This window comes from Hamadaea sp. NPDC050747, from assembly GCF_040654195.1.
GTDB lineage: Bacteria > Actinomycetota > Actinomycetes > Mycobacteriales > Micromonosporaceae > Hamadaea.
The window spans coordinates 1-55767 of sequence record NZ_JBFAHM010000021.1 but is presented as its reverse complement, the minus strand read 5'-3'; the positions used below and the strand labels follow the sequence as shown (position 1 = coordinate 55767).

Annotated in this window: 54 protein-coding genes (1 of these 54 only partly in view); 32 read left to right on the top strand and 22 right to left on the bottom strand. The window is 70.6% G+C overall.

What is annotated here, in order from left to right:
* The 5 genes in view from AB0H43_RS36475 to AB0H43_RS36455 are tightly spaced (each overlapping or abutting the next) and all read right to left on the bottom strand, a layout consistent with a single transcriptional unit that may run on beyond the window.
* Positions 1-54, bottom strand: the beginning of a protein-coding gene (locus tag AB0H43_RS36475) for a hypothetical protein (RefSeq protein ID WP_360007471.1). Its footprint begins 357 nt before the window's first position; 54 of the gene's 411 nt are visible here — the first part of the coding sequence; the start codon lies at positions 52-54; the stop codon falls past the left edge of the window.
* Positions 51-1175 carry a molybdopterin-dependent oxidoreductase gene (locus tag AB0H43_RS36470; protein WP_360007468.1) on the bottom strand — a complete coding sequence of 375 codons (1125 nt, stop codon included), beginning with the start codon at positions 1173-1175 and terminating at the stop codon, positions 51-53. The genes AB0H43_RS36475 and AB0H43_RS36470 overlap by 4 nt, the downstream gene beginning before the upstream one ends.
* Complete coding sequence (locus AB0H43_RS36465; RefSeq protein WP_360007465.1) at positions 1151-1777, bottom strand: methyltransferase domain-containing protein; 627 nt, start codon at positions 1775-1777, stop codon at positions 1151-1153. Before AB0H43_RS36465 ends, AB0H43_RS36470 begins: the two co-directional genes overlap by 25 nt.
* A complete protein-coding gene (locus AB0H43_RS36460; RefSeq protein ID WP_360007462.1) occupies positions 1774-2397 on the bottom strand; it encodes a DUF2064 domain-containing protein in 624 nt (207 codons plus the stop codon). Before AB0H43_RS36460 ends, AB0H43_RS36465 begins: the two co-directional genes overlap by 4 nt.
* Positions 2394-3044 carry a glycosyltransferase family 2 protein gene (locus AB0H43_RS36455; protein WP_360007460.1) on the bottom strand — a complete coding sequence of 217 codons (651 nt, stop codon included), beginning with the start codon at positions 3042-3044 and terminating at the stop codon, positions 2394-2396. The genes AB0H43_RS36460 and AB0H43_RS36455 overlap by 4 nt, the downstream gene beginning before the upstream one ends.
* Before the next feature lie 113 nt (positions 3045-3157).
* On the opposite strand from AB0H43_RS36455, the gene AB0H43_RS36450 reads away from it, so the two are divergent.
* Together AB0H43_RS36450 and AB0H43_RS36445 are read left to right on the top strand one after the other, a co-directional pair.
* A complete protein-coding gene (locus tag AB0H43_RS36450) occupies positions 3158-4156 on the top strand; it encodes an NAD-dependent epimerase/dehydratase family protein (protein WP_360007459.1) in 999 nt (332 codons plus the stop codon).
* A complete protein-coding gene (locus AB0H43_RS36445) occupies positions 4153-5427 on the top strand; it encodes a hypothetical protein (RefSeq protein WP_360007457.1) in 1275 nt (424 codons plus the stop codon). Before AB0H43_RS36450 ends, AB0H43_RS36445 begins: the two co-directional genes overlap by 4 nt.
* A 6-nt stretch (positions 5428-5433) precedes the next feature.
* On the opposite strand, the gene AB0H43_RS36440 is transcribed toward AB0H43_RS36445, so the two are convergent.
* From AB0H43_RS36440 to AB0H43_RS36430, 3 genes are read right to left on the bottom strand one after another with little or no spacing between them, the layout of a single operon-like run.
* A complete protein-coding gene (locus tag AB0H43_RS36440; protein ID WP_360007455.1) occupies positions 5434-6264 on the bottom strand; it encodes an alpha/beta hydrolase in 831 nt (276 codons plus the stop codon).
* 38 nt (positions 6265-6302) lie between these two features.
* Positions 6303-6785 carry a DUF6789 family protein gene (locus AB0H43_RS36435; protein WP_360007452.1) on the bottom strand — a complete coding sequence of 161 codons (483 nt, stop codon included), beginning with the start codon at positions 6783-6785 and terminating at the stop codon, positions 6303-6305.
* Positions 6782-8584 (bottom strand): glycoside hydrolase family 15 protein, encoded by a 1803-nt coding sequence (locus tag AB0H43_RS36430; protein WP_360007451.1) that lies wholly within the window; start codon positions 8582-8584, stop codon positions 6782-6784. Before AB0H43_RS36430 ends, AB0H43_RS36435 begins: the two co-directional genes overlap by 4 nt.
* Positions 8585-8685: 101 nt before the next feature.
* Here AB0H43_RS36430 and AB0H43_RS36425 point away from each other — a divergent pair, with 101 nt between their 5' ends.
* Positions 8686-8949: a hypothetical protein gene (locus AB0H43_RS36425; protein WP_360007448.1), complete on the top strand. Its 264-nt coding sequence runs from the start codon at positions 8686-8688 to the stop codon at positions 8947-8949.
* Between the two features lie 4 nt (positions 8950-8953).
* Positions 8954-9715, top strand: a complete 762-nt coding sequence (locus AB0H43_RS36420) for an endonuclease/exonuclease/phosphatase family protein (RefSeq protein WP_360007445.1) — start codon at positions 8954-8956, stop codon at positions 9713-9715.
* Between the two features lie 6 nt (positions 9716-9721).
* On the opposite strand, the gene AB0H43_RS36415 is transcribed toward AB0H43_RS36420, so the two are convergent.
* Complete coding sequence (locus tag AB0H43_RS36415; protein ID WP_360007443.1) at positions 9722-10408, bottom strand: helix-turn-helix domain-containing protein; 687 nt, start codon at positions 10406-10408, stop codon at positions 9722-9724.
* Between the two features lie 95 nt (positions 10409-10503).
* Between AB0H43_RS36415 and AB0H43_RS36410 the strand changes: the two genes are divergently transcribed.
* The 9 genes from AB0H43_RS36410 (at position 10504) to AB0H43_RS36370 (ending at position 19076) form a co-directional block, all read left to right on the top strand.
* Entirely contained in the window at positions 10504-11115 is a 612-nt protein-coding gene (locus AB0H43_RS36410) for a hypothetical protein (protein ID WP_360007440.1), read from the top strand.
* Between the two features lie 81 nt (positions 11116-11196).
* The gene (locus tag AB0H43_RS36405) at positions 11197-12420 is read left to right on the top strand and encodes a serine/threonine-protein kinase (RefSeq protein ID WP_360007438.1); all 1224 of its coding nucleotides are present in this window, start codon (positions 11197-11199) and stop codon (positions 12418-12420) included.
* 39 nt (positions 12421-12459) lie between these two features.
* Positions 12460-14223, top strand: a complete 1764-nt coding sequence (locus AB0H43_RS36400; RefSeq protein ID WP_360007435.1) for an extracellular solute-binding protein — start codon at positions 12460-12462, stop codon at positions 14221-14223.
* Between the two features lie 72 nt (positions 14224-14295).
* Complete coding sequence (locus AB0H43_RS36395) at positions 14296-14661, top strand: hypothetical protein (RefSeq protein WP_360007432.1); 366 nt, start codon at positions 14296-14298, stop codon at positions 14659-14661.
* Positions 14553-15011, top strand: coding sequence for an alpha/beta fold hydrolase (locus tag AB0H43_RS36390; protein ID WP_360007559.1), 459 nt, complete (start codon positions 14553-14555; stop codon positions 15009-15011). The genes AB0H43_RS36395 and AB0H43_RS36390 overlap by 109 nt, the downstream gene beginning before the upstream one ends.
* Before the next feature lie 111 nt (positions 15012-15122).
* Positions 15123-16535: a ferredoxin reductase family protein gene (locus AB0H43_RS36385; RefSeq protein ID WP_360007429.1), complete on the top strand. Its 1413-nt coding sequence runs from the start codon at positions 15123-15125 to the stop codon at positions 16533-16535.
* Between the two features lie 13 nt (positions 16536-16548).
* Positions 16549-17097: an FMN-binding protein gene (locus AB0H43_RS36380; protein WP_360007426.1), complete on the top strand. Its 549-nt coding sequence runs from the start codon at positions 16549-16551 to the stop codon at positions 17095-17097.
* The gene (locus AB0H43_RS36375) at positions 17094-17831 is read left to right on the top strand and encodes an FAD:protein FMN transferase (protein WP_360007423.1); all 738 of its coding nucleotides are present in this window, start codon (positions 17094-17096) and stop codon (positions 17829-17831) included. The genes AB0H43_RS36380 and AB0H43_RS36375 overlap by 4 nt, the downstream gene beginning before the upstream one ends.
* A 204-nt stretch (positions 17832-18035) precedes the next feature.
* Positions 18036-19076: a hypothetical protein gene (locus AB0H43_RS36370; RefSeq protein ID WP_360007421.1), complete on the top strand. Its 1041-nt coding sequence runs from the start codon at positions 18036-18038 to the stop codon at positions 19074-19076.
* A gap of 57 nt (positions 19077-19133) precedes the next feature.
* Here the strand turns inward: AB0H43_RS36370 and AB0H43_RS36365 are convergent, their stop codons facing one another.
* On the bottom strand, positions 19134-20228 hold the full coding sequence (locus AB0H43_RS36365; protein WP_360007419.1) for a phosphotransferase family protein: 1095 nt from the start codon (positions 20226-20228) through the stop codon (positions 19134-19136).
* Positions 20221-21432 carry an acyl-CoA dehydrogenase family protein gene (locus AB0H43_RS36360; protein WP_360007417.1) on the bottom strand — a complete coding sequence of 404 codons (1212 nt, stop codon included), beginning with the start codon at positions 21430-21432 and terminating at the stop codon, positions 20221-20223. Before AB0H43_RS36360 ends, AB0H43_RS36365 begins: the two co-directional genes overlap by 8 nt.
* Positions 21433-21667: 235 nt before the next feature.
* Here AB0H43_RS36360 and AB0H43_RS36355 point away from each other — a divergent pair, with 235 nt between their 5' ends.
* Positions 21668-22885, top strand: coding sequence for an oxygenase MpaB family protein (locus AB0H43_RS36355; RefSeq protein WP_360007414.1), 1218 nt, complete (start codon positions 21668-21670; stop codon positions 22883-22885).
* 13 nt (positions 22886-22898) lie between these two features.
* On the opposite strand, the gene AB0H43_RS36350 is transcribed toward AB0H43_RS36355, so the two are convergent.
* Positions 22899-24062, bottom strand: coding sequence for a helix-turn-helix domain-containing protein (locus tag AB0H43_RS36350; protein WP_360007412.1), 1164 nt, complete (start codon positions 24060-24062; stop codon positions 22899-22901).
* Positions 24063-24144: 82 nt separating this feature from the next.
* Positions 24145-25335, bottom strand: a complete 1191-nt coding sequence (locus tag AB0H43_RS36345; RefSeq protein ID WP_360007410.1) for a TetR family transcriptional regulator — start codon at positions 25333-25335, stop codon at positions 24145-24147.
* A gap of 184 nt (positions 25336-25519) precedes the next feature.
* On the opposite strand from AB0H43_RS36345, the gene AB0H43_RS36340 reads away from it, so the two are divergent.
* Positions 25520-26734, top strand: coding sequence for an acetyl-CoA C-acetyltransferase (locus AB0H43_RS36340; RefSeq protein WP_360007407.1), 1215 nt, complete (start codon positions 25520-25522; stop codon positions 26732-26734).
* A 10-nt stretch (positions 26735-26744) separates the two neighbouring features.
* Positions 26745-28892 (top strand): 3-hydroxyacyl-CoA dehydrogenase NAD-binding domain-containing protein, encoded by a 2148-nt coding sequence (locus AB0H43_RS36335; RefSeq protein WP_360007404.1) that lies wholly within the window; start codon positions 26745-26747, stop codon positions 28890-28892.
* 53 nt (positions 28893-28945) lie between these two features.
* On the opposite strand, the gene AB0H43_RS36330 is transcribed toward AB0H43_RS36335, so the two are convergent.
* A complete protein-coding gene (locus AB0H43_RS36330) occupies positions 28946-30097 on the bottom strand; it encodes an acyl-CoA dehydrogenase family protein (RefSeq protein WP_360007402.1) in 1152 nt (383 codons plus the stop codon).
* A 74-nt stretch (positions 30098-30171) separates the two neighbouring features.
* Between AB0H43_RS36330 and AB0H43_RS36325 the strand changes: the two genes are divergently transcribed.
* Positions 30172-31686, top strand: coding sequence for an aldehyde dehydrogenase family protein (locus tag AB0H43_RS36325; RefSeq protein WP_360007400.1), 1515 nt, complete (start codon positions 30172-30174; stop codon positions 31684-31686).
* Here AB0H43_RS36325 and AB0H43_RS36320 read toward each other — a convergent pair.
* On the bottom strand, positions 31637-32329 hold the full coding sequence (locus tag AB0H43_RS36320) for a GntR family transcriptional regulator (RefSeq protein WP_360007397.1): 693 nt from the start codon (positions 32327-32329) through the stop codon (positions 31637-31639). The genes AB0H43_RS36325 and AB0H43_RS36320 overlap by 50 nt on opposite strands.
* Before the next feature lie 43 nt (positions 32330-32372).
* On the opposite strand from AB0H43_RS36320, the gene AB0H43_RS36315 reads away from it, so the two are divergent.
* Genes AB0H43_RS36315 through AB0H43_RS36300 form a run of 4 tightly spaced genes read left to right on the top strand, consistent with a single transcriptional unit; the run spans position 32373 to position 36506 of the window.
* Positions 32373-33194 (top strand): enoyl-CoA hydratase-related protein, encoded by an 822-nt coding sequence (locus tag AB0H43_RS36315; protein ID WP_360007395.1) that lies wholly within the window; start codon positions 32373-32375, stop codon positions 33192-33194.
* The gene (locus AB0H43_RS36310; protein WP_360007393.1) at positions 33191-34348 is read left to right on the top strand and encodes a CaiB/BaiF CoA-transferase family protein; all 1158 of its coding nucleotides are present in this window, start codon (positions 33191-33193) and stop codon (positions 34346-34348) included. Before AB0H43_RS36315 ends, AB0H43_RS36310 begins: the two co-directional genes overlap by 4 nt.
* The gene (locus tag AB0H43_RS36305) at positions 34348-35376 is read left to right on the top strand and encodes an LLM class F420-dependent oxidoreductase (RefSeq protein WP_360007390.1); all 1029 of its coding nucleotides are present in this window, start codon (positions 34348-34350) and stop codon (positions 35374-35376) included. Before AB0H43_RS36310 ends, AB0H43_RS36305 begins: the two co-directional genes overlap by 1 nt.
* Complete coding sequence (locus AB0H43_RS36300; RefSeq protein WP_360007387.1) at positions 35373-36506, top strand: acyl-CoA dehydrogenase family protein; 1134 nt, start codon at positions 35373-35375, stop codon at positions 36504-36506. Before AB0H43_RS36305 ends, AB0H43_RS36300 begins: the two co-directional genes overlap by 4 nt.
* Positions 36507-36671: 165 nt before the next feature.
* Here the strand turns inward: AB0H43_RS36300 and AB0H43_RS36295 are convergent, their stop codons facing one another.
* Positions 36672-38507, bottom strand: a complete 1836-nt coding sequence (locus AB0H43_RS36295; RefSeq protein WP_360007384.1) for an AMP-binding protein — start codon at positions 38505-38507, stop codon at positions 36672-36674.
* A gap of 528 nt (positions 38508-39035) precedes the next feature.
* On the opposite strand from AB0H43_RS36295, the gene AB0H43_RS36290 reads away from it, so the two are divergent.
* The gene (locus AB0H43_RS36290) at positions 39036-41744 is read left to right on the top strand and encodes a BTAD domain-containing putative transcriptional regulator (protein ID WP_360007381.1); all 2709 of its coding nucleotides are present in this window, start codon (positions 39036-39038) and stop codon (positions 41742-41744) included.
* 95 nt (positions 41745-41839) lie between these two features.
* Entirely contained in the window at positions 41840-42400 is a 561-nt protein-coding gene (locus AB0H43_RS36285) for a hypothetical protein (RefSeq protein ID WP_360007379.1), read from the top strand.
* Positions 42401-42471: 71 nt separating this feature from the next.
* Here AB0H43_RS36285 and AB0H43_RS36280 read toward each other — a convergent pair whose 3' ends face one another.
* Positions 42472-42900 carry a MerR family transcriptional regulator gene (locus tag AB0H43_RS36280; protein WP_360007376.1) on the bottom strand — a complete coding sequence of 143 codons (429 nt, stop codon included), beginning with the start codon at positions 42898-42900 and terminating at the stop codon, positions 42472-42474.
* Between the two features lie 95 nt (positions 42901-42995).
* Here AB0H43_RS36280 and AB0H43_RS36275 point away from each other — a divergent pair, with 95 nt between their 5' ends.
* The 3 genes from AB0H43_RS36275 (at position 42996) to AB0H43_RS36265 (ending at position 45315) form a co-directional block, all read left to right on the top strand.
* Complete coding sequence (locus AB0H43_RS36275; RefSeq protein ID WP_360007373.1) at positions 42996-44141, top strand: sporulation protein; 1146 nt, start codon at positions 42996-42998, stop codon at positions 44139-44141.
* Positions 44142-44294: 153 nt separating this feature from the next.
* Positions 44295-44552 (top strand): DUF4287 domain-containing protein, encoded by a 258-nt coding sequence (locus tag AB0H43_RS36270; protein ID WP_360007370.1) that lies wholly within the window; start codon positions 44295-44297, stop codon positions 44550-44552.
* A 40-nt stretch (positions 44553-44592) separates the two neighbouring features.
* The gene (locus AB0H43_RS36265; RefSeq protein ID WP_360007368.1) at positions 44593-45315 is read left to right on the top strand and encodes a LuxR C-terminal-related transcriptional regulator; all 723 of its coding nucleotides are present in this window, start codon (positions 44593-44595) and stop codon (positions 45313-45315) included.
* 29 nt (positions 45316-45344) lie between these two features.
* Here AB0H43_RS36265 and AB0H43_RS36260 read toward each other — a convergent pair whose 3' ends face one another.
* Complete coding sequence (locus tag AB0H43_RS36260; RefSeq protein WP_360007365.1) at positions 45345-45821, bottom strand: hypothetical protein; 477 nt, start codon at positions 45819-45821, stop codon at positions 45345-45347.
* Between the two features lie 125 nt (positions 45822-45946).
* Positions 45947-47566: a serine/threonine-protein kinase gene (locus AB0H43_RS36255; RefSeq protein WP_360007362.1), complete on the bottom strand. Its 1620-nt coding sequence runs from the start codon at positions 47564-47566 to the stop codon at positions 45947-45949.
* Positions 47567-47829: 263 nt separating this feature from the next.
* Here AB0H43_RS36255 and AB0H43_RS36250 point away from each other — a divergent pair, with 263 nt between their 5' ends.
* Complete coding sequence (locus AB0H43_RS36250; RefSeq protein ID WP_360007360.1) at positions 47830-48141, top strand: hypothetical protein; 312 nt, start codon at positions 47830-47832, stop codon at positions 48139-48141.
* A gap of 33 nt (positions 48142-48174) precedes the next feature.
* On the opposite strand, the gene AB0H43_RS36245 is transcribed toward AB0H43_RS36250, so the two are convergent.
* The gene (locus tag AB0H43_RS36245; protein ID WP_360007357.1) at positions 48175-49671 is read right to left on the bottom strand and encodes a hypothetical protein; all 1497 of its coding nucleotides are present in this window, start codon (positions 49669-49671) and stop codon (positions 48175-48177) included.
* A gap of 95 nt (positions 49672-49766) precedes the next feature.
* Between AB0H43_RS36245 and AB0H43_RS36240 the strand changes: the two genes are divergently transcribed.
* On the top strand, positions 49767-51005 hold the full coding sequence (locus AB0H43_RS36240; RefSeq protein ID WP_360007354.1) for an Ig-like domain-containing protein: 1239 nt from the start codon (positions 49767-49769) through the stop codon (positions 51003-51005).
* A 75-nt stretch (positions 51006-51080) separates the two neighbouring features.
* Here AB0H43_RS36240 and AB0H43_RS36235 read toward each other — a convergent pair whose 3' ends face one another.
* Together AB0H43_RS36235 and AB0H43_RS36230 are read right to left on the bottom strand one after the other, a co-directional pair.
* Positions 51081-51869, bottom strand: a complete 789-nt coding sequence (locus tag AB0H43_RS36235) for a DUF899 domain-containing protein (RefSeq protein ID WP_360007352.1) — start codon at positions 51867-51869, stop codon at positions 51081-51083.
* An 88-nt stretch (positions 51870-51957) separates the two neighbouring features.
* The gene (locus AB0H43_RS36230) at positions 51958-52857 is read right to left on the bottom strand and encodes a LysR family transcriptional regulator (RefSeq protein ID WP_360007349.1); all 900 of its coding nucleotides are present in this window, start codon (positions 52855-52857) and stop codon (positions 51958-51960) included.
* Positions 52858-52962: 105 nt separating this feature from the next.
* On the opposite strand from AB0H43_RS36230, the gene AB0H43_RS36225 reads away from it, so the two are divergent.
* The 4 genes from AB0H43_RS36225 to AB0H43_RS36210 are packed head-to-tail and all read left to right on the top strand — an operon-like array spanning position 52963 to position 55515.
* Entirely contained in the window at positions 52963-53403 is a 441-nt protein-coding gene (locus tag AB0H43_RS36225; RefSeq protein ID WP_360007346.1) for a nuclear transport factor 2 family protein, read from the top strand.
* 33 nt (positions 53404-53436) lie between these two features.
* Complete coding sequence (locus AB0H43_RS36220; RefSeq protein ID WP_360007343.1) at positions 53437-53883, top strand: hypothetical protein; 447 nt, start codon at positions 53437-53439, stop codon at positions 53881-53883.
* Between the two features lie 10 nt (positions 53884-53893).
* Entirely contained in the window at positions 53894-54946 is a 1053-nt protein-coding gene (locus AB0H43_RS36215; protein ID WP_360007341.1) for a multicopper oxidase domain-containing protein, read from the top strand.
* 23 nt (positions 54947-54969) lie between these two features.
* A complete protein-coding gene (locus tag AB0H43_RS36210) occupies positions 54970-55515 on the top strand; it encodes a multicopper oxidase domain-containing protein (protein ID WP_360007338.1) in 546 nt (181 codons plus the stop codon).
* The last annotated feature ends 252 nt before the right edge of the window (positions 55516-55767 follow it).

The window sequence follows — 55767 nt, the reverse complement described above, 5'->3', positions numbered from 1 at the left end:
GACGACGACGAGCGCGATCCCACCCAGGATCAGCAGTCCCCGAAGAACCTTCATGAGACACCGACCGTGATGCGGGCGAGCCACTTGGTCTGCAGGACGCCGGGCCGGTTCGGCGCGATGAGCCGGCACGGATAGCCGTGGTCCAGGTCCAGCGGCTCACCGTGCAGTCGCAACGCCACCAGCGTCAGCGGGTCGCGGGCGTGCGGAGGCTCCACAACGGACGTCCGATAGGGACTGTTCTGCTGCAGCGATTCCACGGTCACGGCGGCGTCCGGTCCGCCGCCGACGAGCGCCACGAGGTCGCGCAACCGCACCCCGGTCCACACGGCGTCCGCGCTCCAACCCTCGACGCAGGTGATCGGCAGGTTCGCGGTGTGTTGCGGCAGCGCCGCCAGGTCCGCGAGCGACAATCGCCGCGTGCCGCTCGGCCCGGTGATCTCCAGCTGGTACGCCGGATGCAGCGCCTGGTCGCGTACACCGGCCGACGCGGCGGACCCGTTGACCGGCACGCCTTGGACGCCGACTCGAGGGTCGCGCGGGGCCAGCACGGAGATCCCGGCCAGCGGGCGTACGGTCTGGCCGACCGTCGCGACGGTCACGACGCCGATCGCCGCCCCGACGGTGGCGAGGAAGCCTCGCCGGGTCCACCCGTCGCCGGGTGGTGCCGGGCGTACCTTCGCCGTGAGGGCGCGGCGGATCACCGGCAGTTTCACTCCGATGTGGATCGCGATCGCGCCCGCCGCTATCCAGGCCGTCCAGAAATGGGCGACGGTGAAGAAGAACCCCATCGGCGCGTACCATCTGGCGATGTTGAGCAGGCCGGTGAGCACCTGGAAGCCGGCCGCGGCCACGAGGATCGCGAGGCTCAGCCGTTCCAGACCGTGGGGCAGGTCGCGAGCCGGCGGCCAGCGGAAGAGCTTGGGGTAGACGGACCAGATCTTCGCGCCGAGCAGCGGCACGATCGCGATGCCGGTCGCGACGTGGAGGCCCTGGGTGACGCGGTAGAGGTCGACCGGGCGGGACGGCCAGAAGAACCAGCCGGGCGGGTGCTGGATCGCGTGACTGAGGTAGCCGGTGAGCAGGCAGATCGCGAAGGCGACGCCGAGCATCAGGCCGAGCTGGCTGGTCAGCCGGGGCGAGCGCAGGCGGCTCACCGCCCGAGGCAGGCGAACCATCGGCCCTCCTCGTGCCACGTCTCGTGGACGCACAGGCCCGCCTCGGCGGCCGGGCCGGCGAGCCGGTCTGCGGCGACCAGCGCCCACGGGAACGGTGTGCTGCCACGGTCGCCGTCGTGCAGGATGGCCCGGCCGGACCAGCAGGCCGTCCCCGGCGGATCGGTCTCGACCAGCACGGTTCCGGCCGGGCGCAGCAGGTCGGCGCAGCGGCGCAACAGCCGGGCGGGGTCGCCGCCGATGCCGATGTTGCCGTCGATGAGCAGCGCGTGCTGCCAGGTCCCCGCCCCTGGCACCGGCCCGAAGACGTCGGCGGCCACGGCGTACGCGCCACGACGGCGGGCGAGGCGGACAGCGGTGGGGCTGACGTCGATGCCGAGCGCGGCGAGCCCGGTCGTGGTGAGCGCGGCGGCGAGACGGCCGGGTCCGCAGCCGACGTCCAGCGTCGGGCCGGCACACCGATCCAGGACGCCCCGGTCCCCGGGCCGTAGCCGGTGCCACGTCTTGGTGTCGAGGTGCCGCAGGGCGCGCCCGGTGAGGTCCAGCAGGCTCAGCCGGCGGTCGCGCCGGAGCGCTCCGCTGTAGAGGGCGAGCGCGGTGATCATCCGAGGCACTCCCGAACCGCCACGGCGAACCGCCCCTCCGGGCAGTGCCGGGCGACCTCGACGGCGTCGTCGGCGGTGTCCACGTCGCGCAGCACGGGCAGCTCGGCGACGCGGAGGCCGTTGTCCCGCAGGCGCCGCAGGGTGCGTACGCCGGTGTCCGGCCGGGAGGTCGGAATTCCGCGTAACAGCTCGGCGTCGGCCGGGTCGCGCAGGGCCAGCGCCCACCAGCCGCCGTCCTCGGCCAGCCCGAGGGCGGCGTCCGCGTCGCCGACCGCCCGGCTCGCCTCGTCCAGCAGGGCGGGCGTCGCCTGCGGCGTGTCCATGCCGATCAGCAGGGTCGCCGTGCCGGGCTGGGCGGTACGCGTGAACGCGTGCGCGAGGCGTACGTCGAGGGCGCCGGTGGTCTGCGGCACCACCCGCCACTGTGGCCGGGGCGTCATCGTCCCGTCGGCGACCAGCGTCCGCCACTGGGCCGTACTGCGATCGACGGCGTCCAGGGTGTCCTCGATCGCCGCGTACGCCACCGCCGCGGCCTGCTCGGGTGTGCAGGGCGGGCACAGGCGGGTCTTCACCCTGCCCGGCACGGGCTGCTTGGCGAGCACGAGCACCTGTGATCTCATCCGGCCAGCACCTTCGTCATGTCCCGGACGGTCCGGGCGGTGCCCAGCACGGTGCCGGTCACCTTCGACTTCGTGCCTTCGGCCCGCGGGGCGTACGCGATGGGGACCTCGCCGATGCGCCAGCCGGCGCGGGCGGCGGCGACGATCATCTCCAGTGGATAGCCGAAGCGGCGGTCGCGCAGGCCCAGTCCCAGCCAGGCGGTACGCCGGGCCGCCCGCATCGGGCCGAGGTCGTGCAGGTCGACGCCGAGTTCCCGGCGTAGCCACCAGGCGAGGAAGTGGTTGGCCCGCTGTGCGTGCCACGGCCAGGCGCCGGGGCCGGGCGTACGCCGCCCGAGCATGAGGTCGGCGGTGCCGTGGACGACGGGATCGACCACAGTGGGCAGATCGCGCAGGTCGAACGATCCGTCGGCGTCGGCGACACAGACCACCTCGGAGGTGGCCGCCTCCAGTCCGGCGTGGACGGCCGCGCCGAAGCCTCGCTGGGGGACCTGGACGACCTCGGCGTCGAACGCGCGGGCGACCGCGACCGAGTCGTCCGTGGATCCGTTGTCCGCCACGATGGCCCGATAGCCGGTCGGCAGACCGGTCAGCACCTGCGGCAACGCTACCGCTTCATTGAGGCACGGCAATATAACGTCGACCATGAGGGCACCGTACCGCCGGAATCGCCCGGATATTCTTAACGACTTCGGCGAAATCCTTACGAACCCGTGACGCCTCCCCGGCTGAGCGCTCTGGGGCGCTTAGCGTCAGGGGTGTGAAGGTTCTGGTGACCGGCGGGGCCGGGTTCATCGGGCGCTGCGTCGCCGAACGGCTGACCGCGTCCGGACACGACGTACGCGTCTTCGACCGGGCGCTGCGGGCCGCTGAGGACGTCCGCGACCCCGTCGCCGTCGACCGGGCGGTGTCCGGCGTTGACGCCGTCGTCCACCTGGCCGCCATGGTCGGCCTCGGCGTCGACCTGCAGGACCTGCCCGAGTACGCGGGCTGCAACGACCTCGGCACCGCCGTGGTGCTGGCGGCGATGGCCCGGCACGGCGTAGGCCGACTGGTGCTGGCCTCCTCGATGGTGGTGTACGGCGATGGTGCGTACACCTGTGCGGAGCATGGGCTGGTGCGGGCGGAGGTGCGCCGGGAGAGCGACCTGAGCGTGGGCCGTTTCGAGCCCACCTGCCCGCAGTGTGGCGCGGGCCTGACGCCGGAGGTGATCGACGAGGACGCGATGCTCGACCCGCGCAGTGTGTACGCGGCCACGAAGCTGGCGCAGGAGCACCTCGCGGCGGCGTGGGCGCACGCGTCGGGCAGCCGATGCGCGGCCTTGCGCTACCACAACGTCTACGGCCCTGGCATGCCGCGCGACACCCCGTACGCCGGCGTGGCCGCGATCTTCCGCTCGTCGCTGGCCGGCGGGCAAGCGCCGCAGGTGTTCGAGGACGGCCGGCAACGGCGGGACTTCGTCCACGTCGCCGACATCGCCGCCGCCAACGAAGCCGCGCTGTCCTGGTTGGACAGCAGCACGAGCCGGCCGTTCCGGGCGTTCAACATCGCCTCCGGCGTTCCGCACACCGTCGGCGAGATGGCCGCCACCCTGGCGACCGTGATGGACGGGCCGCAGCCGGTGGTCACCGGCCGGTTCCGCGCCGGCGACGTCCGCCACATCGTCGCGTCCCCCGAACGGGCCCGCCGCGAGCTGGGCTTCACCGCGGCGATTCCGTTCGAGGAAGGAATGGCCGAGTTCGCGGCCGTCCCGGCGTGAGACTGCTCTCGCGCGGCGATCTCGTCACGCTGGCGTTCACCGGCCTGCTCGTCGGGGCGGCCGCCGTCGTCGGAGTGTCCGTCGGCGTGCAGGCGGCGACCCCGCCGCTGTACGCGCTGTGGCACCCCCATGTCGGGCCGGGAACGGTGCCCGCGCTGGTGGTCGGGGTGGCCGTGGTGCTGGGCGGTACGCGGGTGGCCGCCGCGCTGTCCTGGCGGCGGCTCCTGGCGGCGGCGTACGCCACCGCGCTGGCGTGGACGCTCGGCCTCGCCCTGGTGGACGGGTGGCGGGACGGTGTCGCCACGCGGCTGACCGTCGACGCCGAGTACCTGGCGGCGCTGCCGAACGCGGGCGGCATCCCGGCGATGATCCGCACGTACGCCTCGCGCATTCTCGATTTCCAGCCCGATTCCTGGAACACCCAGGCGGCCGGCCACCCGCCGGGCGCGCTGCTCGTGTTCGCCGTCCTCGACCGGATCGGGCTGTCCGGCGGGGCGGCGGCCGGGCTGGTGTGCGTCGCCGTCGGTTGTCTGGCCGCGGTCGCGGTGCCGTCGGCCCTGCGTTCGCTCGGCGACGAGCCGGCGGCTCGGGCGGCCGTCCCGTTCGTCGTGCTGTTCCCCGGCGCGGTGTGGGTCGGCGTCTCCGGCGACGGCCTGTTCCTCGGCGTGACGGCGGTCGCCGTGGCGCTGCTCGCCGCCGGCGTACGCCGGTCGTGGCTCGCGGTCCTCGCCGGGGTCCTGTTCGGCTTCGCCTGTTTCCTGTCCTACGGCCTGGTCCTGATGGTGTTCCCGGCCTTGGCGGTCGCGATCGCCGCCCGTCGCTGGACGCCACTGGCGTGGGCCACGCTGGGCGCGCTCCCCGTCGTCGGTGCCTTCGCCCTCGCCGGATTCTGGTGGTTCGACGGGTACGCCGCCGTCCGGGTCCGCTACTACCAGGGGATCGCGGCACAGCGGCCGTACTGGTACTGGGTCTGGGCTGACCTGGCCGCCCTGGCCGTCAGCGCCGGGCCGGCCGGGTTCGCCGCCGCCCGGCGCGCGGTGGTCGTGCGGGCCGGACCGGCCGGCCTGCTGTGCCTGGGTGCGATGGCGGCGATCGTCGTCGCCGACCTGTCCGGCCTCAGCAAGGCCGAGGTCGAACGCATCTGGCTGCCCTTCGCGATCTGGCTACCGGCGGCCGCCGTGCTGCTGCCGCCGCGGTCGCGACCGTTCTGGCTGGCCCTGCAGGCGGTCGTGGCCCTGCTCGTCAACCACCTGTTCCACACTGTCTGGTGAGGACGGTCAGGGCCGGGTCAGCCAGGCGAGCGTCTCCCGGGTCGCGTCGAAATGACCCGCGTGGGACGAGTCGGGGTGGGTCACCAGGGTGGCGTCCGGGATGCGGTCGGCCAGCCAGCGGCTGTGCGCCACCGGCACGAGTTCGTCCAGCTCACCGTGCCACAGGAGGGTGGGCACGCGGACGGTTCGCGGGGCGAATCCCCACGGCAGGCCGTAGAGCGCGAGCACGTCGTCCACCCAGCCGGCCAGGCCCGGCGCCAACGCCTCGGCCATCGCCGGCTGGACCATCGCGGCGATCTCCGGCCGGCTCAGCACGGCCAGGTCGCGCTCGGGGAACGGCAGCGGTGTCTCAGCGGCCCGGGTGAGGTGCGCGGTCAGCTCGTCGCGCCCGCTGCGGGCCGCGGCGGAGCTCGCCCGGTTGCCGTCGGTCATGCCGGCGGTCCAGTCCAGGCCGTCCGCGTCGCACGGCGCCAGGCTCGCGAGGGTCGCCACCCGCGAGATTCGGTGCGGGTACGCCGCCGCAGTGGCCAAAGCGTGCGGCCCGCCGCCGGAGACCCCGAAGACGGCGAAGCGCCCCAGGCCGAGGGTGTCGGCGATGGTGGCCACGTCCTCCGCCGCGTCGGCCACGATCCGGCCGGGCAGGGCGGTCGAGCGGCCGAACCCGGGCCGGTCGTAGGTGATCAGGCGGATGCCGAGGTCGGCGAAGATCTGGTCGTCGGGATGACGGGCGAGCCGGCTCATCGGGGTGCCGTGCAGATAGACGACGGGCATCCCGCTGGGCACGCCGTACTCCTCGACGGCGAGCATGCGGCCGTCGGTGGTGATCACCGAATCCATGATCGCGAACTTACCTCCCACGACGAACGGCCGGACGGTCAGGCCGCGAGCTGGACGAAGGCGCCGATGATCGCCCCGTACGCGACATGCGCGAGCAGCATCACGACGGGCGTGCTGAGGCCGTAGTTGAGCATGAGGAAGCCGGGCGTCTCCAGTTGCGCCGCCCGCGGGGCGCTCGTGAACGGCGTACCCATGCGGGGATGGACGAGCGGCAGCAGCACGGTCACGATCGCCGTCGCGGCGAACAGCCCGTGCAGCAGACCGAACAGCGCGCCGAGCCACCAGCTCGCGTACCCGAGGGCGGCGAACACCGCGACGTAGAGCAGGGCGAAGACCTGCCCGTTGACGAAATGGATCAGGTAACCGAGCGCCTTGGCGAGCGACCGGTCGTCGGTGAAGATCGTGCCGAGCAGGAACGGCAGGTCGGTCCGGGTGAGCTTCAGCTCGTTGGCCATCCGCATCGCGGTCGTCAGCAGGACCGTGCCGACGAAGCCACCGGCCAGGGCGGCCCAGACGTTCACCGGGCGTCCCCGATCGCGGCGGCGGCGCTGATCAGCGCCAGGTGGGACAGGCCCTGGGGCAGGTTGCCGAGGAACTCGCCGGTGCTGGGGTCGATCTCCTCGCTGTAGAGGCCGACGTCGTTGGCCAGCCCGACCAGGTCGTCCATGAGCGGCGCCGCCTCGTCGGGCCGCCCGAACCGGGCGAGGGCCTCGGCGAGCCAGAACGAGCAGGCCAGGAAGGCGCCCTCCGACCCGCGTACGCCGTCCTCCGACAGGTAGCGGTAGACGTATGGGCCATGCCGCAGCTCCCGTTGGACGGCTTGCACCGTGCTGGTCAGCCGGCGAGGATCGGCGGGCCGGAATCCGTTCAGCAGACCCAGCAGGACGCCCGCGTCCACCTCGCTGCTTCCGGCCGATCGCACGTAGCCGCCGACGCGGTCGCTGAAGCACTCGCCGTCGATGAAGCTCGCCAGGGCGGCCCGTTCGGCCCGCCAGCGTTCGGCATGACGGCGGGGGATCAGGCCCGACTCGGCCAGGTCGAGCGCGGCGTCCAAGGCGATCCAGCACATCATCTTCGACTGGGTGAAGTGCTGGGGCGGACTGCGTACCTCCCAGATGCCGGCGTCGGGCTCCCGCCAGATGCGGCAGACCAGGTCGGCGATCTGGGCCAGGCGGCGGCCGATGTCCGCGTCGAGACGCCCCAGGCGGGCGGCGTACAGGCGGGCGGTCTGCAGCAGCTCCCCGTAGGTGTCCAGCTGCAACTGCCCGGCGGCGGCGTTGCCGACGCGTACCGGCTGGGATCGGCGATGCCCCTCCAGCGGCAGCGTCCGTTCCGTGGCGTGCGGCCCGCCGTCGAGCCGGTAGAGCACCCGGAGCCGGGGATGCGTCAGCTGCGAAGCGTGCATCAGCCACCAGAAGTAGGCGATCGCCTCCTCGGTGCAGTCGAGCTGCAGGAAGGCGTTCAGGGTGAACACCGAGTCGCGGATCCACGAATAGCGGTAGTCCCAGTTGCGTACGCCGCCGATGCTCTCGGGCAGCGAGCACGTGGCGGCGGCCGCCACGGCGGCCGAGGGGGCGAAGACGAGCAGCTTCAACGCCAGCGCACTACGCAACACCGCGTCGCGCCACCGCCCGTGGTAGGTGCGTTCAGACGTCCACTCACGCCAGATCTGCGTTGTGCGTACCAGCCGATCTTCGCATTCACTTCGCGTGGGAAGCACGAGCGGTTCGAGGTCGGCGTAGCTGAGGGCGATCACCGCGCCCGGACCGGGACGCAGGATCGCGCTGCCGTGAATCGACCCGTCGCGGTGGTCTGGCGTGCCCGCGTCCCAGGCCGATACGGCCAGCGCCTGGCCCTGGTGGCTCGCGATGAGCGACCCCGCGCGGCGCTGTACGCGCGGAGTGACCGCCGCGTAGCCGAACCGCGGTTCGACCGCCCATTCGATCGGCACCGCACCCTCGACGCAGGTGATCTGGCGGACCAGTTCGCGCGCCGGCCCCAGCGGATGATCGTCCTGCAGCGTGAGCGCATCGGTCACCACGACGGTCCCGGCGGCGGTGGTGAAGGTCGTCTCCAGGACGTTGGTGTTCGGCCGGTACCTGCGGCCGGAGGTGAACGGGACCCGGGGGTGGAGGCGGAAGCTTCCCCCACGACCGGCGTCCAGGATCGCCCCGAACACGCTGGGCGAGTCGAGATCGGGCCAGGTCAGCCAGTCCACCGTGCCGTCAGGGGCGATCAACGCGGCGGTACGCCCGTCGCCGACCACGGCGTAGTCGCGCAGCGCCGCGTAGCCGTCGACGCGCCCCGTGCCGATCACCATCGGCCACAACTACCCAGCTCACGGCCGGTCAGTCGGGGGACTTTCACGACGGCAGTATCGGACATTTCACTCACGAGGTCGCAGCGGCCTACGCTGCGACGGTGAGCTATGTGCGGTGGAGCAGTCCCGGCCGGCCACACGAGTACGACTCGGCCGTCTACATCTACGACACGGACGACGGCGTCGTGTGCTGCTCCTGCCTCTTGTATCCGGCCGACGGGCTCGGCGACCTCCCGAGTCACCTGGAGGCGACTCCGGGCCGGATGATCGAGCATGTCCGGGCGCACATCGCCGCCGGGCACGCGGTGCCCGACTTCGTCATCCCCGGCCTGGCCGCCGCCGAAGGCGCTCGCGAGGCACACTGAGCACGTGGCTGCTCGACCTCGTCGGCTCGGCCGCCTGGCGGCGGTCGTGGCCGGTGTGGTGGCGGTCATGGCTGGCATCACCGCGTCGAGTCCGCCGCGGATCGTCGTCGTCGCCATGCAGCTGAACCTGTGCGACAGCGGCATCGCCGGGTGCTTCACCGGCCGGGCGGTGGCCCGCGCCGCCGCTTTGATCAAGGCGTACGCCCCGGATGTGGTCACGGTCAACGAAGTGTGCCGCGACGACGTGACGATGCTCCGCGCGGCTTTCCCGGATCCTTCGGCCGTCCGGTCGGCCTTCCAGCCGGTTCCGGACCGGCGTACGGGTCTGGCGACGCGGTGCCGCGACGGCCAGGAGTACGGGATCGGCGTCCTGATGCGGTCGGCCGGGACGGCGACTGTCCACACCGGAGTGTTTCCGGCCCAGGATCCGGCGGATCCCGAGAAACGGGTCTGGCTGTGCCTGACCGCCGACCGGTACGCCGCCTGCACGACCCATCTGTCCGATCACGACTCCGGGGTGGCAGCCTCGCAACGTGCGTATCTGCTCGGGGCGGTCGTGTCGTCGCTTCCGCAGCCGGTGGTCGTCGGCGGCGACTTCAACCTGCGTCGGCTCGACGGCGTACCGGCGGGGTTGGTCACCAGCACGGACGGTGGGCTGCAATATGTGCTGGCCACCCAAGCGACCGTGCTCCGCGCGGAGCGGCTCGACACCGCCGGGACCACCGATCATCCGGGGTTGCTCGTGACCCTGTCGGTCTGGAGCTGATCGCCGTCAGCCGACGGCGAACCAAGGTGTGCTGCCCTCGGCCACCAGGTTTCCGTCGACCACGATCCGGGCGGCTGCGCGTAGCCGGGCACTGCTGAGCAGGATGTCGCACCAGTGATAGTCGAAGCAGTACGCCTCGCGCGCGGCGCACCGCCGGTCGTCGGACTCGCGGACGATCTCGACCTCGATCTCGACCTCACGCTGCCCGGCCAGGTGATCCAGCGATCCGTAGCCCTCGAATCGCGCCCACGCGGCTCCCTGCCGCGCCGAGTACCGCAACTCGACCTGGCCCAGGTTGAGCCGGCGCTCGGGCCAGGCGATCTTGCGCGCGATCGCGGTCGCGGCATCCGTGCCACAACCTGCCGCCTCCGGCTCCGCCCCGTCCGCCACCTCCTGCTCCGGCAAAGCCGGCAGCAGAATCGGCACGTTAGCGGCCCGCTGGCGCATCTTCTCCCAGCGCGCCTGCCAGAGCCCGGGATCGCCGCCGCACACCCGCACGATGGCCAGCACGACCGGCAGACTCGGCAGTTTCTTGCCCGCGGTCGCCTCGGCCAACGTCGTACGCGAATAGTGCGTACGGGCGGCCAGGTCACGATAGGTCAGCGAACCGTGAGCGGCCTTGAGCGCGCGCAGCTCGATGGCGAACGCCGCCACCTCGTCGATGATCTCGATCGGCTTCTCCGGACGGCCCACAGTCCATAGTGTCCCTCAGGACGTTGTCCGGTAGTTGTCCGAGACAAGATCGAGACGCTTCCGGTGAACGGAGCCGCGCTCCTAGCGTGCTGACCGTGACTTCGACCGACCCTCGCCCGGCTCGTCCGGCCACGGTTACCACCGCCGTCGTCCTGGCCCTGATCGTGGCCGCCATCAACCTTCTATCGGTCCTCCTCGGCTGGATCAGGCTGGGCGGTCAGCTCGACGCCATCGACGAGCTGATCTCCAGCCGGGGTCACGGTTCCTCGGTTGGTCTCGACAGCGACGCCGAAGCGCTCACGTCGGGCTACGTCATCGGGGTGGTCTTCGCCTCGTTCGTGCTCCTCGCCCTCACGGTCAGCTATCTCATCAACGGCATGCTGGCCGCCGTCGGCAAACAGGTGAGCCGAGTCCTGCTCTGGGTGACCGCGGCGCTGGACCTGTGCTACTTCGGCTGCTCGACGGTCCTCGCCGGCGCACCGACCGACGCGGAGTTGTCGAACGGTGGCACGATCAGCAGCGCCGAGCTCGGCGACGCCATCGCCGAGTCGGAGCCCGGCTGGCTCTCGCTCATCCAGATCCCCGCCACCGTGCTCTGGGCCGGCTGCCTCCTCGCCTTGATCGCTACGCTGGCGGCGCCCAGCGCGAACCGATACTTCCGCCCGGCTTCGCCGCAGCCGCCGATGATGCCGCCCGCCGTCCGGTAGCCGCGAGCCGTGCGGGCGGCACGATGGACAGACGCCGCTATCCTTGCGACGCATGCGGATCATCGAGATTCAGGGGAGCTGATGGCCGAGTCCACGGCCGTCCCGACGCCGAACCTGACGCCGCTGGCCGCGAACGACCCACGGGCGGCCGGGCCCTACCGGCTGCTCGGCCGCCTGGGGCAGGGCGGGCAGGGCGTCGTCTACCTGGGTCTGGAGGGCGGCGACCGCCAGGTGGCGGTCAAGATGCTCAGTCTCGACCTGGATCAGGACCCGTCGGCGAAGAACCGGTTCGCCAAGGAGATCGCCGCCGCGCGGCGAGTGGCCGCTTTCTGCACCGCCCAGGTGCTGCATGCCGATCTCGACGCCGACCAGCCTTACGTGGCCAGTGAGTTCATCGCCGGCCCGACGCTGCACCGCCAGGTACGCGACCATGGGCCCATCACCGGCAACGCCCTGTACCGGCTGGCCGTCGGCACGGCGACCGCCCTCGCGGCGATCCATCAGGCGGGCATCGTCCATTGCGATCTGAAGCCGGACAACGTGATCCTCGGCGCGGACGGTCCACGTGTCATCGACTTCGGCATCGCCCGAGCCCTCGGTACGCACACCTTGAGCGGCAACGTCATGGGAACGGTGCCCTACATGGCGCCGGAACGGTTCCACAACGCCGATGTCGACCCGCGCTGCGACGTTTTCGGCTGGGCGGCGACGATCGCGTTCGCCGCCTCGGGACGGGGGCCGTTCGGCCACGACTCACCGGCCACGGTGATGGCCCGGGTCCTGCACGAGCCGCCGGAGCTGGCGAACTTGTCCGGCCCGCTGCTGGACCTGGTGGAGCAGGCGCTGGCCAAGGACCAGTACGCCCGGCCGACCTCTGAGCAGCTGCTACTACGGCTACTCGGCCGCGCCGGGTCCGCCGCCCCGACGTTGACGGACGTGCCGTTGGGGACCGCCCTGCAACAGGGCAGCGCCGCGGCGACCACCGTGGTGCCGGCCGCTCCGGCGTCGCCGCCCGTTGCGGTGACCGGTACGCAGACGCCGACGACGGCCGCGGTGCCGGTGGCTTCGCCGACTCGGGTGGCCGTCGCGCCGTCCGGCTCGTTCCGTCGGTTCGGCCGGCAGGTGGGCGACCCGATCGGCATCGCGGTCGCGATCGTGCTCGGTGCGCTGGGTTTCGCCGCGGTGTACCTGGCCTCCACGGATCCCGCTCGGTCAGTGAAGACGGGCGCGATCGCCTTCGGCGCCGTCTACCTCGTACGGCTGGCCCTCGCGGTCGTGCTGGACCGTGGCACCGAACGCGAGTGACGTAAGCGCAATCCGCACACCCCCGAAGAGGAGGCAGGCATGGCATCGGGTCGGACGTCCGCCCGCAGATGGCTTCCAGTAGCCGTCGCCGTGATGGTCGGGCTCGCCGTGATCGCGGGCTCCTACCTGTATGTGCGGCTCGACACTGATCGCACAGACTGTGTCGCGGTGGACGTGGTCTCCTCCACCGAGAAGAACGTGCTGGTGGCGGAGCTGGCCGACCGGTACAACCACAGCAACCGGCGGTTCGGCGGCCAGTGTGCGGAGGTCACCGTGGCCGGGCTGACGTCGGGCCAGGCGATGGAGGCGCTCGCCGGGGACTGGGCGGCCGTGGCCGGCAGCTCGATTCCCCGTCCGCAGGTCTGGCTGCCGACATCGAGTCTGTGGACCGATCAACTGCAACTGCGGGACCGGGCGGCCAAGCGGCCGGAGCAGACGCCGGGGGAGTACCCGTCGATCGCCAACAGCCCGCTGGTCATCGCGATGCCCGCGACGAAGGCCCGGGTCCTGCAGCAGCGGGGCGCACTGGGCTGGGGTGACATCCTCGGCATGTCCGGTGAGGAGGGGTGGGGCGCCTTCGGCAAGCCGGAGTGGAAGCGGTTCACCTTCGGCAAGGACAATCCCCGGCTGTCCACTTCCGGCCTGGCCGCCACCATCGCGACCTACTACGCGGCGACCGGCACCTCCAGCGACCTGACCGACGCCGACGTACGCGCCCCGCAGGTGACCCAGTTCGTCCGCCGGATCGAGGCGAACGTCTCGCACTACAGCGACGACGTCGTCGACCTGTTGAAGTCACTGGCCGCCGCCGATCTGTCCACAGTTGAGGCCGGTGAGCCGGACCTGAGCGCGGTCGTGACCCAGGAGGAGTTGGTCTACCTCTACAACCGGGGACAGCTCAGCCCGCATATCGGCGACAAGCCGCACGAGCCGCTCGTGGCGCTGTTTCCGAAGGAGGGCACGTTCAACCTCGACCATCCCTACGTGGTGCTCCCGGACGCCTCGGAGGCGCAGCGGAAGGGGGCGGCGGACTTCCTCGCGTTCCTCCAGGACAAGCCGCAGCAGCGGGCGTTCGCCGGCTTGGGCTTCCGCGATCACCAGCAGGTGGCCGCGCCGGAGCTGACAGCGGTGGTGGGCGGGCACGAGAGCGATCAGCGGCCGTATTTCAAGCCGCCGTCGCCGACCGTGGTGCAGGGCATCCTGGACAGCTGGGCGACGCTCCGCAAGAAGGCGAACATCTTGATGACTCTCGACGTCTCCGGGTCGATGACGAACAAGGTCGGCGCCAAGACCCGGCTGGAGGTCGCGACGGCCGCCGCGAAGAAGGGACTGGGCCTGCTGAACTCCGCCGACCAGGTGGGGCTGTGGTCCTTCTCGTCGGAGAAGCAGGGCTCCGGCGCGGCCCCTTACCAGCAACAGGTTCCCCTGTCCCGGTTGGACCTGGCCCGCTTCGCCGACCGGCTCGGCGGCTTGCGTGCCGGTGGCGCGACGGCGCTCTACACGACGATCCGCGCCGCCCATCGATACATGCTGGACCACTACGATCGGACCCGGATCAACGCCGTCGTCGTGCTGACCGACGGAGAGAACGAGTACGCCAAGGACGCCAACCTGGCACGGCTGCTCAAGGACGTGGCGCTCGACCCCGACCGGCCCGTGAAGATCTTCTGCATCGCCTTCGACGAGGGTTCCGACCTGGCGACGTTGGAAGCGATCGCCAAGGCCACCTCCGGCAAGGCGTTCGACGCTCGGGACCCGCAGCTGATCGACGACGCGTTCGTGAAGCTGCTCAGCAGTTTCTGACGCGCCGCCCATCGGCCGTCGCCCGCAGGTCCGGCTCAGCAGGCGGTGAGCGCCTCGGCTACCGTTCGGGTCGTGGCAAATTTCGTGTTGGTGGCGGGTGCGCGGCTCGGTGCCTGGGCCTGGGACGACGTGGTGCCGCACCTGCGGGCCGCCGGGCACGGCGTCTACCCGGTGACGTTGTCCGGTCTGGCCGAGAAGCGGGCGCGGCCGGCCGGCCAGCAGACCCACGTTCAGGACATAGTGGATGAAGTCGAGCGCTGGGACCTGCGCGACGTCGTCTTAGTGGGCACAGCTACTCGGGTATTCCGGTCGGCCAGGCCGCGCAGCGGATCGGTGCTCGGCTGGCCCGCGTCGTCTTCGTCGACTCCAGCGTTCCCGTCGACGGTGGGACGTTCTTCGCCGGTTGGCCGGACGGCGGGGCCGAACTGCAGGCCGTGATCGCTGAGAACGGCGGTTGGTGGCCGCTCGTTCCGGCGGACTACTTCGACGGCCAAGGGCTCAGCGCCCAGCAAGTCGCCCGAATCCTGGCTCACTCGACGCCTCACCCAGGTGCCACGCTCGTGGAGCCGGCCGTGCTGACGGGGCCGCTCGGAGAGCTTCCGGCGACCTATGTCCTCTGCCTGCTCGCCGGCGACGAACCCGGTGACACCGTGGCCGAACTGCTGACCAGCGACCGTTGGCGGCTCGTCGAGATGCCGACCGGGCACTGGCCGATGTTCTCCCAGCCTCGCGAACTGGCGCAGATCCTCCTCGACGCGGCGAGTGAGTCGACGACGCCGACGGTCTGAGCCCGGCCGCGTCAGTGGGCCGGGGTCCGTGACGCGGTTCGTGACAAACCCCTGGTCCGGGCGGCCTACTCCGGTTGCGGGTTGTCCGCGCAGACGGTACGAACGACGGCGATGGCACGACATGGGCAGTCCGCGACCGCGCCGCGGCGCTTCACCGGCGAACCGCCGGACGCGTCCGAGGTCTGGCTGCCCGCGCTCGACGATCCGCCGCGCGCGGGAAAGGCCGGCCGTCGGCTGTTCCCGTTGGTGGTCTTCGCCGCTTTCCTCGGCGGCCCCGCGATGTGGTGGTCGCAGACGCCGGGGCATTCGTTGGCGACCACCGCCGATCTGCTGCTGGCGGCCGGGCGGCTGACCGGGCTGACGGCCGGGTACGCGCTCCTGCTGCAGATTCTCCTGATGAGCCGGGCAGGCTGGCTTGAGCGGATGATCGGCGCTCACGCACTGCTGGTGTGGCATCGGGAGATCGGCGGCTACCTTTTCGTCGCCGTGCTTGCCCATCTGGCGTTCACGATCACCGGGTACGCCTGGGGCAGCGGCGAGCCGCTGCTGCCGTACGCGTACACGATGATCACGACGTTCGACGACCTGTTGACCGCGTTCGCGGCCGCGATGCTGCTGTTCGCCGTGGCGCTGCTGGCGATCCGGGGCGTACGCCGCCGCCTGTCCTACGAGGCGTGGTACTTCCTCCACCTCAGCGGCTACCTCGTGGTTCTGTTGGGCTTCGCCCATCAGTTCTCCGGCGAACAGCTGCTCTCCGGGATCGGGCGCTGGTACTGGATCACGCTGAACATCTTCGTCGCGGCCAACGTCGCGTGGGGTCGCGTCATCGGCCCGCTGATCTTCAATGCCCGGCATCGGCTGCGCGTCGCCGACGTGCTCGCGGAGGGCCGGGACGTGATCTCGATCTACCTGCAGGGGCGTGGCCTCGACGGCATGCACGGGCGAGCCGGGCAGTACTTCCGCTGGCGATTCCTGACGAATGGCTGCTGGTGGCAGGCGCATCCGTTCTCCCTGTCGGCCGCGCCCAACGGCGCCTGGCTGCGGCTCACGGTGAAGGTGGTCGGCGATCACACCCAGCGGCTGCGGGCTCTGCGCCCCGGCGTACGCGTCTTCGCCGAAGGCCCGTCCGGTGTGTTCACCGCGGATCGGGGCGTGCGGCGTCGAGCCCTGCTGATCGCCGGTGGCAGCGGCATCGCGCCGATCCGAGCGCTGCTGGAGGATGTGCCACCGGGCGCCATCCTCATCTACCGCGCCGGTGGTGAGCACGAACTGATGTTCCGGCGGGAACTGGACTGGCTTGCCCAGGAACGTGGCGCTCGGGTCCACTACGTGCTCGGTGGCCGGGAGGACGTCGGCCCGCGGCGCCTGTTGACCCCGCAAGGACTTCGCGAGCTGGCGCCGGACGTGACTCGGCGCGACGTCTACCTGTGCGGTCCCAAGGGCCTGATCGACGAGTGCGTCCGCGTTCTGCGCCGGTTGCGGGTGCCTCGCCGCCAGCTGCACCTGGACCCGTTCGAGTTCTGAGAGGCCCTAGGTCATGCGTCGCGCAATCCTCGCCGTCTGCGGCACCGCCGTCGGGACCGCGCTGCTCGTCGGGGCGAAGGCCGGCGGCGACCTGCCGGACCACGGCGTCGCGGTCGGCGTGCCCACCGAGGCGGACCCGACGGTCTCGGGGACGCCGTCGGCCCGGCCCTCCAGCACCGTCGGGGTGCGTGGCTCCGCGCGCCCGTCGGCGAGCGTGAAGCCGACGCCGACGAAGCCGGGAACCCAGCCGACCGGCGCCACGACCAGCGCGCCCGCGAGCAGTGGTCGCTTCAAGGACGGCGTCTACAGCGCACCCGCAACCTACAAATACGGCACGATCACCGTGAAGGTCACCATCTCCGGCGGGAAGATCACCGCGGCGTCGGCGACCTACCCGACAAGCGGCCAGTCCGGAGTCATCAACGGCAAGGCGATCCCGAAACTCAACGCCGAGACGTTGCAGGCGCAGGACGCCGACATCGCCACCGTCTCCGGCGCCACGCTGACCAGCGACGGCTACCGCCGGTCCTTGCAGGCCGCGCTCGACAAGGCCGCCGGATGACCATGCGGTTCGTGCAGCACATCATGGGTACGCCGATCAGCATCGCCCTCGGCGGGACGACGGCTCGCCGGGAGCACGCCGACGATGCGTACGCGTGGCTGCGCGACGTCGACTCCCGGTTCAGCCCGTTCCGAGGTGACAGCGACGTGAGCCGGATCAACCGTGGTGAGCGGGTTTCCCGCCACCCTGATCTCGACGCCGTCCAAGACGCGTGCGCGCGCCTGTGGCAGCAGACCTCGGGATATTTCGACGCCTACGCCACCGGCTCGTTCGATCCGTGTGGTTACGTCAAGGGCTGGGCGGCTCAGGTGGCCTCTGACCAGCTCGCCGCAGCCGGTGTCACCGACCACTTCGTCAACGCGGGCGGGGATGTGTGCGTACGGGGCAACGCGCCGGACGGCCAACCGTGGCGTGTCGGTATCCGCCACCCGGAGGAGCAGCACCGCTGCGCGTGGGTCCTCGAAGTGAGCGATGCAGCCATCGCCACCTCCGGCACCTACGAACGCGGCCCGCACGTCATCGACCCCTTCACCGGCCGCGCCGCCACGGCGCTCGTCTCAGTGACCGTGGTCGGACCCGATCTCGGTGTCGCCGACGCGTACGCGACTGCCGCCGTCGCCATGGGCGAGGCCGCCCTGGACTGGTTGGCGATGCTCGACGGCTACGAATCCGCCGCCATCGCCGCTGATGGGCGCGCATTTCGCTCCGCCCGCCTGCCGACGGTTCCGGCGTGAGGTCGGTTGCGCTATGACGTGAGGGGTCCTCGGACGTCCACACTAGAGCGATCTTGTCGCGGCCGGAGGACGATGCGGCCGCCCGGAGCGGCACAGCTGATCACTACCTGGTCAGGACATCATCGTCCGCATTGTGCGGCACCCATGGGTGGGTTTGGATGGCGGCACCCCCAGCACGAACCTGCGAACTGAAGAGGATGTCGCATGCGTTCTCGCCCCCTAGTCCTGCTCAGCGCGATCGCGCTGTCCCTGTTGTCCATCAATCCCGCGACGGCCGCCAGTGCCGCGGGCACCGACCACGGCGCTGCCGGCGTACGCGCCGAAGACGCCCGGGTCCTCGCGTACTGGACGCCGGCGCGGATCGCCAACGCGAAGGCGCGGGATTACGTCCGCACCGATAGCGGCAAGATGATCCCCAACGCCAGGCCCGGTGGCGGCAGCACCGTCACGGGCGCGTCCTGGCCCAGCGGTGGCGCGATCCAGCAGCGTTCGGGTCGCATCCTGTTCTCCTCGGGCGGTTCCGATTGGATCTGCTCAGGCAGCGTCGTCAACGACTCTTCGACCAGCAACGGGTACTCGATCGTCCTCACGGCCGGGCACTGCGTCTTCGACGGCACCGACGGCTGGTCCTACAACTTCCTGTACATGCCGAACTTCGACGCCGAGCCCAACTACGACTGCGCCACGCGAGTCGACGGCTGCTGGCGGGCCAACCTGCTGTCCGCCCACGACGACTTCGTCCCCGCCGGCTTCGGGACGGACGAGACGGTGCGGGTCGACTACGGTTTCGCCCGCGTGGGCCTGCGGATCGCCGGCGCCGGCACGGCCGAACTCGACGCCGCCACCGGTGGCTACGGCTTGAACACCGCGGCTGTCGCGAACAGCGCGACGAAGTGGGCGTTCGGCTACCCCGCCGAGGGCAAGTACAAGGGCAAGGACCTCATCTACTGCGCCGGCCCGACCGTCGACGACCCGTACGGCGCGCCGACCTGGGGCGTCGCCTGCAACATGAACGGCGGAGCCTCCGGCGGCCCCTGGATCTACGGCACCACCGATCCGGCCGTCTACACCACGGGCACCCTGCTCACCTCGGTGAACTCGTACGGATACTCCGGGCTGACGTACATGTTCGGCCCGAAGTTCACCACCGAGACCCAGACGGTCTACTCCTCCGCCGTGTCCGGCACCGCATCGTCGGGCGTGAGCGTGGTCTGCTCCGTCGGAACCTCGGCGCCGAACTGCTGAGCGTACGCGCACAACAGCCCCGTCGGTCCTCGACCGGCGGGGCTTTCCGTGTTCGCTTCACGAGCCCAGCGCCGCGACGCCTTCCCCACCGGTGACGCGGAGGCCCAGTTCCACGAGCGCTCCCGCGGCTCCCGCCATGTCCGCCGCGTCCGATCCCAGCTGCTTGCCCTGGAGATGGCGGAAGTAGATCGACTCCATGACGACCGCGAGCTTGAGACAGGTGAGCGCCAGGCACACCGCGAGATGGTCGTCCTCGACCGGGCGGAGGGCGGCGTACGCCTGGAGGACGTCCGCGCGGCGGCCGAATCCCGGTCGATCGGTGACGCCGAGGGCGACGGGCACCTGCCGCCGAAGGGTGTCACCGGGTTCGGTCCAGTAGACGAGCAGGAGGGCGACGTCGCAGACGGGATCGCCACGGGTGGCCATCTCCCAATCCAGCACCGCGCGTACTTCGGCGGTGTCTGGGACCAGTTCTGCGGTGTCCGGCGCGAGGATGAGGTTGTCGAGGCGGTAGTCGCCGTGCACGAGCGCCGAGGGCCGGTCGGCATACGCGACGGTGTGGGTGGCCAGCCAGCGGGCGAGGTGGTCGAACCCCGGCACATCGCGTACCTTGGTCCGTTCCCATTGGACCGTCCACAGTGCAGCCTGACGGCTGAGGTAGCCCGCCGGTCGGCCGAAGGTTTCCAGGCCGGTGCCGGTGAGGTCGGCGTCGTGCAAGGTCGCCAGGGTCCGGACGAGGGCATCGGTGATCGTCGCCGCGCGTCCGGCGGACAGGCCGTCGCAGTCGTCCGCTACGGACAGCACGACGCCGTCGACGTGTTCCATGACGAGGAAGGGCGCGCCGAGGACGGACTGGTCTTCGCAGAGCAGGTACGGCCGCGCGCTGGGCACCGGCGTCCGATCCAACCCGCACAGGACGCGATATTCGCGGGCCATGTCGTGCGCTTTGGGCATCACATGACCGAGCGGTGGCCGGCGCAGCACCCACGACTTGCCGCCCTGACTGATGCGGTAGGTGAGGTTGCTCCGGCCGCCCGTGAGCAGGTCGGCCTGCCAAGGGGCGGTCGGATCGGCGTCGGGCAGCCGGTCGCGCAAGTACGCCGTCACCGGCTCGATCGGCAGGCCGGGCAGGTCAGCGTCCTTCTCAGGCATGCGTCGCTCCGGCGGTCCGAGCGGCTTCGTAGCGGCGTACCGCGCGGCGGGCCACCGCCCAGCGATGCACCTCGGACGCGCCGTCGTAGATGCGAAACGGGCGTACCTCGGCGAGGAATCGAGCCAGCGGCAGGTCGTGCGAGACGCCCTGAGCGCCGCACAACTGCACGGAACGATCGACGATCCGCCCGACGGCTTCGGAGACGAACGTCTTCGCGATCGACGTCTCGTTGTTCGCGCGTCCCCGCTCGTCCAGCGTCGCGGCGGTGGTGCGGACCAGCGCGCGGGACGCCGCGAGGTCGATCTCGTTGTCGGCGATGAGGTGCTGGGCGAGACCGAGGTCGGCGAGCCGGCTGCCGAACAGTTCCCGGTCGAGGACGTAGCCGAGCATGATCTCGTGGGCGCGCCGGGCGATGCCGAGCCAGCGCATGCAGTGGGTCAGGCGCGCGGGTCCCAGTCGTACCTGGGCGTTGGCGAAGCCGCGGTCGACCTCACCCAGGACGGCGGACGACGGCACCCGGCAGCGTTCGAGCGCCACCTGGCAGTGCCCGCCGACGAAGCCGCCGTCGATCGTGGGGATGTGCCGGCCGACCGTCAGTCCGGGCGTACCGGCGTCGACGAGGAACATCGTGGCGGCGTCGGGGCCGGTGCGGGCCATCACGATGAGGAAGGCGGCGCCGTCGGCCCCGGTGATGAACCATTTCCGGCCCTCGATCACCCAGTCGCCGCGGTCACGGACGGCCGTCGTGGTCAACGCGGTGGGATCCGATCCGGCGCCGGGGGCGGGTTCGGTCATGGCGAACGCCGAGCGGATCTCGCCCGCCGCCAACGGTCGAAGGTACTGCTCGCGTTGGGTCGGCGTGGCCACGTGGTCGAGCAGCGTCATGTTGCCCTCGTCGGGCGCAGCGCAGTTCAACACGAGCGGTCCGGCCAGACTCCGGCCGGCCTCTTCCAGGACGGCGGCCTGCTCGAGCATCGACAATCCCAGTCCGCCGTACGCGGTCGGCGCGGACGGGGCGAACAGTCCGGCAGCGCGCGCGGCTGTGCGAAGTCTCGCGCAGGTCTCCCGGTCGGTCGCGATCTCGTCCTCGACCGGAATCACCTGGTGATCGACGAAGCTTCGCACCCGCTCCGTGAGGTCGTCCGCGGCCGGTCCGGACGTTGTGTTCGCCGGCGCTTCGGCGCTTCCGGGGTCATCTCGCATGGTTCCGCTCTCTGTTTCGTCGCTGATATTCCGATGGGCACCGGTCATGCGTCGGCCGGGGAGAAGGCTCGCATACGCGCGGTCGAACGCATCGAACATCTCCTCTTGCCGGTCGAGTTGCCCTCCTCTATGTTAATAGAAAATCACATGACCGGATGACTTGAAACCTGCTCGTATCGTCGCCACAAGCCGGTGCTCAAGGCAACGTCCGGCCGACCGGTAGGTAGGTGCGCGAATGCAAAATCTCAGCAGAAGAAGCATCCTGACCCTCGGTGCCGCGCTGGGTCTGGTAGCCACGACGGAAGCTCCGAAGGCGTGGGCGTGGTCGTCCGCGGGTTCCATCGCCGCAACCGACACGGTCACCGACCCGTGGGACGTCTGGGACGACGCCACCGACCCGCTGGTCGCGTCGCTGCTCGACGGCAATCAGATTCCGGCCGTCAACACGGCGTTCCTGTCATGGGTCAACAACGGTGACCCGTTGCCCAGCGGTCTGCCGGCTCAGCTCACCACCTATCTGCGGACCTACAACAAGCTGCCGTCGTGGGCGGACCAGGCCAAGCTGGACCTCGCCGCGCAGTTCAACAAGCGCATGAGCATGTACCTGTTCCTGCTGTACGGACTGGGCAGCGGAATCATGAGCACCGTGATCCCGCGGGAGGCCCGCAACGTCTACTGGTCCGAGGGCGGCGCCGGCATGCAGATGCGCGCGGCGAAGACGTTCACCTACGGCTACGACCTGAGCGCGATGGACGCGTTCAAGCCCACCGGCCACTTCGTGGTCACCTCGAACAAGACGCGGCTGACCCACGCGGCGGTACGCCATCTGCTGCCGCAGTCGGCCCAATGGCGGGCGGTCACCGACAACCCGATTCCGATCAGCAACGGCGACATCCTGATCACCTTCCACAGCCTGGGCACCTACGTGCACCGCAAGCTGCTGGAGTGGCGTTCTTTCGGGCTGCGGATGTCGTCGGCGGAGGAGGCGGCGTACCTGCACATGTGGCAGGTGGCGCTGCACCTGCTCGGCGTACGCGACGACTTCATCCCGGCGAGCTGGGCGGCGGCCGAAGAGCAGTCGAAGTATGTGCTCACGCCGCTGCTGGGCCCGACGCCGGAAGGCATCGACCTGGCCAACATCCTGCTGAACCTGACGTCCTCGGTCGACCTGGGCGTGACCAAGGGATTCCAGCGGGAGTTCTCGCGCTACGTGCTCAGCGACAAGATCGGCAACTGGCTGCAGCTGCCGCGCGACTACGTCTCGCGAAGCCTGATCGAGGTCGGCTGGCCGGCGTACGTCCTGTTCCGAGAGGGTCTGTCGCCGATCGTGCCGGAGGGGTTCTCCCTCTTCGACCAGTTCATCCGGGGCATGGCGATGCTGTTCCTCAACAACGGCACCTCGACGAGCTACACCCCGATCACCATTCCGACGGGCAACCGGCCCGGCAGCTGAGCCGGCGTACGCGTCACAGCGTCAACGCGCCGGTGGCCAAGGCGGTCACGGCGTCCCGGTGGCCGGGGGCGTCCTGCCAGCGCAGTGCGCGCCCGGCCTCCACCACCACACCGAAGCCCGCGTGGACCAACAGCCGGGCCTGCCGCGGGTCCAACTCCGGGCGTACCAGCCGCAGTTGGTGTTCCCAGACGGCGATGTGCTCGCGTTGCGCGAGGATCACGGGGCGCTGCAGATCGGCGGGCAGACCGGCGACCTCGGCCTCGGCCACGCTGTTGAGGGCGTTGTGCTCGAAGCAGTAGGCCACGTAGGTCGCGGCCAGCGTGACCAGGGCCTCCCGGGGGTCGGCCGCGTGGTGCAGGCTGCGTTCGACCGCCTGCGCCAGCAGCCCGGCGGCCTGGAGGCAGGCTGCGACGAGGATGTCGACCTTGCCGGGGTACTGGCGATAGATCGCGGAGGGTGCGAGTCCCACGGCCTGAGCGATCTGGGCGTTCGTGACGGTGGCGAAGCCGTCGCGGGCGAACAACGGAATGGCCGCCGCGAGGATCTCGGCGCGGCGCGTCCGGGGCACGGGTTGCGCCGGCAGCTCGACCAGGCGGGCACTGCCCGCGGCGGCCGCCGGATCGGTGGCGACCACGCGCATCGCGGAGTCCAGCAGCAGCTCTTCCATCCGCCGTTGAGCGATCGAGGTGTGATGCATCGTGACGGACCCGATGGCGCCGAGCGCTGCCACGGCTCGCAGGTGTTCGTCCGGGAGCGCGTACTCGCGCCGGGCCAGCTCGGTGACGCGGCCGACGACGTGGGCGAACTTCGCCCGGAGTACGCGACGGTCCGGCCGTTCCAGGTAGCGGGCTTCCCAACGGTAGAGGCCGCCGGACGCACGATGGGCGACGGTGACCCGGGTGAGGGCGACGAGCGCATCCGACAGAGCCGCGTCGCCGGGCAACTCGTCGACGGCGGCGACGAGGTTGTCCACCATGATGTTGGCGCACTCGGCGAACAGCGCGTACTTGTTCGGGAAGTGCCGGTACAGCGCGGCCGCGCTGATCCCCACGACGGCGGCGATCTCCTCCATGGACGCCGCGTGGTAGCCGCGTTCGCTGAACACCTGACCGGCCGCGTCGACGATGATCTGCTTACGGTTGCGCGGCCGGGTGGCCGCGGTCGGCCCGCTGGTCACAGGTTCCCTCGCGGCGACGTGGGCGGGCACAGGACCATGCCTGCTAGTCAATCACAGCGTCGTCGACCGGTCGGCCGACAGCTCACGCCCGCAGCACCGCCAGGGCGAGGCGGGCCGTCTGGACGTCGTAGCCCGTGGCGCGGTCGAAGCGGCCGAGCCGGCCGATGTCGGTGATGACGTTGAGGACGGCGTGCACGAGCACCCGGGCGTCGGCGACCGGCATATCTGGTCGCACGGCGACGACGAGGCGCACCCATTCCTCGACGTGTGCGCGCTGCGCCCCCCGCAACTGGTGGCGATCCTCGTCGGGCAGATTGTTGTTCTCCGCCAGGTACACGGCGACGAGGTCGCTCTGGCCGAACGCGAAGGCGACGTACGCGTGCACGACGCGGTTCAGGGCGTCGGCCGGGTCCTTCGCCTCGGCGATCGCCGCCGTCGTGGCGCCCGAAAGACGGTCTGTGGCCCGGTAGTACGCGGCTGCGAGCAGGTCGGCCTTGCTGGGGAAGTAGCGGTACACGCTGGAGGCCTGCATCCCGGCGGCCCGTCCGATGTCCTCGACGGCGACGGCGTGGTAGCCCTGATGATGGAACAGCCGGATCGCCTCGCTCAGCAGCAGTTCACGACGCGACGCCGGGCGTACGGGGGCGGCATCGGGCGCCGTGGGCTCGGGCGCCGGTGGCTGGGGCGCGTCGGCCCGCAGCAGCGTCCACGCGACCCGGGTGAGCAGCTGTTCGGTGCCTGCAGTGGTCGCGCGATGGACGGAGACGCTGCCGAAGGCGCTGAGCGCGGCGTTGACCAGGAACTCCGACTGTCCGGCGGTGAGGTCGGGCCGCAGGTCGCGGAGCGGGTCGGCGAGGCGGCTCACCAGGGTGGCGAGCATCGCCGCGAATTCCTGCCGGTGCTCGGGAGTGAGGTAGCGCCGCTCCCATTGGTAGAGGCCGGCGACGCGCCGCTTGGCGACGGCGACTCCAGCGAGTGCGCCGAGCTGTTCGTCAAGGATGCCTTCGGCGGTCGTCCCGTGCGGGTCGGCGGTCGCGGCGAGCAGTGCGCCGGCGACGTCCCGGGTGGCGTGCACGAGGATCGCGTACTTGTTCGGGAAGTGCCGGTAGACGGCGGGCCCGCTGATGCCGACGACGGCGGCGATCTCGTCGACCGAGACTCGGTGGTAGCCCCGCTCGCAGAACAGCTCGGCCCCGGCCAGCGCGATGCGATCCTTCCGGTCTTTCGGCCGCTTCGTTGCTACGGGGCTCTCGCCGCTCGCTGCTGCTCGCACCCGTACACGTTAGCGCCACCTCGCGAGAAGGTCGCAGCGGCCGCGGTCCGTCGCGTTCGCCGAACGCGCTCCAGGCTCCGGTCGGCCAGCGGGCTTCGCGTACGCCGACCGCTTGACAACCAGCGGCGAGCTCGACGAAAGTTAGGCGGAATTCGCATTCGGGTGAGCAGCGAGGAGCTTGGCCATGACGACCGAGGCGTTCATCTACGATGCGCTGCGCACACCACGCGGCCGGGGTAAGCCGAACGGATCGCTGTACGGGGTTAAGCCGGTTTCGCTCGTCGTGGGCCTCATCGAGGAGACCCTGCGACGGCTGCCGGGCCTGGATCCGAACCAGATCGACGACATCGTGCTCGGGGTGGTGTCCCCGCTGGGCGACCAGGGCGCCGACATCGCCAAGACGGCCGCGCTCGCCGCGGGGCTGCCCAGCACAGTGGCGGGTGTCCAGGTCAACCGGTTCTGCGCGTCGGGCCTGGAAGCCGTGAACATCGCGGCGCAGAAGGTGCGGTCGGGCTGGGAGGACCTCGTGCTCGCGGGCGGCGTCGAGTCGATGTCGCGCGTGCCGATGGGGTCCGACGGCGGTGCGTGGGCGCTCGATCCGGAGACCAACTTCGCCACCGGGTTCGTGCCGCAGGGCGTCGGCGCGGACCTGATCGCCACGCTCGACGGCTACGACCGCGAGACGGTGGACGGCTATGCGCTGCAGTCACAGGCCCGGGCGGCGAAGGCGTGGGCCAACGGCTACTTCGCCCGTTCGGTGGTGCCGGTACGGGACCGCAACGGGCTGGTCGTCCTCGATCGGGACGAGCACATCCGGCCGGAGTCGACGGCTGACGGGCTCGCCGCACTCCGCCCTTCCTTCGCCGACATCGGGGAACTGGGCGGCTTCGATGCCGTGGCCCTGCAGAAGTACCACTGGGTCGAAACCATCAATCACGTCCACACCGCGGGCAACTCCTCCGGCATCGTGGACGGCGCCTCGCTCGTGGTGGTGGGCAATGCGGCGGCCGGGGCAGCTGCCGGTCTGACGCCCCGGGCCCGCATCGTGGCCACCGCGCTGAGCGGAGCCGATCCGACGATCATGCTCACCGGGCCGGCTCCGGCCGCGCGTAAGGCGCTGGCCAAGGCGGGCCTCGGCGTCGAGGACCTGGACCTCGTGGAGATGAACGAGGCGTTCGCGGCCGTCGTGCTGCATTTCGTCGCCGACCTCGGCCTGAGCCTGGACATCGTCAACGTCAACGGCGGCGCCATCGCGATGGGGCACCCGCTCGGGGCGACCGGGGGCATGCTCCTCGGCACGCTCGTCGACGAGCTGGAGCGCCGGGGCGGCCGCTACGGACTCGCCACGCTGTGCGTCGGTGGCGGCATGGGCATCGCGACCGTCATCGAACGAATCTGAGGAGTCACGAATGGTCAGCACAATCCGGTGGGAGCACGGTGCCGACGGCATCGTCCTGTTGACTCTCGACCACCCCGGGCGTTCGGCGAACGTGATGAACGACGAGTTCGGGGCGAGCCTCGTGGTGACCGTGGAGCGGCTCGAGGCGGAGCGGGACCAGATCACGGGCGTGATCCTCACCTCGGCGAAGAAGACCTTCTTCGCCGGTGGCGACCTGGAGGCTCTGCTGCGGCTGACGCCCGCCGACGCCGAGTCGTCCCAGGCCGACACCCGGCGGCTCAAGAACGCCGTGCGCCGCCTGGAGACCTTCGGGCGCCCGGTCGTCGCCGCGATCAACGGATCGGCGCTCGGCGGCGGGCTCGAACTCGCCCTCGGCTGCCACCACCGCATCGTGCTCGACAATCCGGCGATCGAGATCGGCTTCCCGGAGGTCACGCTGGGCCTGCTGCCCGGCTGCGGCGGCGTCGTGCGCACGGTGCGCCTGCTGGGCGTGGCCGACGCGCTGGTCAACTGGCTGGTACGCGGTCAGCGGCGACGGCCGCAGGACGCCCTCGCGAACGGACTGGTCGACGAGATCGCCGCTGACGAGGCGAGCATGATGGACGCCGCCCGTGCCTGGATCGCCGCCAACCCGGACGCGACGCAACCCTATGACCGCAAGGGGTACAAGATTCCCGGCGGCACTCCGTCCACTCCGGCGCTCGCCGCCCAGTTGCCGGCGATGCCCGCCTTGCTGCGTAAGCAGTTGAAGGGTGCGCCCTATCCGGCGCCGCGCAACATCCTCGCCGCCGCGGTGGAGGGCGCGCAGGTCGATCTGGAGACCGCGTTCACCATCGAGGGGCGGTATTTCACGGAGCTGACGACCGGCCGGATCGCCGAGAACATGATCAAGGCGCTGTTCTTCGACGTGCAGACCGCCGGCGCTCGGGACGTCGGTGACGGTCATCCGCCGGTGCGGCGGGTGGCGGTCGTGGGCGCGGGCATGATGGGCGCCGCCATCGCGTACGTGTGTGCCCGAGCCGGGATGGATGTCGTGCTCAAGGACGTGACCGTCGAAGGCGCGGTGCGCGGCAAGGCGTACTCGGTGGGCCTGTTGGACAAGGCGGTCGCCCGCGGAAAGTCCACAGCGGATGATCGGGACGCGGTCCTGGCGCGCATCCAGGCGACCGACGATCTCGCCGACCTGGCCGGCGTGGACCTCGTCATCGAGGCGGTCTTCGAGGATCCCACCCTCAAGCACAAGGTGTACGCCGAGATCGAGCAGGTCGCGCCGGACGCGCTCATCGCGTCCAACACGTCCACCCTGCCGATCACGATGCTCGCCGAAGGCGTCAGCAAGCCGGGGGAGTTCGTCGGGCTGCACTTCTTCTCGCCGGTGGACAAGATGCCGCTGGTCGAGGTGATTCGTGGGGAGCGGACGACCGAGGCCACACTGCAGCGGGCGCTCGGCGTCGTACGCCGGCTGCGCAAGACGCCCATCGTCGTCAACGACAGCCGGGGCTTCTTCACCAGCCGGGTCATCGGCACGTTCACCAACGAGGGCGTGTCGATGCTGGCCGAGGGGATCCCGGCGGCCACCATCGAGCAGGCGAGCAGCCAGGCGGGGTACCCCGCGCCGGTCCTCGCGCTGATGGACGAGCTCACCCTGACCCTGCCCCGCAAGATTCGGCAGGAGACGGCCGCGGCGACGGTCGCCGCCGGTGGCACGTGGCACCCGCACGCCGCCGACGCGGTCATCGACCGGATGATCGACGAGTTCGGCCGGCCCGGACGTTCCGGCGGTGCGGGCTTCTACGACTACCAGGACGGCAAGCGGGCCGGTCTCTGGCCGGGGCTGCGGGAGAACTTCGGGGGGACGAACCTCGACACGCCCTTCGAGGACCTCCAGGAACGGATGCTGTTCATCGAAGCGGTCGAGTCGGTGCGGTGCCTCGAAGAGGGCGTGCTGGACTCGGTCGTCGACGCCAACGTCGGCTCGATCCTGGGCATCGGTTACCCGGCGTGGACCGGCGGCGTACTGCAGTACATCAACCAGTACGAGGGTGGTCTGCCTGGCTTCATCGCCCGCGCGCGGGTGCTGGCAGAGCGCTACGGCGACCGGTTCAGCCCGCCCCAGTTGCTGGTGGCCAAGGCCGACCGAGGTGAGCTGTTCGAATAGGCCGGTCAGCATGACGGCATCCCGTCGGCCGAACGGCCGACGGGATGCCCGCGTCACTGCAACTGGTCGGACAGCCCGTAGGTCTTGGCGATGATTTCGCGCTGGATCTCGCTGGTGCCGCCGTAGACGGTCGACACGACCGAGGCCCGGACGAGGCGCTCCATGTCGAACTCGGTCGCGTACCCGTAGCCGCCCATCATCTGCATGGCGTCCAGGGCGACCCGGCGGGCGGTCTCGGTGGCCTTGAGCTTGGCCATCGAACTCTCCCGGGGCAGCACCGTCGCCGGCGACCGATCGACTTGCCTCGCGGTGTTGTAGACGAGGAGGCGGGCGCATTCGATCTCGGTGGCCAGGTCGGCCAGGCGGTGCCGGATGACCTGGAACGAGCCGATGGGCCGGCGGAACTGGCGGCGGTTCTTGACGTACTCGACGACGTCGTCGAACGCGCGCTGGGCGGTGCCGAGCATGACGCTGGCGAGGATCAGCCGCTCCATGTTGAGTCCCGCCATCAGCTGCCGCCAGCCCTGGTCCACCTGCCCGACCACGGCGTCGGCCGGCAGTACGCAGTCGGCGAAGTAGAGGTCGTTGACCTCGCGGCCGCCCATGGTGTCGATGCCGGAGACGGTCAGGCCGGGCGTACCGGTGGGGACGAGGAACATGGTCAGGCCGTCGTGGTCACCGGCGTGGCCGGAGGTACGGGCGACCAGCAGGATGTGCTCGGCGAGGTGGGCGTTGGAGCACCAGGTCTTCTGTCCGTTGACGACGAACCCGTCACCGCGGCGCTCGGCCCGGCAGCTGAGGTTCGCCACATCGGAACCGGCCTCCGGCTCGGACATCGCCACCGCCTCGACGATGCCTTGGGCGACGCCGCCCAAGATGAGCTTCTTCTGGTCCAGGGAACCGAACCGCTCATAGGTCGCGGCGACGATGATCGAGGTGGTGAACCCGCCGATCGGGGCCATCGCCCGGGCGGTCTCCTCCAGGAACAGGCACAGCTCCACCATGCCCGCGCCGCCGCCGTCGAACTCCTCCGGCAGCGACAGACCCAGCCAGCCGAGGTCGGCCATCTTGTGGTACAGCTCCGGGCTGTGGTTCTCCCGGCCGCCGTTGGTCAGCCGCTGCCGCTGCTCCCGCGTTCCGGCTTCTCGGCGGCAGAAGTCCCGCACCGCCTCGACCAGTGATCTCTGCTCGTCGCTCCAGTCCACCGCGATACCTCCAGCGTCACAAGGGGTTGACAGCAAGGCTAAACTATCGAATATCAAATGTCAGGAGGCCGGGGATGACGTCCCTCGTTGAGCACCCTCGTCGGCTCCACGTCGTGGACCCGATAACCGGAGAGTCCCGCGCCGACTACGACATCGCCGACGAGGCCGCCGTAGCCGCCGCCGTCCAGCGAGCCCGCGACGCCGCCGGCTGGTGGGCGGGCCTGCCGGCCCGGCAGCGGCGGCGGCACCTTCTCGCGTACAAGTCGTCGATCGCGAGCCGGATCGACGAACTGGCGGAGCTGATCCGGAGTGAGACCGGCAAGTCGGTGGCCGGCGCGCAGCTGGAGGTGATGCTGGCCGTCGAGCACCTGGACTGGGCCGCGCGGCATGCCCACCGTGTCCTGAAGCGACGGTCGGTCTCCTCCGGCATGCTGGCCTTCAACCAGGCCAGTTCGGTGACCTATGTGCCTTATGGCGTCGTCGGGGTGATCGGGCCGTGGAACTACCCCGTTTACACGCCGATGGGGGCGGTCTCACACGCACTGGCCGCAGGCAACGCCGTGGTGTTCAAGCCGAGCGAGTTCACTCCGGGCGTCGGCGTGTGGCTGGCGCAGCGCTGGGACGAGCTGCTGCCCGGACGACCGGTCCTGCAGGTCGTCACCGGTGACGGCACGACCGGGGCCGCGTTGTGCCGGGCCGCGGTCGACAAGCTCGCGTTCACCGGATCGGCGGCGACCGCGCGCGCGGTGATGGCCGCATGCGCAGAGCGGCTGACCCCGGTCGTCATCGAAGGCGGGGGCAAGGACGCGCTGATCGTCACGGCCGACGCCGACCTGGACGCGGCCGCTCAGGCAGCGGCATTCGGCGGTCTGGGCAATGCGGGGCAGACGTGTGCCGGAGTCGAGCGTGTCTACGTCGAGCAGGCCGTCTACGAGCCGTTCCTGGCCAAGCTGGCGGACCTGGTGCGGCCGGTGCGCCCGGGTGCGGAGCCGGATGCGCCCTACGGGCCGATGACCACCCCGGTGCAGCCCGGCATCGTGCTGAGCCACATCACCGACGCGATCGACCGCGGCGCGCGGCCCGTGGTCGGCGACGCGAGTTCGGTGCGGCCACCGTTCGTCGAACCGGTCCTGCTGACCGGTGTCCCCGAGGACAGCGCCGCGGTCACCGACGAGACGTTCGGCCCGCTGCTCGTCGTCAACGCGGTGCCCGACGCCGAGGAGGCGCTGCGCCGGACGAACGCGACCGCCTACGGGCTGTCCGGCTCGATCTTCACGCGCAGCCGCCGTCGTGGGCTCGCGCTCGCCGGCCGCCTGCGGGCCGGCGCGGTCTCGGTCAATTCAGTCCTCGGGTACGCCGGTGTGCCGTCGCTTCCCTTCGGCGGCGTCGGCGACTCCGGCTTCGGCCGGGTCCACGGCGCCGACGGTCTGCGGGAGTTCAGCCGGCCGATGTCGGTGACCTGGCAGCGGTTCCGGGCGCCGATCGACCTGATGACGCTACAGCCGGCCGCTTCGGCGATGCGCGTCTCGCTGGCGATGTTCAGGTGGCGTCATGGCCGGTCCACATCCCCAGACCGTCGAGATGCTTGACCAACCGCTCCGCGCCGTCGGTGAAGTGGCGGGCCATCGCCGGCCGGGCGGTCGCCGGATCGTGGGCTTCGAGCGCGCTCAGCAGCGCCTCATGATCGGCGACCATGGCCGCGCGCCATTCCGGATTGGACGCGTAGAAGCGCGACGGGGTGTAGCGGGTGACCGTGCGCAGCAGCCACGACAACTTGCGTGCGCCAGCCAGGCGGTTGATGCTGCGGTGGAACTCGAACTCCAGCTGCTCGACCCGGCTGGTCTGCCGGGCCTGTGCGGCCCGGCGCAGCCGCTCGTGCTGCTGTCGCAGGTCGTCGAGCTGCTCGGTGGTGATGGTGACGGCGACCCGGGCGGCCAGCTCGCCGGCGATGTCGCCCTGCAGGCCGAACACGTCCAGGATGTCCTGCCGGGACAGGGGCGCGACGACGTGGCCCCGGCGGGGTTGCAGCTCGACCATGTCCTCGGCGCGCAGCATGAGCAGAGCCTCGCGTACGGGGGTGATGCTCAGCCCGGTCTCCTGGGCGACCTCTTCGAGCCGGATCCGTTCGCCGGGGCGCAGCTGGCCCGACATGATCCGGTCGCGCAGCAGGCTCGCCACGGTCTCCGACAGCTGCGGATAGGAAACGTCTTGGGTCTTGCCCCGCTCGGCCACGGGACCAAGGGTATCAAATGTCAAATGTCGTAAGGATGCGCCGATGAGCTCGCCCATGCCTGTGGTGGAACCGGCGGGGAGCGGCCTGCGAGCCGCCACCAGCGCCGGGGTCCGCACAATCTGGTTCGACCGGCCCGACCGGCGTAACGCCATGACGCTGGACATGTTCCGCGACTACTACGCCGCCCTGGTCGCCGCCGACGCCGATCCGCAGGTACGCGCGATCGTGGTCACCGGCTCCGGCGACTGGTTCTGTGCGGGCGCCGACCCGGCGGCGCTGCAAGGGTTGCTCGACGCGCGTCACCGTGACCAGCTCGTGGACGAGTTCGGCTTCGAGCCGCAGCTGCCGTTGACGCTGGGCACGCCGATCGTCGCCGCGGTCAACGGCGGCGCAGCAGGCCTCGGTCTGGTCCACGCCTTGTACGCCGACATCCGGTTCCTGGCCGCAGAGGCGCGCCTGTCGACCTCGTTCAGCCGGCTCGGCCTCATCGCCGAGTACGCCAGTGCTTGGCTGCTGCCCCGCCTGATCGGCGTCGGCAACGCCTTGGATCTGCTGCTGTCCGGTCGCAAGATCGATGCGGCGGAGGCGCTGCGGATCGGACTGGTGCAACGAGTGCTCCCCCGCGACGAAGTGCTGGCCGAGGCGCAAGCGTACGCCGCCGACCTGGCCGCGTACTGCTCGCCCGGGTCCATGGCGGTGATCCGGCGGCAGGTGTGGTCCGGCCTGGAGACCGGGGTCGCCGACGCGGCCGCCGAGGCCACGCGGCTCATGGCGGCATCTTTGGCCGGAGCCGACTTCAGTGAGGCCGTCGCCAGTATCGCTGAACGGCGTACGCCTCGGTTCGCGGCCCGGTCCGGCGCATGAGCGGCCCACTGACCGGCGTCCGCGTGGTGGAGCTGGCGGGGATCGGCCCGGCCCCGTTCGCGACGATGCTGCTGGCCGATCTCGGGGCCGACGTCGTGCGGGTGGACCGGCCGGAACCGGGCGCGCTGGCAGCCGCCGATCCCAGCATGGATCTGCTCAACCGGGGCAAGCGGTCGGTCGTCGTGGATCTCAAGCATCCCGAGGGCGCCGAGGTGGTCCTCGCACTGGCCGAACAGGCCGCGATCCTCATCGAAGGCTGGCGTCCCGGCGTCGCCGAACGGCTGGGCATCGGGCCGGAGGCGGCGTTGCAGCGCAACCCCGGCCTGGTCTACGGCCGGATGACCGGCTGGGGCCAGGATGGGCCGCTGGCCCGCGCCGCCGGTCACGACATCGGCTACATCGCCGTCGCCGGAGCTTTGCATCCGATCGGCCGTCCGGGCGGGCCGCCGCAGATCCCGCTCAACCTCGTCGGCGACTTCGGCGGCGGTGCGCTCTATCTCGTCGTCGGCTGCCTGGCCGCACTGCACGTGGCCAAGTCCACCGGGCGCGGGCAGGTCGTCGACGCCGCGATCGTCGACGGCGCCGCCCACCTCACCACCCTCTTCTCCGGTCTGCTCGCCGCCGGCGCATGGCGGCCCGACCGGGGCCGCAACCTGCTCGACGGCGGGGCGCCCTTCTACGACGTGTACGCCACCGCCGACGGCGGGCACATGGCGGTGGGCGCACTGGAACCGCAGTTCTACGCCGAACTGCTGCGGCTGCTCGGCCTGACCGAGGAGGAGTTGCCGGCCCAGCACGACGTCGCCGGATGGCCGGTGCTGCGTACGCGGTTCACCGAGGTCTTCGCCGGACGCACCCGCGACGAATGGAGCAAGGTGTTCGAGGGCACCGACGCCTGTGTGGCACCGGTGCTGTCGCTCACCGAGGCGCCACGTCATCCGCATCTGGTGGCCCGTTCGACGTTCGAGGAGCAGTTCGGCGTACGGCAGCCCGCGGTCGCACCGCGCCTGTCGCAGACCCCGGGGGAGATCGGGGGCCGGCCGCCGATTCCGGGGACGGACACCGAGAACGTCCTCACCGAGTGGGGACTCGGAACACATCTTGGGCGCTGGCTGGACACCGGCGCGGTCAGCCAGACAGGAGGAGCGCACTGATGCGAATCGCGACACCGCTGGCGTACGCCGCGGATCCCCGGAGCGGCGCGGACGCCGTGGCCGCCTGGGAAGACGACGGTCTCGACGTGGTCTGGGTGTCGGAGGCCTACGGCTTCGACGCGCCCACCATCATGGGCTACCTCGCCGCGAAGACCACCCGGATGCAGATCGGTTCGGCCATCCTGCCGATCTACTCGCGTACGCCGGCGCTGCTGGCCCAGACCGCGGCCGGACTGGACGCGATGTCGGGCGGCCGCGCCCTGCTCGGCATCGGTGCCTCGGGGCCACAGGTGATCGAGGGCTGGCACGGTGTGGCGTACGACCGGCCGCTGGCCCGGACCCGTGAGGTGATCCGGATCTGCCGGCAGGTGTGGCGGCGGGAAACGCTGGTCAACGACGGCGTCTACCAGCTGCCGCTGCCGGAGGGAGCGGGCACCGGCCTGGGCAAGCCGTTGAAGATCCTCACCCATCCGGTACGCGACCGCATCCCGATCTACGTCGCGAGCCTCGGCGACAAGAACGTGCAGATGACCGCAGAACTGGCCGACGGGTGGCTGCCGTTCCTCTACGATCCCGAGCGCGCGGCCGACATCTGGGGTTCCGCGCTCGCGGCGGGCGGGCGTAAGCGGTCCGGCGATCTCGATCCGCTGGAGGTCGTGGCCGGCGGTCCACTGGCCATCGGCCCGGACGTGACCGGCCTGCGCGACCTCGCCCGCCCGCTGATCGCCCTGTACGTCGGCGGCATGGGCGCCAAGGGCCGCAACTTCTACCACGATCTGCTGTGCCGCTACGGGTACGCCGCCGAGGCGGATCGCATCCAAGACCTCTACCTGGCCGGCCGCAAGGCGGAGGCGGCCGCCGCAGTGCCGGCCGAACTGCTGGAACGCACCAGCCTGATCGGGCCCGAGAGTTACGTACGCGATCGCGTACAGGCCTATCGCGACGCCGGAGTCACGATTCTCAACGTTACGCCGCTGGGCTCCGATCCCCGGCGCCTCATCGCCGCAGTGAAGGACATGGCCCGATGAACCGAGACATCCTCACCGCCGACCACCGCGCGTTCGCCGAACTGGTGCGCGCCTTCATCGACAAGGAGATCGCCCCGCACCACGACCGCTGGGAGGCCGACGGCGTCGTCGACCGCGGCGTGTGGCGGGCCGCCGGAGCCGCCGGTCTCCTGGGCTTCTTCGTCGACGAGCAGTACGGCGGCGGTGGTGTGGCCGACCGGCGCTTCAACGCCGTGCTCACCGAGGAACTTGCCCGGGCGGGCGCCAGCGGTCCCGCCTTCGGGCTGCACAACGACATCATCGGGCCGTACCTCACCGATCTGACCACCGAGGAGCAGAAGCAGCGGTGGCTGCCCGGGTTCTGCTCCGGCGAGATCATCACCGCGATCGCGATGTCCGAACCCGGGGCGGGCAGCGACCTGCAGGGCATCACGACCACGGCGGTACGCGACGGCGACGAGTATGTGCTCAACGGGCAGAAGACGTTCATCAGCAACGGAATCCTGGCCGATCTGGTCATCGTCGTGGCGCGTACCGATCCGGCCGCCGGGCATCGGGGCATGAGCCTGCTGGTCGTCGAACGGGACATGCCCGGCTTCGAACGGGGCCGCAACCTCGACAAGATCGGCCAGAAGGCGCAGGACACCGCCGAACTGTTCTTCTCCGGCGTACGCGTCCCGGCAGCCAACCTCCTCGGCGAGGAGGGCCAGGGTTTCGCGTACCTGATGCGCAACCTTCCCTTCGAACGGCTGTCGATCGCCGTCGCGGCCCTGGCCGGGGCGGAGACGGTGTTCGAGCAGACTTTGGCGTACTGCAAGCAGCGGCAGGCGTTCGGCCGCCCGATCGGCAGCTTCCAGCACAACCGGTTCGTGCTGGCCGAACTCGCCACCGAACTGCGCCTCGGCCGCGTCTTCGTCGACCGGTGCCTCGTCGAGCCGACGCTCACCGCGGAGACGGCGGCGATGGCGAAGTGGTGGTGCACCGAGCTGCAGCAGCGCACCGTGGACCGCTGCCTCCAGCTGCACGGCGGCTACGGCTACATGCGGGAGTACCCGGTGGCCAAGGCGTACCTGGACGCTCGCGTCCAGACGATCTACGGCGGTACCACCGAGATCATGAAGGAAGTGATCGGCCGATCGCTCGGCCTCTGAACCCGCGCTGAAGGGGCGTCCGCCGACCTCGCCGCCCACACGCGGTCTGCCGTTGCGTCGGGGGGCAGCGCGACTGGAACGCCATACACCCGTCCGCTGCTGGGTTGGGTGCATGGCGTTCCACCGACGGGCATTCCGGCCCTCGTCGGGGCCGGCGGCCCGGACCTAAGCGTCGTAGAGCGCGTCGATGCTGTCGCGGTAGCGGTCCACGATGACGCGACGCCGCAGCTTCAGGGTCGGCGTCAGCTCACCTGACTCCGCCGTCCAGCTCGACGGCAGGACGCGGAACGTCTTGACCTGCTCCGGCCGGGACAGCTGCGCGTTGGCGGCGTTGACGGCCGCCTGGATCGCGGCCAGCAGCACCGGGTCGGCAGCCAGGCCCGGCAGTCGTGGGTCGGCTACGCCTTGCGACCGTGCCCACAGCGGCGCCACTTCGTCGTCCAGCACGATCAGCGCGGTGACGTAGGGCCGCCGGTCGCCGATCGCGACCGCCTGACCGATGAGCGGATGGGCCCGCAGCAACCCCTCGATCCGCGCCGGTGAGATGTTCTTGCCGCTCGAAGTGATGATGAGTTCCTTCTTGCGGTCGGTGATGGTGAGGAATCCGTCGTCGTCCAGGACTCCGACGTCGCCGGTGGCGAGCCAGCCGTCCGCGTCCGTGACCGGCTCCACGCTGCCGTCGGCACGGAGATATCCGGCGCAGACCAGTGGTCCGCGGACGAGGATCTCGCCGTCGTCGGCGAGGCGTACCTCCATGCCGGGGTTGGGCCGGCCGACAGTTCCGGTGCGGAAGCGTCCGGGGGTGTTGATGGTGGCGGTCCCGGTGGTCTCGGTCATGCCCCAGACTTCGAGCACGTCGACGCCGAGCCCGGCCAGGAACCGCAGGACGTCGACCGGGATCGGGGCCGCGCCGCTGCCGGCCCAGACCATGCTCTGCAGGCCCAGCATCGCCTGGAGCGGCCGCAGCACCGTGGCTTCGGCCTGCTCCACGCGCGCGGCCAGGTCCTCGGGCACCGGCTTGCCTGCGGCGCGCAGCTCGTACGCCTCCAGCGTCACCGCGCTGGCGGCGGTGAAGGCCTCTCGGACGGCCGGCTCGGCGGCGGCTACCTGTGCCTGTACGCCGGCGGCCATCTTCTCCCAGATCCGCGGTACGCCGAAGAACGAAGCGGGTCCGACCGTGCGTAGTGCCGGGATGAGCTTGGTGGCGTCGGGGCAGATGGTCACGTGACCGGCGCGGTAGATGGGGTTGTAGATGCCCAGCATCCGTTCGGCGATGTGCGCCAACGGCAGGTACGCCACCGTCGGCGCGTGATTGGGGACGGTCACGGTGGCTTCGAGGACCACCGCTTGGTAGACGACGTTGTGGTGGCTGAGGACGACGCCCTTCGGGTCGCCCGTCGTCCCCGAGGTGTACAGCAACGTCACCGGCTGGTCGGGACGGATCTCCCGCCAGCGTCGTTCGAAGGCGTCCGGGTCGGCTTGGTGGGCTTCCCGGCCGAGGGCGCGCACCTTCGACAGGGACACGGTCTGTGTGGCGTCATCGGGTTCGGTCTCGTCGATCACCACGATCCGGCGCAGCGCGGGCAGGTCCGGCAGGATGGGCTGCCAGCGGGCCAGCTCGGTGGCGCCTTCGAGCACGAGGACCTGTGCGCCGCAGTGCACCGCCAGGTAGCGCAGCTGTTCGGTGCTCAGGGTCGGGTAGACCGTGGCGGGCACCGCGCCCAGGTGGACGGCGGCGAGATCGATGAGCCAGTGTTCCGGGCGGCTCGACATCATGATCAGCATGTGGCTGCCGGGCTGTAGCCCGATCTCGGCCAGCCCGCCGGCCAGCTCGGCGACCTCGTCGCGGAGCTGAGCCCAGGTGCGGGTGTCGTCTCGATCGAGCGTGGACAGCGCCGGCAGGTCGGCGAACTCAGTGGCGTTGCGGTGCAGGAGGGCGGGAATGGTCAGATCGGCGGCCGTCTTGGCGCACTGATCGGCAAGGGTGTCAGCAGTGTCCATGGGGTACTCCTTCAACCGTGACCGGGCGGTGATCGGTCGAGTGCGGCCGGCGTACCCCTCAGGTGCCGTCGAGGGCTCTGCGGCCTCAACGGCACTGTAAACGATGGCTAACTTTCTGGGAAGACGCTACCCGTAGCGCTTATTTCTCGATTCGGTCGGCCGGAAGAGGAGAGAACCTGTACTAACTATCTGGTCATTCGACGGTGACCAGGGCGCGGTCTGCCGGGCCTGTTCCGCCGCGGACACAGCGAGGTGTGCCGCCGCGGACGCGCGCGGCGGCACCGCTCACCGACCGCAGCCTCAGCGATAGACGGCGAACGTGCTCTACAGTGGATCGGACGGGACGCGCCGGCGGAGTGGGCGGCGCTCGAGCCGGTGTCCGAGACCGGTGTGGCCGGGACGTCCGACCTGCGCGCCTCGCGACGGTCGCAGCCGGCCCTGGGCATGGGGGGCAAGCGATTCATGCGGTTTCGCCTGCTGGGCGCGGTGGAGTTGTGGGATGGCGACAGGCGGGTCGAGCTCGGCCCGATGAGACAACGCACGGTGCTGGCGGTGCTGCTGGCCGGCGCCGGTCAGCCGATCCATCCCGATGTCCTCATCGATCGGGTGTGGGGCGACCAGCGTCCCAGCCAGGTGCGGAACAGTCTGCACACTCATGTGGCCCGGTTACGCGGGCTGCTGGGCCGGCTCGGCGACGACCCACCCCGGCTGGTGCGGCAGCCGGCCGGCTATCTCCTCGATCCCGGGGTCGCGACCGTCGATCTGCAGCGCTTCCGCGCGTTGGTCGCGGCGGCTGAGAACGGCGGCAGTCCAGCGGATCAGGCCGGGCTCTTACGCGACGCGATCGAGTTGTGGCGCGGCGAGCCGCTGGACGGCATGGACGGCGTGTGGGTGGACGAGTGCCGGGATCTTTGGCAGGCCGAGTATCGGGACGCCGTCGTCCGGTGGGCCGGGCTGGAGATCGGTCTCGGCCGGGGTGCGACAGCGGTCGGCGTGCTGGAGCGGCTGGCTGAGCGGTATCCGCTCGTCGAGCCGGTCATCGACGCGCTCATGCGGGCCCTGCACGCGGCCGAACGCGATCCGGAGGCGATGGATCGGTACGAGCGGCTACGCCGTACGCTCGCCGACGAACTCGGCGTCGACCCCGGGCCCAGCCTGCAGCAACTGCATCAGTCGATTCTTCGCGGCGAACTCGGCGCACCGGTCGTTGCGGTGGCCGCGCAGATTCCTGTCGGGGTGACCGGCTTCGTCGGCCGGGCAGCTCACCTCGACTGGTTGCAGGAGCCCGCGGAGATCACCGTCGTGCACGGCACCCCCGGAGTGGGAAAGACCTCGCTGGCGGTGCGCTGGGCGCGCGCCGCCGTGGACGAGTTCCCGGACGGACAGCTCTATGTGGACCTGCACGGCTTCTCCGCGAACGGCGCGGTGACGTCTCCGGCGGCTGCGCTGCACGGGTTCCTGGAGGCGCTCGGCGTGCCGTCCCAGCGGGTGCCGCAAGGGCTCGACGACCGTGCGGCGATGTATCGCAGCCTGCTCGCCGGCCGGCGCGTCCTGGTCATCCTCGACAACGCGCGTGACGCGGAGCAGGTACGCCCGCTGCTCCCGGGCACGCCCACCGCTCGGACCGTGGTGACCAGCCGGAATCACCTCGCGGGCCTGCTGGTGGCGTACGCCGCCCGCGCGATCGCGGTGGATCTGCTCGACGAGACGGAGGCCACGAAGCTGGTCGCCGGGCGAATCGGTTCGGACCGGGCAGCGCGCGAGCCGGAGGCGCTCCGAGAGATGGTCGGCCGCTGCGCCGGGCTGCCGTTGGCGCTGGCCGTGCTGGCGAGCCGGATCGCCTTGCGTCCGGACGCGCCGCTGGCAGTACTCGCCCAGGAGCTGCGCGAGGACGGCAACACCCTGGATGCGCTGGCCAGCGACGATCCGGCGATCGACGCGCGGACGGTGTTCTCGTGGTCGCTTCGCCGGCTCAGTGACGGTGGGGCGCGCCTGTTCCGGCTGCTCGGTCTGCAGATCGGCAACGACATCAGCGTGCCGGCGGCGGCCAGCCTGGCGGCGTTGCCGATGAGTCCGACAAGGCGGCTGATCCAGGAGCTGCTCGCTGCGCAGTTGCTGTCCGAGACCCGGCCTGGCCGGTACGCGATGCACGACTTGCTGCGGGCGTACGCGGGGGAGCTGGCGGAGAAGGACGAAGGCGCAACGGCCTGCCGTGCCGCGAGCGAACGGCTTCTCCATCACTACCTGCACGTCAGCCACGCCGCCCGGCTCCGGATGACGCCGATCTACCAATATCTGACCTTGCCGGATCCGTCGCCCGGGGTTCAGGTCGTGCCGATGGCGGACTACGAGGCGGCCCACATCTGGTTCGCCACGGAGTACCCGGTGCTCGCCGCCGCTGTCGGGCGTGCCCTCGATCTGGGTCTGTCCTCGGTCGCCTGGCGGCTCAGCTGGGCGTTCAGCAAGTTCGAGCAACAGCGGGGCAACTGGCAGGATCGGCTGGAGGGCGGGCGGCTCGTCCTGGACGCGGTCATCCGCGACGGCGACCGGACCGGGGAAGCGCACATCCGGCACAGCCTGGCCGTCGCGTACAGCCGCATGGGGCAGGCGGATCTGGCCCGCGGCATGGCTGAAGAAGCCTGCCGCGTGCAACGGGAGATCGGCGATCTGCCAGGCGAAGCGTTGACACTGACCACTTTGGCGATGATGGTTCAGCGCACCGGCGAGCCCGCCCTGTCTCGCGAGTACTACGAACGTTCCATTCGCCTGAACCGGCAGGCAGGCAACCCGGTGGGGGAAGGCAACGCGCTCAACGGCATGGCCTGGCTGGCCTACACCGTGGGGAACTTCGAGGAGGCCGTCGAGTACGGCCACCGGGCCCTGGAAGCCTTGACGAACCAGGACTTCCTGCTCGGCCGGGCCGCCACCTGGGACACCTTGGGCTGTGCCTATCACCGGCTGGGGCGCCTGGAGAATGCGGTCGACTGTTTTCAGCGGGCGATCCAGTACTTCAGGCGGGGCGAGGATCCCTACTACTTGGCCGCGTCGCACATTCACCTGGGCTCCGTCCTGGTGGACCGCGGTGACCCGGAGGGTGCCCGGGTCGAGTGGACGCAGGCCGAGCAGCAGCTGTCCGAATTGGAGCATGACCGCGTGGCCGAGGTACGCCGGCGCTTGGCGGACTTGGATCGTCTGGTGGTTCCGGTGGCAGCAGCGCCCTTCGGTGACAATGTGTAGTCAAGATTCTCGGCTTCGGCGTCAAGAATCCGTCATGGCCGGCAGCGCAGGCTTCCTCTCGCAGCCAATGAGGCGCGCGAGCGGAGGAGAAGCGAATGTCAGTATCCACATCCGAGCCGGTACGCCCGAGCAAGGTCGCTCAGGTCTGGAAGGCGAGCGGTAAGGCGTTGATCGCGGCGGCGACGCTCGTGGCGGCGCTCATCGTGGCACCCAGCCCCGCGCACGCGGGTGACTGGGGCGCGACCGTCACGGAAAAGAACTCGGACGGCCGGGCCGAGAAGTTCTGGGTCGGCGGCGACGGCGCCGTCTGGCACGCCTGGGCGACGACGCCGGGCGGCCCGATCGACAGCGGAAACTACAGCCTGGGCGGCATCGTCTCCAGCGGCGTCGGGGTCACCCACAACCAGGACGGCCGCCTGGAGATCTTCGGCCGCGCGGCCGGTGGCGACCTCAACCACAAGTGGCAGCTGTCCGGCGGCGGCTGGAGCGGCTGGGCCTCACTCGGCGGTCAGCTCAAGGCGTACACCGGCGTGTACGCGGATTACTTCTCCACCAACGGCGGCACCATCCGGGTGAAGGTGACCGGCATCGACAACCTGCTGCACTACAAGTGGCAGGCGGCGCCGAACTGCTGCTGGCGGTCCTACTGGGAGTAGTTCCCACGAACGAAACGGGGTGGGCTCACACGGGCCCACCCCGTTTCGACGCCTGAGCACAGCGCCGCGAGTCAGATCCCCGGGAGGGTGCCGAGAAGGTCGGTGGCGGTCATGACGAGCTGGTGGGCACGGGAGATCAGGGCGGTGACGATGGCGTTGGCCTCGGCGCCGCTTTCGCTGTTCGCCAGCTGGTGTAGCGCCTGGACTGTTCGGCCGAGCTGGTCGACGGTGCCGGGCAGGTTGTCGGTGGTCTGGCGCATGTGGTCGGCGATGGCCTCCAGGCGAAGGCCGGCTTGCTCGAGCGTCTGGATCGCGGCGATCAGGCCGACCGCGTCCGCTGCGTAGAGGCGATAGCCGCTCGCGGTGCGCTCGGCGGGCATGAGGAGACCGAGCTGGGTGTAGTAGTCGACGGTCCGCGGGCTGACACCTGCTGCCGAAGCCAGTTCACCGATCCGCATGAGTGCCACGACCAGGCCTTTCCAGCAACCGTACAGTTTCACGTGATAGTTTCTCGGCGTGGCTGATCCTATCGGCCCGCACGGCGGATCGCCTCGGCTTCTTCGGGCACTTTCGACACGAAAGGGAACCGCGTCAGATGGTCTTCAAGAAACTGCTCGCCGGGCTCGGCTTCGGTGGGGTTGAGGTCGACACTGTGCTGTCCGCGCACGTGCCCGCCACCGGCGGTCAGCTGTCCGGCCAGGTCAACCTGCGCGCCAAGTCCGACACCGACGTCTCGGCGATCACGCTGATCGTGCTGGCGGGTGGATCGCGAGGCGAGATCGAGCTGGGCCGGTTCCCGGTCGCGGGCGGCCTGCGGGTGATGGACGGGCAGACGCCGTCGATCCCGTTCACCGTTCCGCTGCCGGCGAACACACCGTTCACCCGGCTCTACGGCAAGACGATGCCCGGCGTCGGCCTGGGCGTACGCACCGAGGTGTCGGTCGCGTCCGGTAGTGGCAAGACCGACTTCGACCCGGTCGTGGTGGACGCCGGCCAGGTGCCGCAGAGCATCGTCGACGCGCTCGGCACCATCGGCTGCCGGTTCGTCCGCAACGAGCTGCGCCCGACTCCGGGCCTGGGCGTCCCGGCCGCGCAGGCCATCACGTTCTACGCCCCCATCCCGGAGGGTCAGCAACCCGGCCCGCACATCCCGATGCTGACGTTCCTGTTCGCGGGAGCCGGCCCGGACACCACGACGATCTTCGTCGAGCTGGCGTCCCGGCCGGGCGCGGCGGATCGGCATGACGTCTCCGCGGCCGAGGTCGCACGGCTGTCGGCGGACAACGGCTGGACCGCGGAGGTCGACCGCTGGGTGGTCGCCGCGCTGGACAAGCTCGGCCAGCCGGCGCCCGCGGCACCGGGGTCGTTCATGCAGCCGCACCAGCCGCAGCCCGGCTACGCGCCGCAGGGACGGCCGGGTCAGTACGGCTACTCCGGTCACGGTCATCAGGGCTACAAGTACGGCGGCTACCACGGCCGGCCCGGCATGGGCGGAGCCCTCGCGGCTGGTCTCGGCGGCGCGGCGCTCGGCTTCTTCGGCGGCATGATCATCGGCGACATGATCAGCGACGCGTTCGCGCCTGACGCCGAGGCCGCTGACGGGGGCGGGACTGAGGACGCCGGAGCCGACTCGGCCGGCTTCGAGGACGCCGGTGCCACCGAGACCGGATACGACGGTGGCGGTTACGAGGACTTCGGCGGCGGCGACTTCGGTGGGGGAGACTTCGGCGGCGACTTCTAAGCCGCCGATGGCACAGGCGGCCGCCGCTCGATGCGGTGTGCGGCCGCCTGCGCCACGCGCCCTCCGGATCCCGGCGTTTTCTCGTGCCGCGAGCGATGAGTTCTCCGTTCTCGAACCGTCATACGGGTAGACCGACGAGAACGGAGACGCACTATGTCCTTCCAGGCATACCTCGACAACATCGAGACGAAGACCGGCCGGACGCCCCGGCAGCTCATCGACGAGGCGACCGAGCAGGGATTCGATGAGAAGACCAAGGCCGGCGAGATCCTCACCTGGCTGAGCGACGCCTACGGCCTCGGCAAAGGTCATGGCATGGCGATCGTGCACGTCCTCAAGAACGGCGATCGAGTCGGCACCGAGCCGGAGCCGCTGTGGCTCGACGGCAAGGCGTCCAAGCCGGGGCGCTGATCGACCCTGGGCCGCCGCCCCGCTCGGTACGCTGCCCGTCATGACGGAGGAGCGGAAGTCGCTCACGGAGCGCTCGTGGGACCTGCGCTTGGCGGTGCAACGCCGAATCGCCGAGGCCGCTGAGGGCGGTTACGAGGATCCAGGGATGAAGCTCTTCGGGGTCGGCATCTCCACCATCAACACGCGCCTGGGGCAGTTGGAGCGAGCCACCCGGTCGATCGTCCACAACCTGCAGCCGCGAATGCTCTTCGACCCGCTGCGCCGCGAGCGTGCGGTCAACCAGCGGTGGTGGGCGCGCGGGCTGGAGGGTCACGTGATCGCCTCCGGCGTCAACAACGCGCAGCACATGGCGCTGCTCGCGGTGTGTCATCCGGATGCCTGGGTCGGTGAGGTCGAGCTGTCGGGCCTGGCGATCGACGAACGGCTGGCGCTGTTCCCAGGCCCGCTGAGCGTCCAGGGGCAGCCGACCGCCTGGCTCTGCAGCCACCCCGACCTCGTGGCCGAGTTGTGTGGTCTGTGGACCGAGATCAAGCGCGAGGCGATGCCGATCCACGACGTCCCAGGCCTGGTGCGGCTGACCGAACGGCAGCTGACCACCGTCAGCCTGCTGTCGCAGGGGCACAAGGACGCCACGATCGCGCGCCTGCAAGGGGTGTCGCCGCGAACGGTCACGAGTGACGTCGGCCGGATCCTGGACGCGCTGGGCGTCGGTACGCGCTGGGAGGCGGGCATCGTCCTCGGCCGGGTGTCGATGCCCGCCTGAGCCGGCGTACCGGGGCGGCAGCCGGCGTGTCAGCACACCGTGGCGGTGTATCCCTGGACGGACACGTACCGGCCGCCGGTGGAGTCGTAGAAGCCGATCCAGCCGAAGGCGTACGTGCAGTAGGGGACGGTCGCGGTCGGGTCGGACAATACTTCCCGCTCGCCCTTGCCGCCCCAGCGGAGACCCTTGGTCACCCAGGTTCCGTCGATCTTCGCGGCGATGGCGATCGAGTCGACCCGGACATCCCATTTGGCCCGGGCCTGGTCCCAGATCCAGACGTACGCCCAGTTCCGCTGACCGGAGACGCAGTCGCCGATGAACTGCTTCATCGACGCGGCGACGGTTCCGTCCGGTCCGGTCACATAGTGAGTCGATCCGAGCTGCCGCACGGTGGTGCAGCCGTTGGGGGCCGACCCGGCGTAGGCCGGCTCGGCGACGACGACGGTGACCGCGACGAGACCAAGGCCGGCGATGAGTGCGCTGACGGTCCGGCGGAGACGAGACATGGTGCCCTCCTCGAAAGGTGGTGGCTGACGGACCGTCTCACGATGACCTCGGCCGCCGGAGCCGAGCCAGCTGCTTGCGACTTCCGGCAAAGTGGGTTGCGTCGCCGACCTTGCCGCCCCGCGATTCAGCGTTGCGCCGGCCCGGGTCGGCTGGGGCTGGTCCGGCTGGGCGTCGGTAGTGCCCGCGTACTGGTTCCGGCGGTGGGATCGCTGGTCGCAGTGGTTCCAGCGGTCGGCGTACCGGTGACGACGGACACCGCGCTGGGCGATTGGCCGGGCGCAGACGGGCTGCCGGGCAGGCCCACGGGTGTGGCGGCCGGAGATCCGGGTGCCGTCGGGGTGGTGATCGGGGTGCCGGCCGGCCCGAGGATCGTGACCGAGCAAGTCCGGTCGCCGAGGTGGAACCGGACCGGGTACGCGTTGCTGGTGGCGTAGGTGCCGCTCAGACTCAGCCGGGTGGCCGCGCCGGGAGCCAGGGCGATCGGGTGCGACGTGGTGACTGTCCGGTCGCGCTGAATCCACGTGTCGCCCGGCAGGACGAGCTGGTCGCCGGGGAGCTCGAGAGTGAGCGTGGTCGTGGTGAGATCGGTGTTCGCGAGGTTGGCGACGGTGATGTCGGCGCTGAAGGTCCGGCCGTCGTCGTGGCGACTCTGATAGGTGACCGCGCACTCGTGGGTCGTGGTGCCGGCGCTCGGTGCCGCGGCGAGGCTTTCGGTCGGCATGCCGGAGTCCCGATCTCCGAGGGCCCAGGCCGTGACCGCGACGGCGACGACGAGGATCGCGGCGGCTACGGCGTACTGCGGGGCGCGGCGGAGGCGGCTTCGGCGGGGCGGGGCTTCGGGTACGCGCGCCGTCGTCCGGTCCGGCGGCTGTTCCTGGAGCAGCTCGGCGACGGCCGAGTCGGCGTACGGGGCGAGGGCGCGGGCGATGGCGGCAGCGGATGGCCGGGCGGCGGGGTCTTTGGCCAGGGCTAGATGGCAGAGTCCGGCGATGGTGTCCGGGACGTTCAGGGCAGCCGGCAGCGGCCGGGGTGACCAGGTGCGGTGTGCGGTGAACAAGTCCTGGTCGGTGGCCGAGGGGAAGGGCGCCCGGCCGGTGAGCATCCGGTAGAGGACCACGCCTAGGGAGAACACATCGGACGCGTACGCCCCCGGGTGGCCTTCGAGACGTTCGGGCGCGATGTAGGCGGGGGTGCCCAGCAGCAGCTCGTCGTCGAGGTCGCGGTGGCCGGCGGTGACGCAGATGCCGAAGTCGATCAGCTTCACGCCGGTGGCCGTCAAAAGGATGTTCGCGGCGGACACGTCGCGGTGGACGATGCCGCGGTCGTGGGCGGCGGCGAGGGCGGCGGCCGTTTGGGCGGTGATCGCGGCAGCCTTCCGCCAGGGCACGGTCCGGCCGCCGGTGAGCAGGGTCGACAGGGCGATGCCGGAGATCAGTTCGAGGGCGAGGAACGGCACCGGACCGGCGGCTGTGTCGGCCACGCCGTAGTCGTACACCGTGGCGATGTGCCGATGGTCGAGCGAGGCCAGTGCCTGGGCTTCCACCCGCAGCCGGATTCGCGACGCCGGATCGGCGGCGAGCCGGGCGGCGAGCACCTTGATCGCCACGTCCCGGTCCAGGTGCTCGTCCCGGGCCCGCCAGACGGTGGCGGTGCCGCCGGAGTCGAGGGCCTCGACGACGCGGTACCGGCCGACCAGAAGGTCGTCGCGGTCGAGCGGGCCGGACGGGGGAGCGGGCGAGGGCATGAGGAACGATGTACCCACCAACCGGTTGAGAGATTCACCTACTGACACGTTGTGATCAATTCGTTGCAGATCCTCGTGTGTCCGTTCAGGCGAGTATGAGGTCGGCCGTTCGGACATTGTCCGAGCATGCGGGCTCGCCCCACGGACCGGTCGGCGCCCGCGTCCCACCAGCGCCTTTCCGCAGCGGTTCAGGTTTTCGGCTGAGGCTGGTGTCGGCGCGATCTCGCTCGGCGACCCGGAGGGAGCTTTGGTAGGCATGGGCCATGGGGATGATCTCTGATCTCGGCCGATCGCTCGGGACCGAAGAACTGACCACTGTGGTCGCCGCGTTCGCCGCCGCGAACGACGAAGCGGTGGCCGCCATCGAGTACCTGGGTAAGCGGCGTGCGCGCATCGTGCTCACCTCCGGGCAGGAGGCGCTGGTGGTGCTGGCGGTGAGCGTCGAGGCGGCCCGGGCGGCGTGCGCGGCGGCGTCCGTACCGGTGGACAACGGCTGGGAACGGGAGCTGACCGAGCTGGCCCGGCCGACGAACGACCTGTGGCGGGCGCAGGCCCGGCGTCAGCTGACCCGATAGCCTCGCCCACCGGGGGCGCGCCCTCGTCGCCGGTCAGCCGCCGAGGACGTCGGCGACGCGCTCGATCCAAGTCCGGGAGCGGGTGGCCGCCGCGGCGACCCGGTCGCGTACGAGAGTGGTCATGAGCTGGTCCATGTCCTTCTCGTCGGCCACCTCGGCCGGACGGCGTCCGCGCTGGACCATCTGCAGCCGCTGGACTCGCCGGCTCCACGGCCGGACGAGCGCACGGACCGTGTCGCCATGGTGGTAGGGCCGCACGTCGGCCTCGGCGATCACCCAGGCCTTCGTCCGTTCGCCTGGCCCGTCGTCGATGGCGAGGTAGGAGCGCCGCTCTCCGTCGTCGGCGCGCCACGACTCGATCCAGACGATCTCGCCGGTGACGGTTCGCCGCATCGTGACGTCGAGCAGGGTGCGTACGAGCAGGTAAGCGCCGGAGGCGAGGAGGGCGACGCCGACGACGACGAAGGCCGGCTCAAGGAGGTCGAAGACATCCGTCTGCAGCTGGGGGGAGACGGCTGCGAGCCACCCACGCGGCCGGTCGTAGAAGACGACGAGCGCGATGCCCGCTGCCAGCCGCAGGACGGCTTGCGAGGCGAGCTGCCACACCGTTCGCCCGTAGCGGCGGTAGTTGGTGGGATAGCTGACGCGTACGCGGTGCCACTGCCCGCCGTGTCGGGACCAGGCCGAGTTCCGGCTGCCCATCCCGAGATCCAGCACGGCGCCGGCCAGCCGGGCCGTGCCCAGCGCCGCGGCGTACGGCAGGTAGCCGTTGGAGTACGCCGCCGCGGCGGGCGGCTGGTACGCCAACGCCGGCTGCGCCTGGATCCACTGGCGTACGCCCAGCCAGTGCGCGGCCCGAGCCCGTCCGGCCGGGGTGTCGCGTTCGCCGGGATACCGCAGCCCGTACGCGGCGAGGGCCAGCCCCACGATCATGCCGAACTTCGCCGTGTCGCCCTCGTCGTCGGCCGGCGCGGTGACCACTGCCACGGCGGCGATGCCGATGCCGATGGCGATCCCGGTCACGGCGAGCACGGTGATCGCCCAGGCGCCGAAGCGCCGCCGGGACAGGCCGCGTCGGCGGGCGTCGGCGACGACCTCCGCCTGGATCCGGCGGTGCCACGAACGCGCGGCGCCCTCGTCCCGGAACGTCAACGCGCTCACCGGCGCCGGGCCGGTGCGTGCCACGCCTTCGACCCGGTCCAGCACCATGCGCTCGTACGCGGTGAGCCCGTCGCGGGAACCCGACCGGTTCACCTGGACTGTCGTCTGTGTCGCGTCGCGACCCGGCTGGCGTAGCTCGATCAGCCCGCGCCCGGCCAGATCGAGCAGGGTGGCCTGCCCGGCGTCGGCCGGCGTACGCCATCCGCTGGCCAGCAGGCCGGCCACGGCCGGCGTCTCGTCGCCCAGGTCGGGTGTGGACGCCGCCGGCCGTACCTTCGGCGACCGGGTGAGTGCGAGCACTCCGGCGTACAGGCCGAACCACACCGCCACTCCGGCGGCGACCGTGATGCCGACCAAGACGAGGTACACAGCGCGCCCCCGAAGGTAGTAAGGTGACCTGACTACCTGGAGACACTAGGGTAGCCTGAGATATCCGTCAACGACGATTCCCCGGGGATAGCCGCATGTCCGCTCGCGCCACCATCGCGTTTGTCCTCGGCACGACCATCGCGCTGAGTCCCCTCCTCGCCGCGTCGGCCTACGCGGCCGCGCCGACGGTCACCGTCGACCAAGGCCCGTCGCAAGCCGACCCGGCCTCGGCGGCGCCGATCACGTTCGCGGTGACCTTCAGCGAGCCGGTCACTGGTTTCGACGCGGCCGATGTGAGTCTCGCCGGCAGCACAGCCGGCGGCACTCTCGCCGCGGTCGTCAGCGGCAGTGGTACGGCGTACACGGTGAACGTCACGGGAATGACCACCGGCGGCACGGTCGTGGCCAGTGTGCCGGCGGGTGCCGCGACCAACGGTGGCGGCGAACCGAGCGACGCGTCCACGAGCAGCGACAACACGGTCACCTGGACACCGGACGTCGCCGGGCCGACCGTCGGCATCGACCAGGCGCCGACCCAGACCGACCCGGCGTCGACGGCGCCGATCGTGTTCGCGGTGTCGTTCAGCGAGCCGGTCACCGGGTTCGACGCGGCCGACGTCAGCTTGGCCGGGAGCACTGCCGGCGGCACCCTCACGGCGGCCGTCAGTGGCAGTGGTACGGCGTACACGGTGAAGGTCACGGGAATGACCACCGGCGGCACGGTCGTGGCGTCGATCGGCGCGGGCGCGGCGACCGACGCGGCGGGCAACCCGAGCAGCGCGTCGACCAGCAGCGACAACACGGTGACCTGGACCCCGGTGGCGCCCGGAGTGACGATCGATCAAGGACCGGACCAGACCGATCCGACGTCGACGGCGTCGATCGTGTTCGCGGTGAAGTTCAGCGAGCCGGTCACCGGGTTCGACGCGGGCGACGTCAGCTTGGTGAGCAGCACTGCGGGCGGCGTTCTCGCCGCGGTCGTCAGCGGGAGCGGCGCGCAGTACACGGTGACCGTCACCGGTATGACCACCGCCGGCACGGTGACCGCGGCCATCGCGGCCAGTGCGGCGACCAGTTCGGCCGGGGTGGGCAACACCGCGTCGACCAGCACCGACAACACGGTGAGCTGGACGCCGATCGACCCACCGAGCCCGTCACCGACGGCAGCGGGCACCGGCCCGGCGTCGCCCAGCACCAGCCCCAGCGAGTCGCCGGGATGGATGCCGGTGACCGGCACCGGCCTGCGGTTGATCCTCGGCGGCGGCGTGGTCCTGGTGCTCGTCGGCGTCGCGCTGCTGTTCGTCCTGCGCCGTCGCGGCCTGCAGGAAGTGTGACGGGTTCTTCGCTGTACGCTCGGCGGCCGCGCCGGGCGGTCGGCCGTGATCGGTCATCCGGCGGCCGGGCGCTGGTCAGACGTCGTACTCGTCGGGCAGGCGCAGATTCGGACCGCCGACCGCCAAGCCGAGCGGAGTCGCTCGTCCCTGAGGCTCCTCCCAGGGCTCCTGCCGGCCGAGCGCGGTGAGATCGAGGTACTGGTCGCCGTTGTGGAACTCCTCGATCCCGCGGCCGTATGTGGAGTAGGTGTGGAAGACCTCCTCGCCCAGCCGCAGGAACGTGCTGAGGCCAGGCATCTCCGTGCCGCGCATGCTCTCCGTCCACGGTCCGCCGGTCCACGGTGTCCCGGCCTCGGCCAGCTCCGCCTCGGTGCGATAGTGCAGCAGCACGGGGGCGACCCGATCGTCCAACACGGTGTGGAAGTCGTAGCCGAAGTCGGTCCCGTACGAGGAGTACCAGGGGAACGTCCAGCCCATCCGCTCGCGGAAGGCGGCGATCTTCGCGTACGGCGCTCGGGACACCGCGACGAGTGTGGTGTTGCGGACGTGCAACTGCCGCAGGCCGGCGATCCCGTCGGCGGCCGAGGCGCAGCTCGGGCACATCGCGTCCCACTCCGGCGCGAACATGAAGTGGTGCATGACCAACTGCGTACGCCCGTCGAACAGGTCGAGGAGGCTCGCCTGCCCGTCCGGACCCTCGAACGCGTACGGCTTGTCCATGCGTACCATCGGCAGCCGCCGGCGTGCGGCGTTGACCTGGTCGCGGGCCCTGGTCAGCTCCTTTTCGCGCTGAAGCAGTTCCTTCCGGGCCGCCAGCCATTCGTCGGGTGACACCACCTCGGGCAGGTTTCCCACGACGGTCATCTCGTCTCCTCCCGTCAACGCGTCCGGGGACGCGGTCGTTGGCAACTACTTGGTTGCAACTCGAACGTATCGCAACCGTTTGGTTGCGTCAACCGCGCTCGGCTGCCGGGCCGGTCGGCCAGTTCCAGTCGGTGATGGTCGTACGCATCAGCTCCGCCGCGGTGGACAGGTGGCTGTCGGCTCCCCAGTAGAGGGTGACGGTGCGAAAACAGTCGGGATCCTCCACGTCGACCCAGGCGGCGGGGGCCCGGGTGGAGCTGCGGAGAGCGAGGGCGGGCACCAGGCCGATGCCGAGTCCCGCACTGATCAGGTCGGCGATGGCGCTGTGTTCGTCGCTCTCACAGACGATTCGCGGGGTGAGGCCTCGTGCGGCGAACAGCCGATCGAGCAGCCGGCGGAGCCAATGCCCCTTGCGGGCGGTGACGAACGGCTCGTCCGCCAGTTCGTCGATGCTCACCGACCGGCGTCCGGCCAGCGGATGGCCGAGGGGCGTGCCCACGCCCACCGCCTCCCGGAACAGCGGCCTGGCTTCCAGCCCGTCGGCGTGGATCGGTTGCGAGGCAAGGCACAGGTCGACTTCCTGCGCGCGGAGCCGGCGGGCCATGTCATCGGCGGGGGACCAGTGGAGTTCGACCTCGGCGGCGGGATGGGCTCGTTTGTAGACGGCCAGCGGCCCGGTCAAGGTAAGGAACGTCTCCGAGGCCAGCCGGACGGTGCCGAGTCCCTGGCTGGTGGCGTCGGCGACGGCTCGGCGCCCCGCGTCCAGTTCGCCGAGGGCCCGTTCGACGTGATGCCGGAAGATCTTGCCCGTGTCGTTCAGGCGCAGGCGGCCACTGCGATCGAACAGCGGCACACCCAGTTCGGCCTCCAGCCGGGCGATGGTCCGGCTCAACGACGGCTGGGCGACTCGCAGCTCCTCGGCGGCCCGGCTGAGGTGCTCCAGGCGCGCCACGACCAGGAACTGACTGAGCGAGTGCAGGTCCATCATGCTCCCGAGTACATAACGCCATAGCAATACTGATCTTAGACAAGATAGCTCTGCAGTCATAACGTCGAGGGCGAAGCGAGAACACGACCGCGAAGGATGGAGCACATGGAAACGCAGCAGGAACGAGACGAAGCCGAGATCCGCCGCCTGATCGACACCATCGTCGACGGGCTGCGCGCCAAGGATCTGGACGCGTTGAAGGAGCCCTATTCGACCGACGTCGTGTCCTTCGACGTCGAGCCGCCGCTGCAGCACGTGGGCATCGACGCGAAGCTCGAGAACTGGGCAAGGGTGTTCGCCGTGTTCGAGGACGTGCGGTACGAGGTCCGCGACCTCGCGGTCACGGTCGGGGACGAGGTCGCCTTCGGGCACGCCTTCGCCCGCCTGAGCGGCACGGTCAAGGACGGGACTGCGACGACCGGCATGTGGGTGCGGATCACCTACTGCCTCCGGAAGGTCGACGGGGCGTGGCTGATCTCGCACGACCAGGTATCCGTACCGCTGGACGTTCGCAGCGGCAAGGGAATCGTCGACCTCGAACCCTGACGGCGACGCCGCGACGAAATCAGGAGGACGCGCATGGTCACCGCGACCACGAGCGTACGCACGGCCCGAGTCGAGGTCGCGCACCGGACGAGTCTCGCCGGCTGGGTCGTGCGAGCCGTCGTCAGCACACACCTGGTCGCCATCATCGGTCAGCCTGTGTTCGCCGGGGTGTACCTGAGTGGCAGTTTCGACGGCCTGCGCTGGCATGCCGTCGGCGCTGACGTCGTCACCTCGCTTGGCTACCTGCAGGTGATCGCGACGGCCGTGCTCGGAATCCGATGGCGTCGAGGTGGGCTGTTCCTCGCCTCGCTCGGCCTGGTCGCGGCGGAGACGGTGCAGTACTTCGCGGGCATGGACGGCGCGCTGTGGCTCCACCTTCCGTTGGGTGTGCTGACGATCGCCGGACTCACCGTGCAGTTCGTCGCCGTGTGGCGCGGACCGTTGCGGCCGATCGCGCGTACGGAGGGCGGCGATGAGTAGGAACCAAGCCATGTCCAGACGCCGAGTGCTGGGCATCGGTGGGGCGCTCGGTCTGCTGGCCGCGGCCGGGCTGACCACAGGCGCGGCGCTGTCCCGGCGTCCGGCGGTCACCGGCGCCCAACTGCGCAGCGGCCTGCCGTTGCCACCGCCGTTCACGGTTCCGTTGCCGCTGCCGCCGGTGCTCAGACCGGTCAGCATCGCGGGTGGAACCGACCGGTACGAGATCACCCAGCGTGAGACCACCCTGGAAGTCCTCCCCGGTATCGGCACACCGATGTGGACATACGGGGGTGTCTTTCCCGGCCCCACCATCGAGACCCGCCGGGGCCGTCCGGTGGTCGTGACCCATCGCAACGAGCTGCCGGTGCCGACCGTGGTTCATCTTCACGGCGGGCGTACCCCGGCCGCGCACGACGGCTACCCGACCGATCTCGTTCTTCCCGCCGCGTGGGCGGCGCTCGGGGAGCACGCCGGCCACGGTTCCGCCGAACACAGCTCTGCCGGACACAGTTCTGCCGGACACAGTTCTGCCGGAGAGGGCATGGCGGACGCCCGGGCCGTCGTCTCGAACACGCAACGTGCGTATGAGTTTCCGCTCGACCAGCGGGCGACGATGCTGTGGTATCACGACCACCGCATGGACTTCACCGGACCGGCGATCTGGCAAGGTCTGGCCGGGATGCACTTCGTGCGCGACGACATCGAGGACGCCGTGGACCTACCGCGCGGCGACCACGAAGTGCCGCTCATGATCGCCGACCGCGCCTTCGACGCCGCCGGGCGGCTGGCGTACCCGGCTCTGGATCCGGCCCTGCTGGGCGAGGCCGGTGTCGAAGAGGCGTACCTGGGAGGGGTCCTCGGTGACGTCATCCTCGTCAACGGCGCGCCATGGCCGGTGCACGAGGTGGACACCGGCGTGTACCGGCTGCGCATCCTCAACGCCTCCAACGCCCGGCACTACGACCTGGCGGCCGTCGCCGAGGACGGACGCCCGCTGTCCTTGATCCAGATCGGCGCCGACCAGGGGCTGCTCGCCGCCCCGGTACCCACGAGCAGCTGCTGATAGCGCCGGCCGAACGATACGACGTGCTGATCGACTTCGGCGGTATGCCGGTCGGCTCACGGGTTCGGCTGGTCAACCGCCTGGGAACCGGACGCACGGCCGATGTTCTGCAGTTCCACCTCGTACGCCGTGGCGCGGGCGCGCGCATCCCGGACAAGCTCGCCGATGACCTGCCGGAGTGGGACCGGTCGTCGGCGACGGTGGTGCGGGATCTCGCATTCCGGGCCGGCCGGATGCGAGGCGGCCACGGCTGGCTCATCGACGGCCGGCCGTTCGATCCGAGCCGTATCGACGTCACTACGCGCCTCGGCGACGTCGAGGTGTGGCGGTTGATCGCCGACGTCCATCACCCGGTCCATCTGCACCTCGTCGGGTTCCGCGTCCTGTCCCGCGGCGGCGGCGAGCCGCTGCCGCAGGATGCCGGGCTGAAGGACACCATCTCCCTGCGTCCGGGGGAGTCGGCGGAGATCATCACCCGCTTCGACGGATACCGGGGCCGCTACCTGTTCCACTGCCACAACGCCGAGCACGAGGACATGGGCATGATGGCCAACCTCGAGGTCGTCTGAGCCGCCGATGCCGACGGGGAGTGTCCAGCCGGGCTGACGGGTGGAGCGTCCGGCCGCGCCGGGCTGGACACTCCACCCACCGCGGTCAGCTCGCCGAGAGCAGACCTTCCGCCGCCCGAGGATCGAAGAAGACGAGCTTCGCGTTCTCGATGTCGGCCGGGTCGCCTTCGCAGTCGACGACGACCTTCTGCCCGGACTTGAGCTCGTTGAACAGGATCCGCTCCGACAGCGCGTCCTCGATCTCGCGCTGAA

Excerpts from the sequence above, each read along its gene's own strand:
- AB0H43_RS36470 (WP_360007468.1), bottom strand. The coding sequence starts at position 1,175 with ATGGTTCGCCTGCCTCGGGCGGTGAGCCGCCTGCGCTCGCCCCGGCTG.
- AB0H43_RS36465 (WP_360007465.1), bottom strand. The coding sequence starts at position 1,777 with ATGATCACCGCGCTCGCCCTCTACAGCGGAGCGCTCCGGCGCGACCGC.
- AB0H43_RS36460 (WP_360007462.1), bottom strand. The coding sequence starts at position 2,397 with ATGAGATCACAGGTGCTCGTGCTCGCCAAGCAGCCCGTGCCGGGCAGG.
- AB0H43_RS36455 (WP_360007460.1), bottom strand. The coding sequence starts at position 3,044 with ATGGTCGACGTTATATTGCCGTGCCTCAATGAAGCGGTAGCGTTGCCG.
- AB0H43_RS36440 (WP_360007455.1), bottom strand. The coding sequence starts at position 6,264 with ATGGATTCGGTGATCACCACCGACGGCCGCATGCTCGCCGTCGAGGAG.
- AB0H43_RS36430 (WP_360007451.1), bottom strand. The coding sequence starts at position 8,584 with ATGGTGATCGGCACGGGGCGCGTCGACGGCTACGCGGCGCTGCGCGAC.
- AB0H43_RS36405 (WP_360007438.1), top strand. The coding sequence starts at position 11,197 with ATGGCCGAGTCCACGGCCGTCCCGACGCCGAACCTGACGCCGCTGGCC.
- AB0H43_RS36400 (WP_360007435.1), top strand. The coding sequence starts at position 12,460 with ATGGCATCGGGTCGGACGTCCGCCCGCAGATGGCTTCCAGTAGCCGTC.
- AB0H43_RS36385 (WP_360007429.1), top strand. The coding sequence starts at position 15,123 with ATGGCACGACATGGGCAGTCCGCGACCGCGCCGCGGCGCTTCACCGGC.
- AB0H43_RS36380 (WP_360007426.1), top strand. The coding sequence starts at position 16,549 with ATGCGTCGCGCAATCCTCGCCGTCTGCGGCACCGCCGTCGGGACCGCG.
- AB0H43_RS36375 (WP_360007423.1), top strand. The coding sequence starts at position 17,094 with ATGACCATGCGGTTCGTGCAGCACATCATGGGTACGCCGATCAGCATC.
- AB0H43_RS36370 (WP_360007421.1), top strand. The coding sequence starts at position 18,036 with ATGCGTTCTCGCCCCCTAGTCCTGCTCAGCGCGATCGCGCTGTCCCTG.
- AB0H43_RS36365 (WP_360007419.1), bottom strand. The coding sequence starts at position 20,228 with ATGCCTGAGAAGGACGCTGACCTGCCCGGCCTGCCGATCGAGCCGGTG.
- AB0H43_RS36360 (WP_360007417.1), bottom strand. The coding sequence starts at position 21,432 with ATGCGAGATGACCCCGGAAGCGCCGAAGCGCCGGCGAACACAACGTCC.
- AB0H43_RS36355 (WP_360007414.1), top strand. The coding sequence starts at position 21,668 with ATGCAAAATCTCAGCAGAAGAAGCATCCTGACCCTCGGTGCCGCGCTG.
- AB0H43_RS36340 (WP_360007407.1), top strand. The coding sequence starts at position 25,520 with ATGACGACCGAGGCGTTCATCTACGATGCGCTGCGCACACCACGCGGC.
- AB0H43_RS36335 (WP_360007404.1), top strand. The coding sequence starts at position 26,745 with ATGGTCAGCACAATCCGGTGGGAGCACGGTGCCGACGGCATCGTCCTG.
- AB0H43_RS36325 (WP_360007400.1), top strand. The coding sequence starts at position 30,172 with ATGACGTCCCTCGTTGAGCACCCTCGTCGGCTCCACGTCGTGGACCCG.
- AB0H43_RS36315 (WP_360007395.1), top strand. The coding sequence starts at position 32,373 with ATGAGCTCGCCCATGCCTGTGGTGGAACCGGCGGGGAGCGGCCTGCGA.
- AB0H43_RS36310 (WP_360007393.1), top strand. The coding sequence starts at position 33,191 with ATGAGCGGCCCACTGACCGGCGTCCGCGTGGTGGAGCTGGCGGGGATC.
- AB0H43_RS36305 (WP_360007390.1), top strand. The coding sequence starts at position 34,348 with ATGCGAATCGCGACACCGCTGGCGTACGCCGCGGATCCCCGGAGCGGC.
- AB0H43_RS36300 (WP_360007387.1), top strand. The coding sequence starts at position 35,373 with ATGAACCGAGACATCCTCACCGCCGACCACCGCGCGTTCGCCGAACTG.
- AB0H43_RS36295 (WP_360007384.1), bottom strand. The coding sequence starts at position 38,507 with ATGGACACTGCTGACACCCTTGCCGATCAGTGCGCCAAGACGGCCGCC.
- AB0H43_RS36290 (WP_360007381.1), top strand. The coding sequence starts at position 39,036 with ATGAGACAACGCACGGTGCTGGCGGTGCTGCTGGCCGGCGCCGGTCAG.
- AB0H43_RS36285 (WP_360007379.1), top strand. The coding sequence starts at position 41,840 with ATGTCAGTATCCACATCCGAGCCGGTACGCCCGAGCAAGGTCGCTCAG.
- AB0H43_RS36275 (WP_360007373.1), top strand. The coding sequence starts at position 42,996 with ATGGTCTTCAAGAAACTGCTCGCCGGGCTCGGCTTCGGTGGGGTTGAG.
- AB0H43_RS36270 (WP_360007370.1), top strand. The coding sequence starts at position 44,295 with ATGTCCTTCCAGGCATACCTCGACAACATCGAGACGAAGACCGGCCGG.
- AB0H43_RS36265 (WP_360007368.1), top strand. The coding sequence starts at position 44,593 with ATGACGGAGGAGCGGAAGTCGCTCACGGAGCGCTCGTGGGACCTGCGC.
- AB0H43_RS36260 (WP_360007365.1), bottom strand. The coding sequence starts at position 45,821 with ATGTCTCGTCTCCGCCGGACCGTCAGCGCACTCATCGCCGGCCTTGGT.
- AB0H43_RS36255 (WP_360007362.1), bottom strand. The coding sequence starts at position 47,566 with ATGCCCTCGCCCGCTCCCCCGTCCGGCCCGCTCGACCGCGACGACCTT.
- AB0H43_RS36250 (WP_360007360.1), top strand. The coding sequence starts at position 47,830 with ATGGGGATGATCTCTGATCTCGGCCGATCGCTCGGGACCGAAGAACTG.
- AB0H43_RS36240 (WP_360007354.1), top strand. The coding sequence starts at position 49,767 with ATGTCCGCTCGCGCCACCATCGCGTTTGTCCTCGGCACGACCATCGCG.
- AB0H43_RS36235 (WP_360007352.1), bottom strand. The coding sequence starts at position 51,869 with ATGACCGTCGTGGGAAACCTGCCCGAGGTGGTGTCACCCGACGAATGG.
- AB0H43_RS36230 (WP_360007349.1), bottom strand. The coding sequence starts at position 52,857 with ATGATGGACCTGCACTCGCTCAGTCAGTTCCTGGTCGTGGCGCGCCTG.
- AB0H43_RS36225 (WP_360007346.1), top strand. The coding sequence starts at position 52,963 with ATGGAAACGCAGCAGGAACGAGACGAAGCCGAGATCCGCCGCCTGATC.
- AB0H43_RS36220 (WP_360007343.1), top strand. The coding sequence starts at position 53,437 with ATGGTCACCGCGACCACGAGCGTACGCACGGCCCGAGTCGAGGTCGCG.
- AB0H43_RS36215 (WP_360007341.1), top strand. The coding sequence starts at position 53,894 with ATGTCCAGACGCCGAGTGCTGGGCATCGGTGGGGCGCTCGGTCTGCTG.